This window comes from Vibrio sp. R11-SG3-ISO3-SZ, from assembly GCF_059834345.1.
This window is the reverse complement of sequence record NZ_JCBDGX010000063.1, coordinates 1-46,374: the sequence shown is the minus strand read 5'-3', so window position 1 is coordinate 46,374 and position 46,374 is coordinate 1. Positions and strand designations below refer to the sequence as shown.

At 50.2% G+C, this 46,374-nt stretch carries 37 protein-coding genes; 8 read left to right on the top strand and 29 right to left on the bottom strand.

The annotated features are described in order from the left end of the window. The 3 genes from AC6R1O_RS08480 to AC6R1O_RS08470 form a co-directional block, all read left to right on the top strand. Positions 1-1,481, top strand: a 1,481-nt coding sequence (locus AC6R1O_RS08480; protein ID WP_500656848.1) for a TRAP transporter permease, incomplete at its 5' end; no start/stop codon positions are given. 74 nt (positions 1,482-1,555) lie between these two features. Next, entirely contained in the window at positions 1,556-1,993 is a 438-nt protein-coding gene (locus tag AC6R1O_RS08475; RefSeq protein WP_334555054.1) for a universal stress protein, read from the top strand. A gap of 230 nt (positions 1,994-2,223) precedes the next feature. Then, the gene (locus AC6R1O_RS08470; RefSeq protein WP_334555053.1) at positions 2,224-2,616 is read left to right on the top strand and encodes a DUF2061 domain-containing protein; all 393 of its coding nucleotides are present in this window, start codon (positions 2,224-2,226) and stop codon (positions 2,614-2,616) included. 60 nt (positions 2,617-2,676) lie between these two features. Here the strand turns inward: AC6R1O_RS08470 and AC6R1O_RS08465 are convergent, their stop codons facing one another. Then, positions 2,677-3,483 (bottom strand): glycosyl hydrolase 2 galactose-binding domain-containing protein, encoded by an 807-nt coding sequence (locus AC6R1O_RS08465; protein ID WP_500631215.1) that lies wholly within the window; start codon positions 3,481-3,483, stop codon positions 2,677-2,679. A gap of 125 nt (positions 3,484-3,608) precedes the next feature. Beyond that, positions 3,609-4,025 (bottom strand): ribonuclease E inhibitor RraB, encoded by a 417-nt coding sequence (gene rraB, locus AC6R1O_RS08460; protein ID WP_334555051.1) that lies wholly within the window; start codon positions 4,023-4,025, stop codon positions 3,609-3,611. A gap of 553 nt (positions 4,026-4,578) precedes the next feature. On the opposite strand from rraB, the gene arcA reads away from it, so the two are divergent. Further along, positions 4,579-5,799, top strand: a complete 1,221-nt coding sequence (arcA, locus tag AC6R1O_RS08455) for an arginine deiminase (RefSeq protein WP_500656847.1) — start codon at positions 4,579-4,581, stop codon at positions 5,797-5,799. A 101-nt stretch (positions 5,800-5,900) separates the two neighbouring features. On the opposite strand, the gene tldD is transcribed toward arcA, so the two are convergent. From tldD to AC6R1O_RS08320, 27 genes are all read right to left on the bottom strand, one after another. Next, on the bottom strand, positions 5,901-7,346 hold the full coding sequence (gene tldD, locus AC6R1O_RS08450; protein WP_500656846.1) for a metalloprotease TldD: 1,446 nt from the start codon (positions 7,344-7,346) through the stop codon (positions 5,901-5,903). Positions 7,347-7,391: 45 nt separating this feature from the next. Further along, positions 7,392-8,216 carry a carbon-nitrogen hydrolase family protein gene (locus AC6R1O_RS08445; RefSeq protein ID WP_500656845.1) on the bottom strand — a complete coding sequence of 275 codons (825 nt, stop codon included), beginning with the start codon at positions 8,214-8,216 and terminating at the stop codon, positions 7,392-7,394. Between the two features lie 11 nt (positions 8,217-8,227). Next, positions 8,228-12,115 carry a YhdP family protein gene (locus tag AC6R1O_RS08440; protein WP_500656844.1) on the bottom strand — a complete coding sequence of 1,296 codons (3,888 nt, stop codon included), beginning with the start codon at positions 12,113-12,115 and terminating at the stop codon, positions 8,228-8,230. 9 nt (positions 12,116-12,124) lie between these two features. Beyond that, positions 12,125-13,594: a ribonuclease G gene (gene rng, locus AC6R1O_RS08435; RefSeq protein ID WP_334555046.1), complete on the bottom strand. Its 1,470-nt coding sequence runs from the start codon at positions 13,592-13,594 to the stop codon at positions 12,125-12,127. 19 nt (positions 13,595-13,613) lie between these two features. After that, positions 13,614-14,183 (bottom strand): Maf family protein, encoded by a 570-nt coding sequence (locus tag AC6R1O_RS08430; protein WP_500656843.1) that lies wholly within the window; start codon positions 14,181-14,183, stop codon positions 13,614-13,616. An 18-nt stretch (positions 14,184-14,201) separates the two neighbouring features. After that, positions 14,202-14,690, bottom strand: a complete 489-nt coding sequence (mreD, locus tag AC6R1O_RS08425) for a rod shape-determining protein MreD (RefSeq protein WP_334555044.1) — start codon at positions 14,688-14,690, stop codon at positions 14,202-14,204. Then, the gene (gene mreC / locus AC6R1O_RS08420) at positions 14,680-15,564 is read right to left on the bottom strand and encodes a rod shape-determining protein MreC (protein ID WP_500631209.1); all 885 of its coding nucleotides are present in this window, start codon (positions 15,562-15,564) and stop codon (positions 14,680-14,682) included. Before mreC ends, mreD begins: the two co-directional genes overlap by 11 nt. 38 nt (positions 15,565-15,602) lie before the next feature. Then, positions 15,603-16,646, bottom strand: a complete 1,044-nt coding sequence (locus tag AC6R1O_RS08415) for a rod shape-determining protein (RefSeq protein WP_500627092.1) — start codon at positions 16,644-16,646, stop codon at positions 15,603-15,605. Between the two features lie 151 nt (positions 16,647-16,797). Continuing rightward, positions 16,798-20,619, bottom strand: a complete 3,822-nt coding sequence (locus tag AC6R1O_RS08410; RefSeq protein ID WP_500656842.1) for a DUF6701 domain-containing protein — start codon at positions 20,617-20,619, stop codon at positions 16,798-16,800. A gap of 151 nt (positions 20,620-20,770) precedes the next feature. Further along, positions 20,771-24,691 (bottom strand): hypothetical protein, encoded by a 3,921-nt coding sequence (locus tag AC6R1O_RS08405; protein WP_500656841.1) that lies wholly within the window; start codon positions 24,689-24,691, stop codon positions 20,771-20,773. A 7-nt stretch (positions 24,692-24,698) separates the two neighbouring features. After that, entirely contained in the window at positions 24,699-25,136 is a 438-nt protein-coding gene (locus tag AC6R1O_RS08400) for an MSHA biogenesis protein MshP (protein ID WP_500656840.1), read from the bottom strand. Further along, positions 25,126-25,842 (bottom strand): PilW family protein, encoded by a 717-nt coding sequence (locus AC6R1O_RS08395; protein ID WP_500656839.1) that lies wholly within the window; start codon positions 25,840-25,842, stop codon positions 25,126-25,128. The genes AC6R1O_RS08400 and AC6R1O_RS08395 overlap by 11 nt, the downstream gene beginning before the upstream one ends. After that, positions 25,842-26,411: a type IV pilus modification PilV family protein gene (locus AC6R1O_RS08390; RefSeq protein ID WP_500631206.1), complete on the bottom strand. Its 570-nt coding sequence runs from the start codon at positions 26,409-26,411 to the stop codon at positions 25,842-25,844. Before AC6R1O_RS08390 ends, AC6R1O_RS08395 begins: the two co-directional genes overlap by 1 nt. Beyond that, entirely contained in the window at positions 26,408-26,863 is a 456-nt protein-coding gene (locus AC6R1O_RS08385) for a prepilin-type N-terminal cleavage/methylation domain-containing protein (protein WP_500656849.1), read from the bottom strand. Before AC6R1O_RS08385 ends, AC6R1O_RS08390 begins: the two co-directional genes overlap by 4 nt. A 144-nt stretch (positions 26,864-27,007) precedes the next feature. After that, complete coding sequence (locus AC6R1O_RS08380; protein WP_500656838.1) at positions 27,008-27,472, bottom strand: prepilin-type N-terminal cleavage/methylation domain-containing protein; 465 nt, start codon at positions 27,470-27,472, stop codon at positions 27,008-27,010. Between the two features lie 33 nt (positions 27,473-27,505). Continuing rightward, the gene (locus AC6R1O_RS08375) at positions 27,506-28,081 is read right to left on the bottom strand and encodes a prepilin-type N-terminal cleavage/methylation domain-containing protein (RefSeq protein ID WP_500656837.1); all 576 of its coding nucleotides are present in this window, start codon (positions 28,079-28,081) and stop codon (positions 27,506-27,508) included. 79 nt (positions 28,082-28,160) lie between these two features. Continuing rightward, a complete protein-coding gene (locus tag AC6R1O_RS08370) occupies positions 28,161-28,616 on the bottom strand; it encodes an MSHA biogenesis protein MshF (RefSeq protein WP_500656836.1) in 456 nt (151 codons plus the stop codon). Between the two features lie 5 nt (positions 28,617-28,621). Next, positions 28,622-29,842 (bottom strand): type II secretion system F family protein, encoded by a 1,221-nt coding sequence (locus tag AC6R1O_RS08365; protein WP_500656835.1) that lies wholly within the window; start codon positions 29,840-29,842, stop codon positions 28,622-28,624. Between the two features lie 8 nt (positions 29,843-29,850). Then, complete coding sequence (gene mshE, locus AC6R1O_RS08360) at positions 29,851-31,575, bottom strand: MSHA fimbrial ATPase MshE (RefSeq protein WP_500633852.1); 1,725 nt, start codon at positions 31,573-31,575, stop codon at positions 29,851-29,853. Continuing rightward, entirely contained in the window at positions 31,565-32,719 is a 1,155-nt protein-coding gene (locus AC6R1O_RS08355) for a tetratricopeptide repeat protein (protein WP_500656834.1), read from the bottom strand. The genes mshE and AC6R1O_RS08355 overlap by 11 nt, the downstream gene beginning before the upstream one ends. A 3-nt stretch (positions 32,720-32,722) precedes the next feature. Next, a complete protein-coding gene (locus AC6R1O_RS08350; RefSeq protein ID WP_500637883.1) occupies positions 32,723-33,562 on the bottom strand; it encodes an ExeA family protein in 840 nt (279 codons plus the stop codon). 3 nt (positions 33,563-33,565) lie between these two features. Then, positions 33,566-35,197 carry a pilus (MSHA type) biogenesis protein MshL gene (gene mshL, locus AC6R1O_RS08345; protein WP_487901787.1) on the bottom strand — a complete coding sequence of 544 codons (1,632 nt, stop codon included), beginning with the start codon at positions 35,195-35,197 and terminating at the stop codon, positions 33,566-33,568. A 15-nt stretch (positions 35,198-35,212) separates the two neighbouring features. Further along, positions 35,213-35,548, bottom strand: a complete 336-nt coding sequence (locus tag AC6R1O_RS08340; RefSeq protein WP_500656833.1) for an MSHA biogenesis protein MshK — start codon at positions 35,546-35,548, stop codon at positions 35,213-35,215. Continuing rightward, positions 35,541-36,188, bottom strand: a complete 648-nt coding sequence (locus AC6R1O_RS08335; protein ID WP_487901789.1) for an MSHA biogenesis protein MshJ — start codon at positions 36,186-36,188, stop codon at positions 35,541-35,543. The genes AC6R1O_RS08340 and AC6R1O_RS08335 overlap by 8 nt, the downstream gene beginning before the upstream one ends. Continuing rightward, positions 36,188-37,624, bottom strand: a complete 1,437-nt coding sequence (locus AC6R1O_RS08330; protein ID WP_500656832.1) for an MSHA biogenesis protein MshI — start codon at positions 37,622-37,624, stop codon at positions 36,188-36,190. The genes AC6R1O_RS08335 and AC6R1O_RS08330 overlap by 1 nt, the downstream gene beginning before the upstream one ends. Then, complete coding sequence (gene csrD, locus AC6R1O_RS08325) at positions 37,625-39,637, bottom strand: RNase E specificity factor CsrD (RefSeq protein WP_500656831.1); 2,013 nt, start codon at positions 39,635-39,637, stop codon at positions 37,625-37,627. Between the two features lie 144 nt (positions 39,638-39,781). Further along, positions 39,782-40,318, bottom strand: coding sequence for a single-stranded DNA-binding protein (locus AC6R1O_RS08320; RefSeq protein ID WP_334555025.1), 537 nt, complete (start codon positions 40,316-40,318; stop codon positions 39,782-39,784). 333 nt (positions 40,319-40,651) lie between these two features. Here AC6R1O_RS08320 and AC6R1O_RS08315 point away from each other — a divergent pair, with 333 nt between their 5' ends. From AC6R1O_RS08315 to AC6R1O_RS08300, 4 genes are all read left to right on the top strand, one after another. Continuing rightward, on the top strand, positions 40,652-41,293 hold the full coding sequence (locus AC6R1O_RS08315; RefSeq protein ID WP_487901796.1) for a LuxR C-terminal-related transcriptional regulator: 642 nt from the start codon (positions 40,652-40,654) through the stop codon (positions 41,291-41,293). A 196-nt stretch (positions 41,294-41,489) separates the two neighbouring features. Next, positions 41,490-42,362, top strand: a complete 873-nt coding sequence (gene galU, locus AC6R1O_RS08310) for a UTP--glucose-1-phosphate uridylyltransferase GalU (RefSeq protein WP_500625660.1) — start codon at positions 41,490-41,492, stop codon at positions 42,360-42,362. 227 nt (positions 42,363-42,589) lie between these two features. Then, positions 42,590-45,412, top strand: a complete 2,823-nt coding sequence (gene uvrA / locus AC6R1O_RS08305; protein ID WP_500628794.1) for an excinuclease ABC subunit UvrA — start codon at positions 42,590-42,592, stop codon at positions 45,410-45,412. A gap of 94 nt (positions 45,413-45,506) precedes the next feature. Then, positions 45,507-46,374 (top strand): pilin glycosylation ligase domain-containing protein (locus AC6R1O_RS08300; protein ID WP_500656830.1); only part of this gene is annotated, 868 nt, incomplete at its 3' end.

Sequence of the window (46,374 nt, the reverse complement as noted above, 5' to 3'; positions counted from 1 at the left end):
CCATTTTGGGTCTGTGTATCATCAGTGCCTTGGTTTACTACGGCGTGGGTTGGACCAAGGATGTCTTTGGTGCTGCGGCGACGCCAATTGTCACTGTCGCCCTACTGGTCGCCTACGTGGCTTTGGTTAAGATCTCCGCCAAGTATGCGCACGAAGGCGCCATCGAGATTGATGCTGAACTGACCGAAGTGCCCGATCCCGGCCCAACGGTGAAATCTGGCCTGCATTACCTGCTACCCATTGTGGTCCTAGTGTGGTGTTTGACGGTGGAGCGCTTCTCTCCGGGGCTGTCCGCGTTTTGGGCGACCGTGTTTATGATTTTTATTTTGATCACCCAACGTCCATTAATGGCGTTGATGGCGAAACAAAGCAATCTGCTTGAGCCAGCAAAAGAAGGCTTCGTCGATTTGGCTGAGAGTCTCGTCTCTGGTGCGCGCAACATGATTGGTATCGGCGTCGCCACGGCGGCAGCGGGTACGGTCGTCGGTGTGGTCACCTTAACCGGTATTGGCCTCGTCATGACAGACTTTGTCGAGTTCATCTCCGGCGGTAACATCATCTTGATGCTACTGTTTACTGCCTTGATCAGTTTGATCTTGGGCATGGGTCTTCCGACGACGGCAAACTACATTGTGGTCTCTACCCTGATGGCTCCCGTTATCGTTACCTTGGGCGCGCAGCACGGCTTGATCATCCCACTCATCGCAGTGCACTTGTTTGTGTTCTACTTCGGCATCTTAGCCGACGATACGCCACCGGTTGGTTTGGCGGCGTTCGCGGCGGCGGCCATTGCCAAATCGGATCCTATACGTACCGGTATCCAAGGCTTTACCTACGATATTCGAACCGCGATATTGCCGTTTATGTTCATCTTCAACACGCAACTGCTGTTGATGGGGATTGATACCTGGTGGCATCTCGCCTTAACCATCATCTCCTCCATTATTGCGATGTTGATATTCTCCGCCGCGACACAAGGTTGGTGGTTCACCAAGAACAAATGGTGGGAAACGGTACTGCTACTGGTGCTGACCTTCTCCTTCTTCCGCCCTGGTTTCTGGTGGGATATGTTGTACCCAGCGAAAGTTCTTTCACCGGGTGTTGAGGTGGCTCAAATTACTGAAACACTAAAAGTGGGAGAATCGCTCGAATTACGAGTCTCAGGGGAAACTCTGGAAGGGGATATCGTTGAGAAGACGGTGCGCTTGCCTTTCGAAGATAACGCGAAATCAGCGGACGATCGCCTTGCCTCTATGGGTCTGATGTTAACCGAAGACGCAGGCAAAATGATTGTTGATATGGTCGAGTTTGGCAGCCCAGCGGAATCGGCGGGCATTGACTTCGATTGGGAGATCCAATGGGTAGTCCAGGATGCCGATCGTCCAATGAAGGAGTGGGTATTTGTCCCTGCTCTGCTTATTTTGATCGCCATGGGTCTCAACCAGAAGAAACGAGCTCGTAAGGAACAGCTTGGCGCCTAATAACACTCATACCAAGCAAAGCCGCGCTCTCTAACGAGCGCGGACTTTAGCGGGTATCAATCAGAGAACTAAACATGTACAAACAAATTCTTGTTCCCGTTGACCTCAATGACAAAGGCTTCTGTGACCGAGCCGTCGAACTGGCCGTCTGGCATGCGAAACACTCGAACGCAGAAATTCACCTGCTGAACGTGCTTCCGGGCATTCACATGTCGATGGTCGCCACTTACTTCCCCAAAGATGCGGCGAAGAAAATGAAGCAAGACGTCGAAACGCAACTCAAGCAGTTCGCGGCGCAGCACATTGATGAAGATGTGGTGTACAAAGCCCATGTGGCAGAAGGTAAACCCTACAGCACCATTTTGGACTACGCCGAAAAACTGGGGGCGGATCTCATCATCATGCCAAGCCACAAGCGTTCAAAAATCGATAAAGTCGTTCTAGGCTCTGTGGCAAGTAAAGTCGTACAGAACTCTCCGATTAACGTTATGGTCGTTAAGCCAAACGCTTAACCGGCGCGCCGCGTTGCGAAACGTCTCCTTTTATCAATAGGGCCCTCAACAGAGCGCCCTTTTTCTTTCCTTTTATTCTTTCTTATTTCCCTGTTCAACTCCCAGCCCTGTATCACCAAGGCTTATTCAATAGTTTTTACCTATTGAATTTATCGAATCGTCCAATTTTCTTTAATGTAAATAGTTATCAATAATATCTCTATCGACACAACAGAGCATTGGACTTCACCATGAAAAAGACACTGACATTCGCAGCCTTGCACTTTACCATTGCGTTTAGCGTCGCCTACCTACTGACCGGTGATATTTTAATTGGCAGTCTAATCGCGATGATTGAACCTATGGTTAACACCGTCGCCTTCTACTTCCATGAAAAGGCTTGGCAGACACACCCAGCGCTTCGTAAATTAGCCAAATCGACTGGGATTAAAACCACTAGCTTCGCCAGCGTGCACTTTAGCGTCGCGTTTACGGTCGCGTATTTGATGACGGGTAGCTGGTTGATTGGCGGCATCATGGCGGCCATTGAGCCAAGTATCAACACGGTGGCCTACTACTTCCACGAAAAAGTGTGGCAGCGCCAAGACGCGAATTGGCAATGCCACCACGGTGCACACGCATAACGAACAAGGGCCGCTCAGCGGCCTTTATTGCTATCGAAACAAATTCGAGTTACGAAGCCCCTACGCCCCGCGCACTGGAAAATGCGTCACGCACAATGACTCACTTAGCCCCAATTCAAAGTGTTGCTTCTGGCCATCGAGCCCCACTTCCAATGCGTATAGGTGCGCTGGATTGGGATCGTTCACATCATAGTAAACAGGCGCTTCGACTTGAAACAGCGCACTGACCGACTGCGCGCGCACATCCAACGGCAAGTGATAGGTCATGCCATTAAATTTCACCGACGCTGAGACGAGCCCCGCGTTGTAGGTGTGATAATGCAGCGAGACCAGCAATTCGCAGCCGCCGCCATGATGCCATATCTGCTCGGTCGCCACGTGTTCTAAACGTACGTGACGAATAAACTGCAAATACGGCGCATGCCAAATGCCCATTCTCGGATCCGATAAACGTTGATTATCGCTCCCTAGCGGACAAACCTCGCCTTCGGCCTCTTCAATCAACGGCTCATCTTCTTCTAAAAACAGTATCTCAAATCGATTTCGTCCCGCTTGCAAATAGGGACGGATCTCTTTTCGAACCTCACTTTGGCTCCCATCGCAATCAAACAGCGCGACACCATTGAGTCTGACTTCAGCATGGTAATCGATGCCCGACATCACCAAATCCACCGCAGGGAAGGCTAGCATGGCCTCATCGACCTCAATATCGTGCATCAAATGCCACTCTTGCTCAGCAATCTGTTCTTCGCTCATGTCGTCTGGCAACACGGCGCTGAGTGGATTCGGGAACATAAGATCGTCTTGAGGAATAGAGAGATCCGTGAGAGGAGAAAGTTGCCATAAGCCGGCAAGAGATAACTGCATGGGTACGCCGCTGATTTATTGAGCCAGATCAATGTCAGTGATTATAAAGCGTAAAAACAACAATGCCAGTCTTGAGACTGGCATTGAAAACAGGCTGAGCGCTGTGAACGTGAGACGACTCTCAATTACTCGTCGTCATCCTCTTCATCATCTGGGTACAAGGCGTCTTCGCCTTCGTAGTAGGTGCCCCATCCATCGTAGATGATGTCGTATTTTTCAGCGAGGTGAACCAACTTCTCCACTTGCGCATCAATGGCTTCTGCGTTTAGTGCTGATTCCATGGTGGCATCGCAGCACAACAGTTTGTTGCCGTCTTCGTCTTCGGTCTCTTCCGCTTCTAATACTTCAAAGCCCATTTTGAATGCTTCCACTACCGCTTTCTCTAGGGTGTCGAAATCTTCAGCAAACAGGTGGTGTTCAATCTCATATAAAGAATCTGGATCACTGCCGTCTTCGAGTAACGCTTGAATGATGTCGCGAGTCTCTTCTTTTTGAATTTCAATTAACTCTTCAACTGATAGATATTCATCTTCATGAGACATAAAGTGTGCTCCAGATAGTAACAACATTGATCAAAAAATAACGCACCGGACTATGACACGGCTGTGCTAATAATACCACCTAGAATCGACTTTGATCCCGTACTTTCTCTGTTTGCTGCGCTTTCACGCCAGATTAACGCACTTATTAACACTTTTTTATCATTTTGCTGTTTTGGTGTTTTGTGTCGAGGGCGACGATCACGTCGGATCATTCAGAATGCGTGTTTATGAGGTGGATCTGAATAGCGCCAGACAAGTAAAACGAACCTAAACCTCATATTTAGTCACCAAAAATGACTAAATCATGCATATCCATTCAATATAATCTGACAAACTTCCCGCCGTACTCTAGCACCGAAAACGCATAGTCAGTCACAATCATGTGAATTTCTCCAAATTCAATCTCCAGACATAAAATCCACAAAATACGAAATTAAAAGGCATATATGCACAATAAAGTCACATACTTAGAATTAATGGTTACAAAGTGCGCTTGCATCTTGATAACATTCTTGCCATAAATACGCTCTGGAATTCTGTGTAAGGAAGCAAAATGAGTAAGTTGTACGTAGGCTCTGAAGTTGGCCAATTGAGACGAGTCCTGTTAAACCGACCAGAGCGAGCACTGACTCACCTCACGCCATCAAACTGCCATGATCTGCTGTTTGACGATGTCTTGGCGGTTGAAGCCGCAGGCGAGGAGCATGACAAATTCGCTCAGACACTTCGCGATCAAGGTGTGGAAGTTTTACTCCTGCACGACTTGCTGGTTGAAACGCTCGCCGTCCCACCAGCCAAAGAGTGGTTACTCAATACACAAATCTCCGACCTACGTTTTGGTCCTATCTTCGCCAGAGATTTGCGCCACTACTTGAACGACATGGACAACGAGCACCTCGCGACCGTATTGCTCGGTGGCTTGGCCTATTCTGAGCTGCCGATTCGTTCGTCTTCTATGATGCCTAGCATGCATCGACCTTTGGATTTCGTCATTGAGCCCCTGCCCAACCACCTCTTTACGCGTGATACCTCATGCTGGGTTTACGGCGGCGTCTCACTCAACCCTATGATGAAGCCAGCCCGTCAGCGTGAAACCAACCACCTGCGTGCCATTTACCGCTGGCATCCAGTGTTTGCGGGGCAGGAGTTCATTAAATACTTCGGTGATGAAGATCTTCATTACGACAACGCCAATATTGAGGGCGGCGATGTGTTGGTGATCGGCAAAGGCGCGGTGCTGATTGGCATGTCTGAGCGCACGACACCACAAGGGGTTGAGAACCTAGCGGCGACCTTGTTTAAACATGGCCAAGCCAAAGAAGTGATCGCCATTGATCTTCCCAAACATCGTTCGTGTATGCACCTCGACACCGTCATGACCCATATGGATGTCGATACCTTCTCTGTCTACCCAGAGATCATGCGCAAAGATCTGGATACGTGGCGTTTAAGTGCCAAAGACGATGGCGAGATGCAGGTCGAGAAAGTACCGAGTTTCGTTCACGCCATTGAACAAGCGTTAGGGCTCGATTATCTGAAAATCATCACCACAGGCGGCGATAGCTATGAAGCCGAACGTGAGCAGTGGAATGATGCCAACAACGTCTTGACGGTGAAACCAGGCGTGGTGATCGGTTACGAGCGCAACGTCTACACCAATGAGAAGTACGACAAGGCCGGCATTGAGGTGTTAACCATTCCCGGCAATGAACTCGGCCGTGGTCGCGGCGGAGCACGCTGCATGAGCTGCCCCATCGAGCGTGACGGCATTTAAATCCGACCCAAACAAAAGTGCCTAGTTTTAGAGGCTCTCTCTCAAAACTAGGCACCCAACCACTCTCTAGGAACTAGGTTCTAGAAACTAGGCACTCGCCCCTATTCCGTCCCACCAACCGTCAACGCATCCAGCTTCAACGTCGGCTGACCAACGCCAACCGGCACACTTTGCCCTGCTTTGCCACATACGCCAACGCCACGGTCGATACTGAGATCATTACCGACCATGGAGACTTGCTGCATCGCCTCAATGCCGGAGCCAATCAGCGTCGCCCCTTTGACTGGGCGCGTGATCTTGCCGTCTTCAATCAAGTACGCTTCCGATGCGGAGAACACAAATTTACCCGAGGTAATGTCCACCTGACCACCGCCGAAGTTTGGTGCGTAAAGGCCTTTTTTCACCGTTGAGATAATTTCTTCAGGCGTGTGTTGACCCGGTAGCATATAAGTATTAGTCATGCGCGGCATAGGTAGGTGAGCATAAGACTCACGGCGACCATTACCGGTCGGCGCTACCCCCATCAAACGCGCGTTGAGCTTATCTTGCATGTAACCTTTCAATACGCCGTTTTCGATTAAGGTGTTGTATTGACCATGCACACCTTCGTCATCCACGTTGAGTGAACCACGCAAATCTTTCAGCGTGCCATCGTCAACAATAGTACAAAGATCCGAGGTGACTTTGTCGCCCACTTTGCCACTAAAGACCGACGACTCTTTGCGGTTGAAATCGCCTTCCAAGCCATGACCGACCGCTTCATGAAGCAGCACTCCTGGCCAACCCGAGCCCAGCACCACCGGCATCATACCCGCAGGTGCGGCATCCGCCTCTAGGTTGACCAACGCCATGCGAATCGCTTCATCTGCGTATTGATACGCCACTTGCACGCCATCGCTGTCACTTAAGAAGAAATCGTAACCAAATCGGCCACCGCCGCCTGCACTGCCTCGTTCACGGCGCTCGCCGCGCTGGGCGAGTACACTGATTGACAGGCGCACCAAAGGACGAACATCACCAGCGTAAGTGCCGTCTGTTGCCGCGACAAGCATCTGCTCATGCACACCGCTCAGGCTCACCGACACTTCTTTGATGAGTGGTTCTTTGGTGCGAATGTAGGCATCGATCTGTTTGAGTAGCGTCGTCTTTTGCTCTTTCTCCCAACTGTCTAACGGATTGACCGCCGCATAGATGTGTTGGTTGTCACTGCGCTTGAAAGCTTGTACCTGAGCATTTTGCCCCTGCTTGGCGATACCGCGCGCTGCGACCGCGCTCTGTTTCAAGCTCTCAAGCTGAATTTGGTCGGAGTAAGCAAAACCGGTTTTCTCGCCCGAGACCGCTCGCACACCCACACCGCAATCGATGTTAAATGAGCCATCTTTGATGATGCTGTCTTCCAGAACCAATGACTCATGCCAACTGGATTGGAAGTAGATATCGGCGTAGTCAATTTGACGAGTCGCGATGCTCGCTAGCGTCTGTGCGACGTCACTTTCGCTCAGCCCAGCTGGTTTCAACAAGGCATCTTCTACAAGGTTAATGGTCATACTTCGCTCTTAACGTTAATGGTTTGACGAGTCGATAGGCATCGCTTATCGAGCCGGAATGAATTGATTGTCGAATCGTGAATGCTGCCCAACGGGCATTGCGCTTCGACAGCTTGCGACCTGTTTTATGTCAATCTCGACGACCAGGTTATCGACCTCACGCGCCAGCGTCGCCACCACTTCGCCCCAAGGGGAGATGACCATAGAATGGCCCCAGGTTTCTCGGCCGCCTTCATGTGTGCCCGTCTGATTGACCGCCAGTACCCAAGATTGGGTTTCAATCGCTCTGGCTCTCAATAGCGCTTCCCAGTGCGCTTGCCCTGTCACGGCAGTAAACGCCGCCGGGACTAAAATCAGCGTCGCGCCGCGTCTGACAAGCTCATTATACAACTGGGGAAAACGCACATCATAACAGATGGATAAGCCAAGGTGGCCAAAGGGCGCGTCGAGTGTGACGATCTCCTCGCCGGGCGTGAAGGTTTCGGATTCCCGGTAACGTCCGTGACCATCGGCAACATCGACATCGAACATATGCAGTTTATCGTAGTGGCCGACAAGGCGTCCGGTGCGGTCGAACACCACAGAGGTCGTGGTCACGCCATTGGCCGTGCGGATCGGCATACTGCCAATGACTAACCACACGCCCCACTGCTGCGCCATGGCGGCAAGGGCCGATTGTAGCGGGCCATCACCTAAAGGTTCAGCGTGGCGGTGATAATCCGCTCGCTGACCAAACACCAGTGCGTTTTCCGGGGTAACCACAAGCTGCGCGCCCGCTTTCGCTACCGCTTCAACCTGCTTGGCGATGTGGGCCAAGTTGTCTTGCGGATTCGGGCCTGAGGTCATCTGAATCAGTGCAACTCGTTCCATGTGTCTTCTCCTTATTTAACCGCGTCGCGTAAGCGCTCTGGCAATTTGAATTCCCCTTTACTGCGAGACAGCTCTTTGACGACCGGTGAATCCATCGGTCCTTTCACTTCATAATTGACCTGAGTGAACACTTCGACCACCGGTGAAATCACCGTGGTGATGGCGAGGACATACAGCGCCGTCTGCGGCGTCACCGCAAACGCAGTTAAGACGGGAATGCCTGACGTAATGTCTGGGGTGAAATTCACCTCGGCATCCACTGTGCGCGTATTGAGGTTAGCTAACCCTTTGATGGTCATTTCACCCGACACCGCATCCATCCGAATATCGTTGGTCAGGAAAACGCCATTTTTAATCTGACCAGAGCCAGTAATGGAGTTGAACGCCATCCCTTTGTCGAACACATCGGTAAAGTCGAGCTGCATTTTGCGGATGATCGAATCCAAACTAAAGAGGCCAAGCAGACGCGCCGCGCCACTGACATCGGAGATCATTCCTTTGCCTAGCTTCACATTGACCTCCCCCTCCATGGTGCTCACTTGTGTGGCCCACGGAGAACCATCCCACTCCACCTCAGAGCGAATATCAAACGGCGCTCGTTGGATGCCTGAGGAGATACCAAATCGCTCCATGACATCACTGTTGTTTTCCCCCGAGACCGCCAGCGTCATTTGAGTGTGGCTTTGATCGCCGTCCAACGCCCACCAGCCACTCACATCGACCTGATTGTCCCCGCTGTGGAACGACAGCTTCTTCCACTCTAACTTGTTGTCACGGCGCTGAAGATCCAAATGCGCACGACCCACTTTGTAGCCTTGCACCCAAAAGTCGTCAATCGCTAGAGTAATATTAGGCAATTGGCGATGCAACGCGCGCTCAAAATCGGTGATGAGCGGCGCCTTCTCTAGCGGTTGGGTGAGCGGCTCGAGCAGAGGTTCCGGCGTTTGACTCAAGGACTCCTCTAACCCCGGCACGTAGATGTGCAAGCGTTCAAAGGCGACAGAGAGATCGTAAGACTCGATATAGTTCGCCTCACCGAGTGCTTCTTGGCTGTCGATGGTCATGTGCCAACCGAGATTCTTGCGCTTGGCGGAGAAGTCGACGTCATTCCATTTGATCCCTGCCAGTTCGAGCTCTTTGACCTTGAGCTCTGCCCGTTGTAGCGCGGGGATCTGTGGCATGCTCATCTGACTGATGACGCCTTCAGAAGTAGACTCGCTTGGCTTAAACGCGACGTCTAACCATTGGTCTAGGCTAAATTTATCAATCCGAATTGACGCATCATGCCCAGTGAACGGCGTGAGCTTGTAGCTACCGCGCCCGACCACGAGATTGGTCGCTTGCAACTGCGGCACATCGTCCGTGATATCAATCTCAGCCTGATATTTGACTTGCGGCAATTGCAATCGGGCACTGATGCTCTGCTGATTGCCAGAGGCTTGCAGCAGGGCTTTGCCCCCCACTTTACTCGCTTTATTGAGTGGATAAGGGTAGTCACTGACAAGGTATTTGAGATCTGCTTCGGTTTCAACTTGATAAGTAAAGCCAACGTCATTAAGCTGAATATCAATGTCACTGCGCCACTGCGCATGGCCAGATAATGGGGTTAACCAACGTTCACCAAGGTACGGCACCAGAGGTTTGACATCCCAGTCGCCAACGATATCAATGCCAACCCCGTAGCCTTTGGCGACATTCTCGCCGTGAAAATCAATCCACACGGGCTGATCCAATAGCTCCGCAGAAAGCCCCGCAGCTTGCACCACGTCATTATCAAATTCTATTCGGCCACTGACCGCTTCGAGCGTCATTGGCGGCGTATTGATCGTAACGTGGCTCTGCTTGAGATCCGCATAACCCCAGGCACGCGCCTCTGCGCCGCCGTGAAATGGGATCATCAACTGGAATTGTGAGTCGACTTCACCATCCACTTGCACGGCGGTAAGCGCCGCGCCGACAGAATCAACCAATGGCGAAGCGGTCATGTAGTCACGAACCGCGTTGCCTTGGGCAACCGCGTGCGCTTCAATCTCAATATGGCCATTGGGTACCAAAGCAGGAATACGCCCTGTGATGCGTTTCGCCTCGACATCCATCAAGGTTGCACTTTCAGAATCGAGATACATCGCATCGTTTTGGAACAGCAAATCCAACTGCAAATCGGTGATGGGTGGCCAGGCGGTGTCGAAACTGAACTTGGCCTCTTTTAACCCCACCCACGCTTGAAACATGCCGTTATTCTGGTGGTAGGGGAAATTGCCCAACTCGCCATACCAAAGCAGCTTGGCCGTATTGACCCGGCCCGCTTGAATCGCGGTCGACAGGTAATCGGTCAGGTTGCGCCCAAGGGCTAACGTCGGTAAATAGCGCCAAGTCTCGCCAGCGTTGTATAGATCCGCTTCACTGTAAAACGAAAGAAAGGGACTTTTTCCGTTGGGAAAGTCGAGACGAAAAGCGCCTAAGACTTGCAAATCTGGCGTCGCCGCGGTGACCTTATCTGCCCACAATGACCAACCTTGCTCATCGCGCTGCCAGACGACATCCGCATGACCTTGTTTGATGTTCAGCGGCGCTTGAAACACCTCACCGTAAGGTAAGACATCGTCAAAAATACTCACTTGCGCGCGCGCTTGATGAAGATCGCCACTCACCGACGCCGTCAAGTAATGCAGCCCCGGCAAAAGTTCCCATTGCGCCATTTTGCCTTCGCTAAGATCGGCCGAGTAGGTCAGGCTCTGCCAATCGCCGTGCGCGGACACACGTAAGTCTTCCACTAAGCCGCCCACAGCCAGCGTCTCGATCATGTCGGTGGTGGCGGCGGAGTCTGGCGCCAACTTAATCAAAGGCGTCAGCGCTTGGATATCCAGCTGCGAGACATTGAGTTGCCAATGCTGCGGTTGCCAAGCAAAGGCGATATCGAGTTCTGGCCAAGGGGTATTGTCGGTTAAAAACTGAAGTGAGTGAGCATTCACTTGCCAGCCGTGCTCTTTGGGCTCAAGCTGCACGATACCAGATTCAAGCAACAACTCGTGCTGCTGCCCTTCTTGCCAGATAAGTTCTGACGACAGCAACTCAACAAAGGCATTCACTGGCTTGCTCTGTTCGAGCGTTAGCCAGCTGTTAAAGCTCACTTGTCCTTTTTCAATCCCGGTTTCGCTTTTTAGGTATTTGGTCAGCCAAGGGGTAATGCGCACATTATCGGCGGAAACATAAAACTCGCCGCTCACATCAACCAGTGAGCCATGATCGATAAAGTCCGCTTTGACCTGCGCAGAGTTGAGGTTGCCGTGAACAAAGCTCACCTCACCATCGGCCAAATGACGGCGACCTTGGTTACGCCACTGCAAATGGCTGATGTCGAGCACGCGCTCGTTACCATCAATCCCGAGAAAGAGAATTTTGGAGTCGGTCAGCGAAAAATTGTCTAGCTGCCTAAGCAGTAGCTGATCGAGCTGAGCGATGACACTGCGCTGCTCACGCCCCGGATTGAGTTCTGGTTTCGATTCTGTCTGCGTCCACTCAATCGAACGCATATCGAGCGCCAACTGATAGACATTAAGATCAGCCACCACAGGCTGCCATTGCAGCAGCGATTGAATCAGGTCGATTTCTATCTCTACCCGATCGGCAACCACGTCAATCCCGCTGTTTTCCGCCACTTTGGCTTTGACGCCTTGCAACGAGAGTGAGGGGTGCGTGTTTCGCCAAAAGCCATGAATGCCTTCAATTTCAAAGTCGAGCGCCGTGCCTTGGTTGACCCATTGCTGGATTTCGATTTGAAAGTGATCGAGCTGCGGCAAGGTGATGCGCAGCGCCGTGACAACAATGGCCAATAGGGCCAAGGTTGACACGACTAACCAAAGAAAGAATCTCGCAACGCGAGTTGCCGTTGTGCTCACAAATTGCCTTTACATCATCACGACATCGAACTGCTCTTGAATGTACAGCGGCTCGGCCTGAATTTTCACTTGCTTGCCAATAAACACTTCGAGCTCTGCCAGCGCATGCGACTCCTCGCCTTGCAGGGTCTCGGCCACCGCAGGTGAGGCATACACCACGAACTTGTCGGCGTCGTATGCACGATTTACTCGAGTGATCTCACGCAAGATCTCGTAGCACACCGTTTCCACGGTTTTGACGCTGCCACGGCCTTCACAGGTTGGGCACGTCGAGCACAGAATGTGTTCAATACTTTCACGCGTGCGTTTACGCGTCATCTCTACTAAGCCTAGCTGGGTAAAGCCATTGATGTTGGTTTTTACGCGATCTTTATTGAGCGCCGCTTCTAGGGAAGTGAGCACGCGTTTTCGGTGTTCATCTTGGCTCATGTCGATGAAGTCAATAATAATGATGCCACCAAGATTGCGCAGACGTAGCTGCCTTGCGATCGCCTGCGTCGCTTCAATATTGGTGTTAAAGATCGTCTCTTCGAGATTGCGACGCCCCACAAACGCGCCAGTGTTTATGTCGACCGTCGTCATCGCTTCGGTCTGATCAATAATCAGATAGCCACCGGATTTGAGTTCAACTTTTCGCTCTAACGATCGTTGGATCTCATTTTCCGTGTCGTACATATCAAAGATCGGCTTATCACCTTCATACAGCTCAAGCTTATCGGTTAGCTCAGGCACGTACTCAGAAGTGAACTCTTTGAGGTTCTCGTATTCAAGGCGCGAATCGACCATGATCTTAGTGATCTCTGTGCCGACAAAGTCACGCAAAATACGCTGCGAGAGACCAAGCTCTCCGTACAACGTAGAGCGCGTCTTATATTTGCTGCGACGCTCCATCACTTTGGACCACAAACGCTTGAGGAACGCGGCGTCTTGCGACAGCTCTTTTTCGTCCGCGCCTTCTGCGGCGGTGCGAATAATAAAGCCGCCGTTCTCATCACAGTAGTGAGCGACCACTTTCTTTAAGCGTTCACGCTCGGACTCCGTCTCAATGCGCTGAGAGACGCCCACATGGCTCGCCCCCGGCATAAAGACAAGGTAACGTGACGGTAAGGTAATATCGGTGGTGAGACGTGCCCCTTTGGTGCCTAGCGGGTCTTTGACCACTTGCACGACAATGTCTTGCCCTTGACGGACAAGCTCAGAGATATCGCGCACCTGAAACTGCTGTTTCTCATTTTCCGCCACACACTCAGTGTGAGGAACGATATCTGACGCGTGAAGAAACGCGGCTTTTTCCAAGCCGATATCGACAAAAGCCGCCTGCATGCCGGGTAGCACACGGCTCACTTTGCCTTTATAGATGTTTCCAACAATCCCTCGTTTTGATTCACGTTCTACGTGGATTTCTTGAAGACTGCCGCCTTCGATCATCGCGACACGAATCTCACTTGGGGTGACATTGATCAGCAACTCTGCACTCATGGGCGCACCTCAAATCTAGTTATAAGAATTCTTTTAAGAGCTGGTCAGTTTCGAATAATGGAAGTCCTACGACAGCGTGATAACTGCCTTCAATACGAGTGACAAAACGTCCGCCAATACCCTGAATACCATAACTGCCCGCTTTATCGCACGGTTCGCCAGTGTGCCAATATTGTTCTATTTCTTGCTCTGACAATGGCTTAAACCATACGTTTGTTGTCACGACAACACTTTCACTTCGCTCGCGGCTCACTAGCGTGACTGCGGTCATCACTTGATGGGCTCGCCCTGACAACATGGATAACATCTGCTTGCAATGGGCAAGGTTTTCTGGCTTTTCCAGCACTTGCCCATCACACACCACAATGGTGTCGCTGCCTAACACGATGGCGTCTTCGCGCAGCGCAAGCCCTGCCAACGCTTTATCTTTAGACAATCGAGTAACGTAGTCCTGCGCTTGTTCCTCTGCCCGTTGGGCTTCTTCTACATCGCTCACCAGTACCTCAAACTCGACCCCGAGCTGGGTCAGCAGCTCTTTTCTGCGTGGTGAGCCTGAGGCTAACACTAACTTGCCTTGAGTTACGTTCATTTAACCTTCCTGCCCTTGCTAACGGACATGCCAATGACGGCGAACTTTGCGCATCAATAGGAACATCCATGGCCATAAGATGCAGTTGATCGCACCGCTCCACAACGACATCGGATTAAACGTGACATCCTGCACTAAGTATTCACCACAGAAGATCAAGACATCCAGTCCCATCGACATCACGCCAACCAAAATCGCCTGCTGCCACAACGCCATATTACGAATGACTAGGAAGTTAAGCGCCACCACATAGATGATGATCGACATCATCATGCCGCGAATACCGAGCGTCGAACCAAGCAATAGATCCCACAATAAGCCCACCACCAACGCCGTACCGACGTTGACGCGATGTGGCAACGCCAACACCCAGTAGCAGGTGACAAGAAGCAACCAAGAAGGACGCAGCAGTTCTAGCACACCCGGCCAAGGAATGGTTTGCAGAGTCAGGGCGATCAAAAAGGAGACGCCAACCACCAACTTACCTTTAAGAAGACTATTGCTCATTGCTGGCCTCCTCACCGTCTGGTGGGGTCACCGCTTGTATTTTTTCCTGCCTTGAGTCGTTTGGCCAAATCAACAGTAGGTATCTGAGGCGTTCAAAATCAACCACAGGCTCTGCTTCAATTTGAGCAAATTCGCGCGACGTATCTCGATCGACACTCGCCACATGAGCAACGGGGTAACCTTCCGGATAAACACCGCCTAAACCGGACGTCACTAAGAGATCCCCTTCTCGAATATCCATACTGATCGGGATGTGATCGAGGTTAATGCCGTCAATCTGCCCATCGCCCGAGGCAATGACACGAATATCATTGCGGATCACTTGCACAGGAATCGCACTTTGGCTATCCACAAGCAGCAACACTCGGCTGTTGTGCGCAGAGACATAAGTCACCTGACCGACAATGCCTTTTTCGTTGGCGACCGGCTGCCCAACATACACCCCATCGATATGCCCTTTATCGATCACCACTTGATGACGATACGGTGAGGTATCCACGGCCATCACTTCCGCGACTGCCTTGCGTTCATCACGAATAAATGAAGAGCCGAGCAACTTACGTAATCTCTGGTTTTCTTCGCGATACTGATCCAAAAGCAGCAGATCATTTTTTAAATTGAGCACTTCACGTTTAAGCATTCGGTTGCTTTCCACGACGTCATGACGTGTGTTGAACCGCTCGTAAACGCCGTCAAACATCACACGAGGAATATCGGCTAAGTACTGAATCGGAGCGACCATACTATTGAGAAGGTAACGAAATTGTGTAAACGCACCTAAACGACTATCAGCCAGCATAAGGCTGGCTGATAAAATGACGGCAAAAAACAAGCGTAATTGAAGTGAAGGTCCTCGGCCAAATATCGGCTTCATTAACTCTGAGTTCCTAATTTAGGCATAACGCCTCGCCATTATTCTTCACTAAATAGATCGCCACCGTGCATGTCGATCATTTCCAACGCCTTACCACCACCGCGTGCAACACAAGTCAATGGATCTTCTGCGATCACCACTGGGATACCGGTTTCTTCGGTAAGCAGGCGATCGAGATCTTTCAGCAGTGCGCCACCGCCAGTCAATACCATGCCGTTTTCAGAGATGTCGGACGCAAGCTCTGGTGGACACTGCTCAAGGGCAACCATCACCGCCGATACGATGCCCGTCAGCGGCTCTTGCAGCGCTTCAAGAATTTCGTTGGAGTTTAGGGTAAAGCTGCGCGGCACACCTTCAGCAAGGTTACGACCACGGACTTCAATTTCAACCACTTCATCGCCCGGGTACGCCGAGCCGATCTCGTGTTTGATCTTTTCCGCCGTCGCTTCACCAATCAAGCTGCCGTAATTACGACGGACGTAGTTGATGATCGCTTCATCAAAACGGTCACCACCGATACGCACTGACGATGAATACACCACACCGTTCAGCGAGATCACCGCGACTTCTGTCGTACCGCCACCGATATCGACCACCATAGAGCCGGTCGGCTCAGAGACACGCAGGCCAGCACCGATTGCCGCTGCCATTGGCTCGTCAATCAAGTACACTTCACGCGCGCCCGCACCCAGTGCTGACTCACGAATCGCACGACGCTCAACTTGGGTTGAACCACAAGGTACACACACTAGTACACGTGGGCTTGGCCTAAGCACGCTGTTGTCGTGGACTTGTTTAATAAAGTGTTGCAGCATTTTTTCGGTCACGTAGAAATCGGCAATCACGCCATCTTTCATAGGACGAATCGCTGAGATGTTTCCCGGAGTACGACCTAACATTTGTTTTGCTGCATGGCCAACCGCAGCCACGCTTTTACCTGCACGGTTACGATCTTGGCGAATCGCCACAACGGAAGGCTCGTCAAGAACAATGCCCTGTCCTTTAACGTAAATAAGAGTGTTGGCAGTACCTAAATCGATAGATAGGTCATTTGAAAATATGCCACGAAGTTTTTTGAACATATTCTTCGCTCGTCCTGAAAGAATTATAAGATAGAAAATTGCACTAAATGTACCAATGCCTTGCCACTACAGCAAGGCATTGACGTCTAAACATGGGTAGAAACCCGCAATTTCTAACAGATTCCTAACCGAGTGCTAGAATTGAGCAAAATTATTGTCCGGTTAATCCTGGTTCCCCGCGGAAGATAACGCGGTCACTGCCTCGGAATATACCAAAGGTCACGACAGTAGAAGGATCTTCTTCGCCATTGGCTTCATCCGCTCTTCTATCATCCGCCCAGCGATAGGTCAGCCAAGGGAGATCATTGTTGCCTGAATCAAGATCCAACCATATCTGCGTCTGCTGACGCACATCGGATTGATTGTCTGCTTCGAGCTTCATTGTCCGACCAGATTGCAGCGTGCCATCCTCTTCTAGCACCACATCGCCAGGGGTCTCTCCATCTTCAACCCACAAGTGGTAGTTGGCACTCGGATCATTCACGCCATACACATGAGTAGAGCTATCTTCATCATTGGTCACAAACTGAGAGCCGTTCCAATACTCAACGCGTAGTGGCGTCACTAGATCATCCGTCATCGTCCCCCCCGTACCAGTGAGAACGGCACGACCGAAGCGAATATCCGGCTGTAGAGTCAGCAAAGTGGCATCGACACTGCCTGGTAGGAAGTCAATCGGGTCAGCATTGGTCACCCCAACCGTTGTAATCGATATCGCTGAGGATAACGCCGACCCGCCACTGTTAAACGGACCATCTTCATACCCCACTGTGGTCTCTGCTTTTTGCCAACACAGCTCTGTGCTACCACAAGCATCTGACGCAGACGAGCTCACCACAAATTCCCCCACACTTTGCCCGCCTACGCCCCAAGACTTGGTCGGTAAAGGCGAGATGAAACGAGTGGTATAGGCGGCATTGCTCTCATACAGAGCAAAGTTCGCTCTTAACGACGCAGCGTAACTGTTGGCAATGTAATTATTGACGAGCTCTTGATCGGCATTGAGCGCTTCAACATAAAATGTGACGCTATCCAGCGGCTGGTTCATGTAAACAAACGACTGCCCACTGGGGTAGCGCCAGTCGGTCAAAGGACTCTCTGCCACTTTGAAATATTTCGGATAGAAACGCCCTACATGGCGATATCCTGTATCAATGTTCATCGTTAAGTAAGGCTCTTGAGTGTTGGCTTTTATCGTCAAACTGCCCACATCATCCCAGTAGAGATCAGAAAAGCGAATCGGGTTTGCAGCATCATGATCGCTTTCCAAGCCACTATCTGAAGCGAGCAGTGCGGCCGAGGTGCCATCAGCGGGTGTATGCAGCGCACTAGAGAGCTGCACCACAGCGGTGGGGGCATCAGACGCATAGAAATTACTCGTCACTGCCGCATCGTTGCAATAGCTAGAGGTCTCAATCTCACCCGTCTCGTTAGTCCCTTGCCAGCGAATAGGACGCACGTCTAACTCAAAACGCTCGCCCGCTGCAACAAAACTGTCACCGCCCGACGCGGTCCCGGATTTCAATGACCCACAGATGGCGAACGTCCATGGCCTTACGTTGACCAAGAATGCCCCAGTTAACTCTCCACCACCATCAATCGGGCAACCGTCAAACCCTGTACACTCGTAATTGCTGTCCGTTAGCGTCACGTTTAATTGACCTGACTCGCTAAATAGCAGTGTGTCGTTAGACTGTCCGCCAGTAAATTGCGGCGTGTAGTTCAATGTTCCTGTGCCGCTACTTGGCTGAATAAGGTTGGAGGTAATTTGAGGCGTGCCACTGTATGCCGGATCGGCTACTACTGAACCGTCATTACAAGCCAATACCGTAGCGGAAACTTCGCTCGGCTTACTGGCAACCATAAACTGATCGTCCGCCTCAAATCGAAACGGTACGAAACGATATTCCCCTGAGGTTTCGCTTTGAACCGCACTGCCCCCTAAGGTGGCTTGTGCATAAAGGTTATCAAACACCTGAGATTGGGTCGCACTCAATAGGTAACTAGCAACACCATTCGCCGCGTTCGCACTACCGAGTAGCTCGTTGCCACGATAAAATGACACCACGCCTTTATAGGTCGTATCGGCATTATCACCGTTATAGACGGTTGCGGTTAAGGTAATATCTTCACAAATCAAACTGATGTCGGTCAGTGGGGTGAGCTCTATTGTGTAGTCATCGGCAGGCTGGAAACAGTGGTTATCGGTGGCGATGATTTGGGCCGTGCTATTCATAGAAATGGATCTCGCGGTCACAGCGCCTCGAACGATCGCCGCATTGCTTAAAACGACGCGCGCTTCACTGTATAACAAGCCCACAAATTCAGCATCGCTATTTAAATCAACCAAAGCACTTCCTAAATCATGCGCAAGCAAAACAAACTGCCCAGTCCCTTCTTCACCAAAAAAAGTGCCCTGGCTCATATTGATACTTTTAATGTGGATCGTCACTCTCTCGCCATCCGGGATCACAATTCTTCCGCTATTGTTGATATCGATAGACTCAACCCAATAGGTTCCTGAAGTAAACGTCGCGCTGCCATTACCGACAGAAAGGTGCCCTATCGCTTCATCATTTGAAAACGTTCGACTTTCCCCCGAAATACTCACTGTTTCCAAACCACTATTCGGTGATTGAAAGCTCTCTAATTCTTGCTTGTCCACTTGAAGACCAGTATCACCTAGGCATGCAATGCCATCACATGCTCGAGATTGGTTATCTCCTGTTATTGAGGCTTGAGGAAACCCAACATAACGATAGCCATTCGCTAGCTTCGCCCCTAGAATTTGCGCACTATTATCGATGTTTAACGTGCCAGTGGTATTTGTTTTCCATGTCTGTGCTGGTGAAGGAAATAGCGCACATTCCGCACTGAGTGGTGGCTTATCGAATAAGAAATAGGAGTAAGGCTCCACAACGTGAGCACGTTCGGAATCTCGTGCCATGTCTTCCTCATTAATTAATGCCACACCGGTTTTAGAGACAGAGCAGCGCCTTAGCCACCCACCGTTATTACCATTTCGAGTCCGCTTTGCTGCCAGCAACGTAGGAACATTGTTGAATCCTGACACTGTAAAGGCACTGACCTGTTGGCACCCTTCCGTAATGGGCTTAATCACCTGATCGTTAATATTGAGCGTGTTTCGTGTCGAACCCTGGCCTAACCAGAATTTACGCCCATTGACGAAGCCCTCACCTAGGCCTGCGACAAACGCCACTTGCTCGTCAATGGGCAGTACGGCGTTAGAGGTCACTTCAGAACGGTCCAAGATCAAACTAAAGTTGGAACGTGATGGATTAAGGGCAATGGGTGTTAGCCACACAGGCTCAAGAGTGTTCGGGTCGATATTATTGGTCGATTGAATCTGGACCAATACCCCAGGGTCAGAGTCGAAGTTACTCGTTAACCCATAACTGTTGTAATTCACCGTTAGACGACTGTTGCCACCGCCGCCCGCATTCGAATATGTCCGGTTGTATGACACCAAGCCTGCCACCAATTTCGCGCCACTACTGAACTCCAGCACGCCCGGTTCCATAACGAAATAATCGATGTTTTCCATCGGTGCATCGACATAAGTCACTGGGTCATCGCCGTTTCCACCACAGCGCCAACGGTTGCCTTGCCACCTAAGTGTCTCACAAGCAGCATCATGGTTGGGGATGAGCTGCGTTACCGTCGCTTGACTCTCGGAGACCGACATAACACGTAAATCGGAGGGGTATTCTGTTGTTTTTGTATCAAAGTTGGAACGACTGGCATCAATCGTCGACATCACAAAAACCAGAGGAGGAGAAGAATAGGTATTACTGAAATTGAACGTACATGAGACCGAAGGCCCTGTCACAGTACAGTCCTCAGCAGCAATGGTGCCAAACTCAAACTGAGGATTGGTATTGACAGAGAAAGCGTGAGCAGACCAAAGGACACTCAACAGCACGAATAGACGACACAACCTAGACACTAGCACGTTACACTCCAAAGCGGACAGCGGACACCACCTCGTCAATAGATGGTTAACGGAACACTCTAAAAATAGCCTGAACGTGCTAGTTTGTCAGTGACAAAATCACCCAAATCACTCATATCACAACAATAAATAAACCAAGTCCATGGCTTTTTTAGCGACCGGTGAGCCCTCTTTCCCCTCTAAAGATAACTTTATCGTTACCGCGGTAAATGCCAAAAGTAATCATTGCCGAAGGATCCTCATCACCTTTACTGCGCCAATTGTATTGCAACCAAGGTTGAGTAAAGTGACCGTTGCATTCAACATCATTGGGATTTGCGCCAACTTCATCACCTTGACGTAAAAACAATCGAACTTGCTCAATATCTGACACATCACGTGAAACAAACAACTGTTGACTAATGCCTTTCTCTACTTGATTGCCAGCACTGCTAAAAGCAGCTCTCGTATCGACACCGGATAAAATACACTGCAAACCGCTGTCAAACTCGGTAGCATTATCTTCTCCATTGGTCACAAAGCGACGACCATCAAAATATTCCACACGAAGCGGGACACGGATGTCGGCACTCGTTGCCCCACCGACATCTGATAATGTCATACGACCATAACGAGCGGGGGGCTGCTCTGCCAACTCTGCCTCAAGCACAACCTCATCGTTTGCAAACGACACTGGGTCAAGACCAGAAAGAGTTAACTTAAAGTCCGTTTCTGTCGACAACAGGTCATTGGTATTAAACGGACCATCTTCCTTAGTCGTAGTGATCCCATCCGCTTTACGAGAAAAGATGACATTATTGAGATCGGGCTTCCAAATGGCACTATTGATACCATCGTCTTGCCAAGCATCATCAGTATCAAAACCAAGGACCCTATCTTTATAGGCGCCTTCAAGTGCAAATTGCGCTTGATACATTAGAGAGAAAAGAGAGTAATTTCGGACTTTTTGTCCCTCAGCGCTATAGGGATAGACCTCTACCTCAACATCCTCGTAGGGTTGACCTAAATATGCCGCCTCCCCTTGATTGCTAGGCACATGCCACTTTGTTTTATCAATGCTGAAATAGGCTGGGTAAAAACGGCCAACATGACGATACCCGATGTTGATTTTCTGCCCTAAGTACTCCGTTGCACTGGTATACAGTTTTAGGCTGCCCACTTCACTCCAGCTTAAATCATCCAGTTGATATACACCGCCATCTATGTTGCTTGGGTAATGTGCAATGGAGGTGCCGGTAAAATGACCAGGCGCGCCTCCATTTGGGGAAGCAAGTTGCGCTGCAAGCGATATCGTCGCACTAGGCGCACTTTCCGCCGAGAAGTTTTGCGTGACGATGGCACTATCACATAGCGCTTGCGTCGTTTCGATTTGCTGGTCGGGGTCTTGCTGACCATCGCTTCCCTGCCAAACAATGGGTTTGATGAGCGTTGAGAATGATTCACCAGCGGCAACAAATCCGTTGCCCGATGTTGAACTCCCTGTCTCTAATCTTGGTGCATCGGGCGCATCACAAATCGCAAACGTCCAAGGACGAGCGAGGACGGTTTGGCTGCCACTGTAATCTTTGCATCTGAGATTACCCTCGGCATCTTCGATGCACTCTTGATCCATTAAGGCCAATGAAACCTCGCCAGCTTCTGCGTAGCGAAGCTGGGTTACCGCCACGATTTCGCCATCGACTTTGTTAAACTCAAGAACAAGGTCATCAGGTGCACTGACCCAATCCCCCTCTCTATCTCTTGCTCGTAACTCAATCGACGCAGAGTAAGCCGGATCAGTAGGTTGATCATAAACCGTCTTTGACAGCGTCAGTTCTCGTACTCCCTCAAAATCAACACTTGAGATAGGACGACCACTATCACTGCATTCCAACGGGCGCACTGTGATATCTTCGGCTTTGCCAGCAATCACGCTAAGTGGATTTGGAGAGAGCGCTAGCCGATAAGGCACGAATTTATACTGGGCCTCGACCTCGGTTTGCGTGCGGTTGTCGGTGATATAGGCCGTGACCTTTTTGGTCATGACTGTATCGGATGAGAGGACAATAGATTGATCCAGTACGCCAGACTCAGGTGTCAGTATCTGGGTGCTTCCATTGGTCTGTTCGACCGTCACGGTACCAGTAAAGTTTGTAGCTAGCGTACCATCTTTTTGGGTGACTTGAACTTGAACATCGATGGTTTCACACGTCAGGGCGATATCCGACAAGGGTGTTAACTCTACTCGATAATCACTCAATATTGGTGAATCACAATTTTCTGGAGCTATTGCATTGATTTTGTTTGTATCACCACCTCTAAAAAAAAGCCTCGGTGTAACGATCGCACCAGTATAAGAAAAACGATTGGCTGCATTAATATCAAAGCCTACCGCAGCTGCTAAGGGAGATACATACCAGTGTGCTTTTATCTCAACCCTTTCAAAAAAACCATTTAACCAAAAGTGAGAGCCTTTACCATGTCCAATCAGTACGAGATTGTCTTGATGAGTCCCAGAACCACTATTAATACTTACACGACTAGCAGCCACATTAAAACTGTTATAGTGAATGACAACAGGCCCCTCTGCGTCTATTGATGCATCATTGTTCGCAATTTTAAACTCGTTTATCCAATATTCTCCTTGCTCCAAAATGAGCTTACTGCCATTCATCCCAAAAGTAATCGTGTCATAACTTCCCGGAACTAATTTTCTCGAACTAGCATCTGGAACATGGATAGACTCACCTTCTACCACAAAACTATCAGGTACGAGTGGTGAACCATTGAAAAGAACTTTGTTCGCATCAATCTTACAGTTTGAAGAGGTCACTCCATCATAAACACAACCGCCAACCCCAGATACCGATGTTGTGTTAAATGACACAGGCTCAGTTGTCGGCATAAAGATCTGATTTCCCGGGTTCCCCGTACCATTACTGATCGTTAAATTATTATGAACAGGTTTCCCATTTGAATAGTTATTCCCAGCTAAATGATCTGGAAAATATGGGCAAATATCAGGGAGCCCAGGCTCAACCACCGGAGGGTCAACATCCTCTTCAAAACAATCAAGGTTTTCAAGCCCAACCCCTGTCCCCTTGATTGTTCCATTTTTCAAATCAGCATCTTTACTTTCTTGCAGCTCTTTAATGCCATTAACAACCCAATAATAGTGCGCGCGACTGGTACTATTGCCCTGACCTCTCTCGACTTCAATTCTAAGTTTATACTCTTGGCCTACGAACAACCTTTGCTCATTAAACACATAACCGCTACCAGATTGGACTTGCTGGGTATACCACAAGGTATCGCTTTCATTTCCACCTGAGAAGACTATCTCTTGGTAATCATTTGACCCAATAACGTCAAACTCGACAACAAAGTCTTCATTGTTGCCATTGACACGGCAAGTTAGTACATCAGGCAACGAAGGCAAGGCTCCACCGAGCAAACCGCCCTCATCTATTTTGAGCTCATTGGTGATTAAAGTCCCCGTCACCGTGGTTCCCTTAAGCATCAGATATTCTTCAGAGAGGATATGCGCATCAACTGTACTGCCATTAGTTAGTTCAGAATCCCCAGTAGTGACGATAATCAGATCATCAGGATTACCAGACTTCACATCAATGCGCCCACCATCAAGCTTGAATTTATTCGCATATAACGTCGACGGGGCTGTCACAGTCAATGTGTTTCCTGACTTTAACAATACCTCTCCGCTAGCTTGGTAAATACCACCGGACAAACTCCCACTTCGATCTTTTAAATTGATGCTGGTCGCCCCATTCGGAGTAGAAAAATCAGGTTTCTGACTCAAACGCAGGCTGGTATCAACTTGACATTGACCATCGTCACAAGCACTGGTGTGGTTACCGTTTAACTTATTATTGTTGCCATAGCCGATGTAAATCCCATTGGTAGCACCACGAATTTGCCCCTTACCACTAAAATCCACCTTAGGGTCGTTATTGAACCACGTTTGCGCTACAGTTTGAGGACGCACGTTGTCAGGTAGGGGCCACTTCGCGTTACCAAAGGCGACAGTGGTCGTCAACATCGCTAGCACTAGCACAATCCATTGTCTCATCATGGCAGCATTACTCCTTCACCCAAATCTGCTGACTGCGTCTTACCTCAGATACGCCTGAACCACAGGTCACGGCCGATTCCAAAATATAGAATTGCGCCCCGTCTAGACTGCCTCGGTTCTCACACGAGACCTCTGCCAAGCGGCAGGAAGGGACAGTATTCAGTAACAACTCGGCTTGATCTTGTATCAGGGTGTCGGTATCAGCGCATCGCTGGGCAATAGCGGAGTCTTGGCTATCTAGGGGATAAAACAGCGTCATCGCCACTTCATTGATGGAGTGGCTCAAAAGCCACGCTTGTGTGCCGAGGACGTCGCGTGTGTGGGCATCACGGTTAGACCATTCAATGCGACCAAGAGAAGCGGCTAAGAACCCCATCACAACCAGGACAAAAATCACCACAATATACAAATTGCCGCGTTGAGAACGCTGAGAATTACGGAACATTGATCACCTGTATATCTTGCTCAAATCGGGTGCTTTCGCCATTTTGGGCAAACTCAACGTTGATATGGACCAAGCCATTACTTTGTACCGTGGCTGGAACATACTCGAGCGAGCCGGATTGGATGACAGAATCAGACAATAGCAATGTATCGCGTAACACCACACCGCCACTGATGCAGTATTCACGTGCCGTACTCTTATCAAATATAAAGTGGCGATTGGCAATCGAGTGAGTCACAAGCGATGATGCGGCATTGGAAATGGCGAAAGCGCCACCAGAGAGCACGCTGACATTACTATCCAAAGCTATCGTGTTGTCGATAACCTCTAAGCTCGTTGTGGGGTTGATGACCATAGAGAGACCGTTAAAGCTACTCGCATCAAGAGTACCTCCATCTGGTGCATCTTGCCCGACCACAAAATGAATGTCTGCGCCTGAAATTGCGTAAAAGCCCGAATATTCAATCGGGTAAAAGGAAAGGCAATCACCGTCGGAGGTAAACAGATTAGGTACGGCGTGGCGCACCTCACGAGACATTTTCTCAATGATGAATTTGGCTTGCGTCTGTAAGCGCTGACGCTCGACTGTATTGGAATACCCTTTCGCACCCAACTCAACAAAGCCTGCAATACCAAGCACCAAAATCCCACCCACGATAATGGTGAGGATCATTTCAATCAGCGTGAAACCACGAGTGCTTCTCATCAGTAGTTCCCCCGAAAACCAATCAAAGTGATGGATTGGTGATTACTCGCAGATATCGTCAGTTCAAGTTTCTTTAGTGACGCATCGTTTGGCTGCACGTAGTCAACCGCCACATCCAAACGGAAGTTTTTGTAACTGCCGTAGTCGTCGTTGATTAAATCATTGAGGTTACGACATTGGTTCTCACCACCAGGGCCATTAGGTACCCAGCAGCCGATAAAATCATCGACATCATCGTATAACTCCGGAGCATCATCGGATTCGCCGATATCAAGCCCCAAATTAGGCGTCTCACTACCGGCCAAACCCGAACAGATCTTAGAGCCGACATCCACAGAAGACGAACAGCGCACCAACCCTCCTTGATTATCGCTATGATGATCAAAACCGCGGGCAAGGATTTGCGTCATCACGCTTTGCCCGAGCGCTGCAGCTCGCGTGTCATAGTGTGGATCACTGGAGCGCGCAATTTGCGGCGACAAAAAACTGACTATCGTTACCATTGCCAGCCCCATCACCACAATGACAATCACGCTCTCGATCAGAGTAAAGCCGTTGTGAGATTTCATAAGCAGCTCCCTTTCGAGACATAGCCATTCGCCGCAATGTTGACATTGCATTCGCTTCCACTAGCGATGATTCGAACCGTGATGACTTGATCGGGCTCACCAAGCAGGTTGAACTCCAGCCGTGATGTTAAAGGGAGAAAGGTCACGCCAGATTCCGCCACCCAGTCACTGCGATCATCCGCTGTACTGCTGCACCCTGCCACTGAACCCACGCAGTTTGGCTGCACAGTTAAAGTATAGGCGTCTGAACTGCTGCCATCAGCGAGGTTGGATTGCATTCGGCTGACTTGAATTTGGCGAATCACCGAAATTACCTGTTCTTGCGCCACAAAAGCAGCGAAGCTGTCTTTGCCGATATAGCGACTCGCCGCATACAGAGAGACAATCGCCACCAGAATAATCACGACGATCAATTCAACTAAAGTAAATCCATTAAGCGCTTGGCGTTTCATCACGTTATGCATCCCCGAACTGAACTCTGAGTATAACGTAGATTGGCAGGGTAATGATTGATAAATAAGGAAAGATTGGGATGAAAAGCATGTAAGAAAAAGGCCAGCGATGCTGGCCAAATTGTTTAAAATACGAGCACTTGGTTAATTACATGTGGTGACTTCAATCTCAGGCTCTGTATTTGGAGCAGTTGGCTGAGTGTAAGAAACATAACATGATGTTGCGTCTGCATCTGTATTTGAGAAACCATACCGAATTGCAGAAGACCCTGATAGACCATTGAGCTGTTGCCAGTCACTAGAATTAAGGCCCGCCACCGCGTTACCAATACCAGCCGAAGTTGCTTGTGGGTAACCATATGCTGTAGCAACAGTTACACCACCAGCTGTAACACTGCTTGCACCTGACGCTTCTTTCCCTTCAATGGCAGCTTTGCCGTAAACAATACCAGCCGCGCCAGCCATCGCACCTTTCAAACCTTCAAGTGATGAGTTACGCGCATCATCTTGTAAATTCAAAAATCTTGGTGCTGCGGTAACCGCAAGAATACCTAGAATAACAATTACCACCACTAGTTCGATTAGGGTGAAACCGCCTTGTCTTTTCATAGTTAGATCTCTCTATAGTGAATATCCGCAGGATTACTGCAAAGTTACGGTCACACGACCAGTTTCAATCTCATACACAAACTCGTGCTCGCTACTGCCTTCTTGCTGAACATAGGTGCAAGTGGAGGCCGAGCTATCGGCTTGTGCAGAATACTTTATATTCGAGTCACTGCTTGCATCCGCTACAGTGCCAACTCGAGGAGGGTTTTGCAACAGATTGTCCATCAAATCAACGCAGGCTTGATCGGTCAAACTGGTTGGGTAGTCTACGTTGTTGCTATTTAATGCTTGCGGGTAACCATCACGAAAACCGGTATCGGCACCGTTGCTGTTTTTTGATCGCGTTAGCCAGAAGTCTACGCCATCGTAATTGACCGTATTGTAGGTTTCCGCGTTGATGGTAACCGATGGCCTTGCCTCAGCTTCCCACTGCGCGCGAGCAGACAATACGCCCGTCGCAAATCCACCAGCGACACCTTGTATACTGGCTTTTTTCGCTTCATCCGTCACGTCGAGAAAACGTGGTAGCGCGGCGACAGCCAGCAAGCCGACCACAACGATCACCACAACGAGCTCCACCAAAGAAAAACCAAACTGTTTGTTAGACATAGTTGCAACCCAGTAATTAGTACGCCGTATTATACGGATAAAACATAGATACGCTACGAAAGATGGCGATTATACCGACCTATCGCGCCAGAAAAACGACCTTAGTCAAAAACTTACCGTTTTTTAAACTCATCACGATCGATTGATCGGACGAGTAATCATAATGGCAAATATAACCGCGCAAATCAGATTCATCTGAAATATGCTGCGGAGTTTGCCGTAATACTCTCTCTTCAGGGTAGAGTGCGCGATACCAGTACGCGCAATCCACATCCCCTTGCTCGTTAAGGGGCAGTACCCACCCCTTAGCGGAAAAATGCACTTTACGCTGCTCAATCGTGAGCGACGTTGGCTGCTTGGCGAGCAACCATTGCTGTCTATAGTAACTGGCTCGCTCCACAATCCGCTTGGACGCCACGGCAAAAGCAGCGTCATCCGCTTGATGCTCAACATCTTGCCACACCATACTGTACGTCATGATCAAGATGATCACCAACAGTAGCCATATCACCAACCGTGCTCGCTCGATTACCATGACGCTTATCCTTTGATTGCGTCCAACATGCCCCACATCGGCAAAAAGATCCCGAGTGCCAATATCAAGACCATGCCCGCCACAACCACCAACAAGAACGGCTCAATTCGAGCGGTTAAGGTTTTTAAATCGTAGTCCACTTCTCGGTCATAAAAATCAGAGACTTCCATTAACAAAGCATCAATGCGCCCCGTCTCTTCACCCACCGACAGCATCTGAATCACCAATGGGGTAAAAATGCCACTATTGACGGCAGTGGACGAAACGGTACTGCCCGCTTCAATCGCCGCTTTCATCTCCATCAAACGATTTTCTAAATAGCGGTTATCCAGCGCCTCAGCGGATAACGCCAATGACTGGTTAAGCGGCACACCCGCCTTGAGCATCAGCGCAAAAGTTCGTGAAAAACGCGACAGCAGCGCGCGGTTGATAAGCTCTCCAACCACCGGCATTCTCAGGCGAAATCTATCCCATTTCTCACGTCCATTGTCCGTCCCTACCCAAGAGCGAAAGGCAAACAGCGCCGCGACAATCGCAGCGACCATCCAAGTCCAGTAGTTGACAAAAAAACTGGAGGTGGAGATCAAGATTTTGGTTGGCAGCGGCAAGTCGACGCCAAAACGGGCAAACATACTGGAGAACTGTGGGATCACTTTGACGTTGAGAACAAACATCGCCACGGTGATAAACACAATCACAAAGGTCGGATAACGCATCGCGGTTTTGATGCGTTTGCGGGTTTCCACTTCTTGCTCGTAGTAGTTCGCCAGTTGCAGCAGCGCTTGGTCGAGGCGACCTGTGTTCTCACCGACCCCAATCATGGAGACAAACAGCGGGCTAAACACCTTAGGGTGCATTTTCATCGACGCAGACAAACTGCGACCGTTGGTCAACTCCTGAGTCACCTCTTCTAGCGCTTCGGTAAGCTGCTTGTGAGCACTGTTTTGCGTCAAGCCTTTCATTGAGCGCAGTAACGGCACCCCTGCTTTGGTCAGGCTGTACAACTGACGACAAAAAATCACCAACACTTCCAGCGGTACACTGGGAGTGAACAGCGCTTTCAAATCGATGTTAAAGCCACTACTGCCGCCCCCTAACGATAGCTCGGTGGGGATGATGCCTTTGTTCATCAACTGCTCTGCGGCGGCGTCTTGTGTCGGCGCCTCTAGCACACCCGACACCGATGCTCCTTCTAGATTACGCCCTTGGTAACGATAACTCGGCATAGCTCACCTTAGAGATAAATCGCTTGGTTAAAGCCAGATGAGTCGCCTTCGCCAAGCCCCATCACTTCATCCAAACTCACCACACCTTGCAGCGCCAGTTCCATCGCGGAGGCAAGCAGCGGCTTGTAGGTTTTTGACTGCCTTGCTACTTGAGCAAAGCCAACCGCGTCATTGGCGCGCAGTTTGTCCATCATATCTAGCTCAAGTTCGAGCATTTCAAACACACCGATACGACCACGATAACCAGTCAGGTTGCAGTTTTGACAACCACGACCACGCACAAACGTCGCCTCTGCTTGATTCGGAAAACGCTGAGCCAGCCATAACTTGCGGCTCTCATCGGGCGTCTCTTCTGTTTTGCAGTCTGGGCACACCTTACGCACTAGACGCTGCGCGACCACGGCTCGCACTGAGCTGGCAACCAAGTAGCCCGGCGCGCCCATATCCATCATGCGCAGCGCACTATCAATGGCATCATTGGTGTGCAACGTGCTGAGTACCAAGTGACCCGTCAATGCAGCGCGCAGGCCTATTTCCACCGTCTCTTGGTCACGCATCTCACCAATCAAAATGATGTCTGGGTCTTGACGAAGGAAGGTACGCAACACCGTTGAGAAGTCTAAATCTATCTTCGGGTTAACTTGAACTTGGTTAACCCGTGGCAAGCGGTATTCCACCGGGTCTTCGGCGGTGATGATCTTTTTCGCGGGGCTATTGAGTTCGCTAAGCGCGCCGTACAAGGTAGTGGTTTTACCGGAACCGGTTGGACCGGTCACCAAAATCATGCCATGTGGGCGTTTAAGCTGGCGGCGCAAGCGAACCAAGAGATCGTCTGGCATGCCTGACGCTTCAAGCTTTTGAATACCGGAGGATTGGTTAAGCAAACGCATCACCACCGATTCACCATGCTGAACCGGCATGGTCGACATACGAATATCGACCGATTGCCCCTTGGCGCGAATATTAAAACGGCCATCTTGCGGCAAGCGCTTCTCTGAAATATCAAGGTTGGCCATCAGCTTTAAGCGCAGTACCAGAGCGGAAGCGATATTGACTTCATTAAGTAGCGTTTCATGCAGCACACCATCAATACGCTGACGTAAGCGCAGTACATTCGCATCGGGCTCAATGTGAATATCGGAAGCGCCGATTTGGATCGCATCTTCAAACAGCGAGTTGATCAGTTTAACGACTGTCACCTCTTCGCTGTCATCATCTTCAATGGTGTAATCGAACGCGTCTGTGACTTGGTGTTCAGCTTGAAGCTGCTCCGCAAAGGAGGCGATCTCTTTGGTGCGGCGATAGTAACGGTCAAAGCCATCCACCAACTGCTTCTCGGGGGCAATGACAAATTCGATGTTGTATTGCGACAGCTGCCCAAGCAGCGCTTCTTGGGCAAACAAGTCTGCCGGGTCGCTCATGGCAACGCGCAGGGTGTCGCCCTCTTGACCAATCACTAAGGCGCGCAGACGCCTTGCGTGCACCTCAGGCAACACTTGCACCGCATCGATATCAACGTTCGCGCGCGCCAAATCAATCAGCGGCACATTAAGCTGCTGCGATAAGAACGAGAGCATCTGCTGCTCAGTCAAAAAGCCCAGTTCAATCAGCGCAGCACCGAGCTTTCTGCCGGTCGATTTTTGCGCCGCCAGCGCTTGCTCAACTTGCTGCTCGGTAATGATCCCCTCTTCAACCAACAAGTCACCGAGACGTTTTCTGAGTTTAATTTTCACGGGTGGGCTCCTGTAGTTGAGCAATAATCGCGAGGCGATCGCGGGCAAACTGTTGAGATTGACTGGATAAGCCGAGATTCGATAGGGCTTGCTGATACGCTTGTTGCGCGCCGTCTAATTCAAACGCGCGCTCTTTGGCAATCGCCAAACCGAGCCACCAGCGCCCGCTGTCAGGTTCACGCTCGGTGAGCGCTTGATAGCTCTCTTTGGCGAGGGCGTTTTGCTGCTGCTTTTGTGCCAGCGCCGCGCGCAAAGAGAGATACTCCACCGAGGCTTGACGTGGCAGATACGTCACTGCGGTCAACGCCGCCGTGTTTTGCTGCTCTTTAATGAGCAATGTCGCCAGAGCGATGCGCAGCTCATTGCTCTCTTTGTCTAGGCTGATGCCCTTTTGCAGAATATCGACCGATTTACGCACTTCCCCCTTGCCATAGTAGAGCGCCGCAAGACGTTTTCGGATCTCAAACTCTTCCGGGGTGTAGTTCAGTGCTTGATGATAATGCTCAAGGGCCTCTTTTAAATTGTTACTCTCAAGCGCTTTTTGCCCACGCGCCTGCGCTTTCTCAGCCAATTGTGCAGGCGTCAGTTCAACGTGCTCCACCACCATGCTGCCGCTCGATTCATTTCCCTTCGAGACCGTGCTATTCGAAACAATGCTATTCGAAACAGTGCCACCAACAGAAGCTGTATGCGACGTATTGGAAACACTCTCTTCTTGCACCTCGGTGGCGCTTATCGGCGTTGCTACTTTGGCGACCAGCACAGGTTTCTCCACCGCGGGCTTATCGACCACTATGGGGGAAGACGCTCTAGATGGCGAAGAGACATGCTGAGTCGATGGTGCCGATTTTTTCTCAGGCGCAACGTAGACGGCTTGAGCACTTGAGGTGAGTTTCGCTGTTGGTGAAGGTACTAGAGTCGCGTCAGACAGGGGGGCGTTCTGCTTTTGTGTCATTTGGTTGATTGCTGTCTCTTGCTGAGAGAGCGCAAAACCACCGACTGCCAGACTTAAGAAAAAGCTCCCCACCACCCAAGGTAGGACACGCACTTGTTTAACGGGCGCAACGACGGCACGTTGCATCGTCTCGTTGGCGCCGGATTTTTTATCCGTCAATTGGGTGAGAGCATTATTGATAGCACTCATGGTTTAACTCCACCCCCACAACAGTGGGTGTTTAAATTTGGGTTTAACGGTATCGAACGTATCATGAATAGCGTCAAACAAGTCTTGATTCGTTAACTGATGCGCCCCTTTGCTAAAGGCCGACACCAACGCTTTGTGGCACACTTGGTTGATCAATCTCGGATAACCTTGGCTCGCGCGCCATACGGCCTTTTTATGCGCCAGAGACATCAGACTCGCCGGTGCTGACGCGCGCGTTAAGCGGTTATCGATGTACGCGACCGTTTCGTCTAAATTGAGCGCTCTCAACTTAGCATTAAAGGTGATGCGCTGACGAAACTGACGCAAATGATGCTGCGAGAGGCGCTCATCCAACTCTGGCTGACCCACCAACACGATTTGCAGAAGTTTGCTTTGCTCGGTTTCCAAATTACCAAACAGTCGCAACACTTCCAGTGCATCATCGCTGAGCGCTTGCGCTTCATCGACCAACACCACCACTTTTTTCTCTTGCTGGGCCAGCTCAATCAGCTTGTTGTGGATATCATCGACCACACTCAGCTCATTTTGCGATGACACGCCCAGCTCTTTGGCTATCGCAAAGCGCAGCTTATCGCCGCTCAATGCGGGGTTGGGCAAAAATACCAATTGCACTTGATCGAGAAAGTGACGCGTCATCATCCGACACACCATGGTTTTCCCTGTGCCTACTTCTCCGGTCACTTTGATCACGCCCTCACCCATGCTGAGCGCGGCATTCACGGTTTGAATCGCTTCATAGTGCGGTGCCAAGCCCAAAAACATCTCAGTATTAGGCGTGAGATGAAACGGCTGCTGAGAAAAACCAAAGTGCTCTAAATACATGACCTAGTTATCGTCAGGGAACCACTCAAGCAAGAGATCACGCGAGCGCTCAAGCTCTTTCTGCCAAGTATTGACCCCGACCACCGTCGGTTTAAGCAAAATCACTAGCTCGGTTTTCTGGGTAATTTGGCTGGTGTTTCTAAATAGGTGCCCGAGCGCTGGAATATCACCTAAAAATGGGACTTTCGAGGTTTGATCTAGGGTATTGGATTTCATCAATCCGCCAATAACCACTACGTCACCATCTTGGGCGCGAATCACCGAATCTGACTCTCGAATGGAACTAGTGGCAAGAGGTAATGTGAGGCTATTGCTGCCGTAGGTTATCTCTTTAGTCTCCTCACTGACATCAATCACAGCAGGGTGGACATGGAGTAATACATTGCCTTGATCGTCAATTTGTGGCGTAACATCCAATGAAATACCTGAGAAGAAAGGCGTTAACTCAACATCCGTTGAAGTAGTTGTTGTAGAGCTACTCGAATCGGTATCTGTCGAAAAATCGGTGACGAAGTAACTATCAGTACCTACTTTAATGACCGCTTTCTGGTTATTTGATGCCGTTACTCGTGGGCTAGATAAGACATTCAAATCTCCCTGTGTAGCCATAAAGCTGATCACAGCATCAAAACTCCCGCTAGAAATCACCAAATTAGTCTGTCCCCCCAACAAGGTTCCAATGGCATCAAGTCCAGGTAAAGTTGAGACACTTCCATCCCCACTAATACTCCCTTGACCTAAACTAAAATCGGTGCCGTTGGATGAAAACGCCTTCGACCAATTGATCCCTTGTTGGTAGCCATCACTTAAGGTGACTTCCAAAATTTTGGCTTCCAAGATCACTTGGCGGTGCATGCGCTGCTGTGAGACGCCGATGAAATTACGCACTTCTCGAATTTCGTCAGGATACGCGCGCACGGTAATCACACTGGCTTGCGGCGTGACAACCACACTTTGGCCGCGATCATTACCGATCAGCTGTGAGACGGCGGTTTGCAGCTGTGGCCAGAAATCGCTTTCACTGGTGGTTTCAATTTCCGTTCCACCTTTAGTTGAACTTGCCGAACGAGTCGACGAGGAGCTCGAACTGGAGGAGCTGCTCGATGAGTTGGTGTCTGTATTGGTAATGGTTCCCGTCGTGATCGAGGTCAACGAGCGCCCTGAACGCGTAAACTGCAAGTAATCGACAGGAATGGTCACGGTTCGAAGCCCCGCAGGGTAAACCTGAATCACATTGCCCGATTTGCTGATCTCATAGCCGTAGAGATCGCGCACCACCGCCAGCACTTCATCCATAGTAACATCGGTCAAATTCAGGGTGATATTACCTGCAACACTTGGATGGATGGCGGCACTAAATTCTGTCCCTACCACCAAACTGGTGAAAAACGCTTTCGCATCAACACCGTCCGCTTTAACGCGAAAACGCTTTAAGGTTTTGGCGCGATTGGCTCCGCTGTCACTCAGTTCAGGCATCAAGTCTGCACTCACTTCCGGAGGCAAATCGGTCAAAGCGCGACTGTTTGATTCATTGATGGATTCATTCAAGGCCGCTTTGACTTCAACCGGATCGCGATGGCCCATCGAGCAGCCCACCAGAGATGTTATTGTTATTGCTATGGCAAGTTTACGCATATCCTTCCACTGACCTTATTGCTTAATATCTAGTGTGAACATCGACAGTGTCCACTGCTGATTCCCGCGAGCAAGCACCACTTGTTCTGGCTCGATACGGCTGACTCGATACCCGTTCACGGTATCTCCACGCTGCGCCACTTTCCCGCTTAATACCGCCTGACATGGGCTCATTTCATGGCAGACAATACTTTGCACTTTGGGCAACGGTGGGCGTTTCGGTTTGGTGGCCACCGCCACCTCTGCCGGTTTCACCCAGCCAAGGGGCGCGGTAGGATCATCGGATGCCTGTGAGGGCAACGCGATGCCAACAAATGCCGCGATGGCGGCCAAAACAAGCTGCTTAACCACCAATAAACTCCTGCCTTGTCCCTAGGGTGTAAACTTCCATTACCAAACGCGCGGTTGGGTAACTTTCGACCGAATAGTGAAAGCGTCGCCAATAGTACTTGCTTGGCATGGACTCCAATGTCTCGAGATAGGTGACGATAGAGAAAAAGTCGCCAGTGAGCTCAATTTGCACAGGGTGAAGATAGTAGCCTGATTCACCTTGATTGCCCTTACGCATAATCGGCTCCGCTTTGAGCGACTGCAAAGAGACCAATCGCAGACCTTTGCTGCTGGCTAACACGCTTTCAAGCATTTGCGCCATTTGGTTTGGGGTTAGCAATCCCTCAATGGTTTTCGCCAACTCCTCTGACAGCGCCTGACTTTCGATAGACAAACGCTCAAACTCTTGATCGATCGCTTGGTTAGGATCCTGTTTGAGCTTCGCCGTCATGAGCAGCACTTCCCCTTCGAGGCGCTGCGCGTTGGCTTTACTGGTCATCACTTGACGATTCAGTTGCTCGTTGGCCTTGATCGTGGGTTCTATCAACAAGACAAACATCACCATGACGATCAACACCACGCCACACAAAGTGATCAGCCACTTTTCTCTTGCGCTGAGCTTGGCAAACTTATCGTTCCATTGAATCCATACCTTAGCCACTATTTGGATTCTCCTTTTGTTTTCAGCTCAAACGTAATGATGTCTTGCTCATTACGGCCGATACTCAACTGCTCAAACGAACGCCCGACCAAATTGAGTTCGGATTTAAATTCGCTCACCCAGCTTGGAATCGCTGCAGCTTCTCTTGCCAAGCCCTTAAGATCGAGTGATGAGGATGAGATAGCGATCGAGTCGAGTGAGATATCGTCTCTGGCTAATTCGGATAGCGAACGCATCACCCCGGAGTAACCCACTTGGGCAGACTGATCAAATTGACGGACCGCATGGAGTGAGTCTCGCGTCGCGGCAATTTCTTGCTTCAGCCGCTCCACCGCCGCCACTTTGGCAGCATCAGGTTTGTGCTTGGCGAGCTTTTCTGTCAGCGCTTTTGCTTCGGCGTCCAAACTGCTCTCTTGTTGTTTCCACTGCGCCAGTTCTTTACCGAGTTGGCCTTGCTGCATGGCCTCATAACCGTAGAGCAACACACAAACCACCAGTAACGCCGCCCACACGATAGCGACATTGGTTAAGGTAAAGCGCTGTTGTTTCGGTTTGAGGCTGTCAGGGAAGAGGTTAACCGTAGTGACCGTTTGCTGCGCAGCACGCAGCAGCACATGGGCCGACTCCACCGACTCATCATTGAGTGGCGCGACTTTAACGCTCAGGCGCTCAGAGAGTGCATCGGCGATCTCTTGCTGATCCTCTTCATCACAACACACTTTCATCTGATGCAAAGAGAGCGAGCGCATCTGTGAAGAGAGGTAATCGACCGAACGTTGTAATTCCAGAGCGATGCTATCTAGCTGCAATAAACTGCTGGCCACCCCAGTCAAAGGCGGTGTGATACCGCGAATGGTGCGCTGAAACACGCTGTGCCCATCAACGAATGCACTGATCTTAAATTGTCCTTGCTTGGCACGTTGCAGTAAGAGAAATTGCGTTAGTTCACCTGCGCTGTGCGCCCACAACTCATCTTCCACGGCCACAGCATTGAGCGTTAACCCTAGCGATTTGAGTGATTGATAGAGTCCGAGCACCATTTTCTTCTGCGTGACATACACTTGCAGCTTGCTGCTGGTTGGCATCGGTGTGGAGTCCACCAACACATCGGTCACTTTTTCAGAAATCAGATCTTTAATCAAAAACGGTAGGGCGGCGCTGAGCTCCTCTTCAGGCACTTTCGGTTTTTCTATCTGGTAGGTTTGGTACAAGCCAGAGTGAAGCACGATATTGACCGCCCCTTGAGACACCTTATGTTGTTTAAGTGCATTAAGGAGTATCTCTTGCCAATTTTGGCTATCACAAGCGAGCTCAACGACTTGCTCCGCATGCTCGGGCAGCGACAAATGCAGCGCACTAGGCTGCACCACCACCGACAAACTGGGCGCGCTTTTTGATTTTGGTTTGAAGTGACCAATCAGTGATTTAATGTCCATTTAGCTGCTTGTTTTCCGCCAACGATTTCTACGACCTACTTGCACTTTGGGTGGAGCTGAGATGGACTGAGTCGCCGATCTTTCCGGAATAAGCTGACGCTCTTCCTCAAAATACCGCCCCTGTACACCCTCGACGCCAAGAGAAAGTAAGGTTCTAAATTCTAATTTGTTATCTACCCCAACGGCGATGACTTGCGTTTCCTTATCCGCACACGCACCAAGCATACTACGGATATAAAGCTGATTTTCATGCCGTTGCTCGATCTGTTTAACCAAACCGCGATGCAGTTTTAAATAGGTGATAGAGAGATCTTTTAAGTAGTGTGTACTCACAATGGAGCGCCCAGCCTGACCGACCGTCACCCGACACCCTAAGCCAGACATCACTTTGATCACTGGGCGCATATAATCTAAATGCTTAACCAGACGAGCTTCAGAGAACTCAAACATCAACTGGCCGCGCTGAGCTATGGTCAATTGTAACAGCTCATCTCGAAACCACTTGTAGTACTCTCGCTCCGCGAACGGCGTTACATCAAGGTTAAGCGAATAACATACTGAAGAATGCTGAGATTTTATTCTCTTTATCACCAACGTCAACATGGATTTGTCTAAAGTGGCGCCATAACCCACTGACTCTACGGCAGAAATAAAACGCGACGCTTTAAGTACCCCTTTTTCGGGATCATTAATGCGCGCGAACAGTTCAAAATGATCGAGCTGGGTCTCTTGCTTCTCCGTCAGCAAATAACAAGGCTGTGCAAACACCAGCAGCTTATCGGGTGCCAATGCCATATCGAGTAAGGTTCGCCAACGAACGCTACCTCGGTCTTCTTCAGGAGAGGTATGTTTGTTGAATCGACTCCAAGTATTATTGCCTTGCAGCTGAGCACTTTTCAGCGCGGTTTCCGCCTCGTCGATGATTCTGCCCTGACTTTCTCCCTCGTGATACATACTCACGCCAATATGAACCCAGTTGTCTTTATCAAGCGGGTTGGGCGGGGTTAATTTCGCCAATTGTTTGAGCGCGGCACTCGCCAAATTCGCCACTTCTTTATTCGACAAATGCGGGGCAAAAATCGCGAAGTCTGACTGGTAGTAGCGCGACAAAATCAGATCAGGATAGCGTTGAATCACATTGTTCAGCCCCTCACCGACCTCGATAAGAAAGTCATTCGCGAGCTTCTCACCGTACTCTTCTCGAATCAGCGCCCAATCATCCACTCTGAGCAGAAAAATGCCACCTCTTGAGCCACTTTCAGATAATGCTGACTCCAATTTGCTATCAAAGAGGACACGATTTGCCGTTCCGGTTAGCTGATCAAGAAACGTCTGGGTGCGAATAAAGGCATCAAATCGACTGCGTTCTTGACGCGCATCTTGCAGCTCTTCAATCAAGGTATCGAGCGCCTGACTGGCGGTGTAAGGCCACTCTGTTGGGTCACCTTTCGCGTACTCTTCCACTCGCCCCGCCAAAATCATCCGCCCGCGCTCCTCAAGCCGCTCGCTGCCCGAAAGTTGCTCTTTCAGCCATTTCACCCCTTGCATCAAACAGAAAATAACCAAACCAATCGCCATGGTGATTGACCACATGGCTTGCAGCGAGTAGCCATAGCCAATATAAGGAGGCACCGCTTTAAAATCGATCTGATACCCGACATTGCGCTCGAGCGGATACGATTGCTGATATAAAAGTGCGGGTTCGACTTTGGACGACGTGTCTTTGAAACGGTAAATCACTCCGTACGAGGAGGAGAGTTCCATTTCGACGACATTCGACGCTTGGAGCATTTTAGGCATCCAGCGTTGGAGAGAGTAGGCAGCGTCAGGGTCTTCCATCTCCTTGTCCACGACCTCAACGATTCCCTGCAAGGATTGATCGAGATACTGCTGACCTAGACTGCGAAACGAGAGCGTACCACCGAGAAATAGAATGAACATCGCAATGATCACTATCATGGTGACAAAAGCGACTAAGCGAGTGCTCAATTTTAAGGTAGGGGTGTACCTCATGCGTTCGGAGTTCCTTTCCTAACAGTGAGCATCGATCCCGACCGACAAGGCTCGATGACCATCAATTACAGCAAGTAATAGCTTGATTTTAGTCACTATACAAAAAAGCCGCGACATTCGCGGCTTTTTTCTAAAACTAATGACTTAGAACGGGATGTCGTCATCAAAATCCATCGGTGGCTCATTGTACTGAGGTTTTGGCTGTTGGGCTTGTTGCGGCTGAGCGTATTGCTGAGAAGGCTGGCTCGCTTGCTGTGCCGGTTGTTGCGGCTGACCCCAACCTTGCTGCTGTGGCTGGCCCATACCTTGACCTGGCGCACCGCCTTGAGCACGGCCACCTAGCATCTGCATCACGCCATTGTAGCCTTGTACAACCACTTCCGTCGTGTAACGGTCTTGACCACTTTGATCTTGCCATTTACGTGTTTGCAGTTGACCTTCAATATAGACTTGAGAGCCTTTACGCAGGTACTCACCTGCGACTTCTGCCAACTTACCAAACAGTGCCACGCGGTGCCATTCCGTTTTTTCGCGCTGCTCACCGGTTGCCTTATCACGCCAGCTTTCAGACGTTGCAATTGTGATGTTTGCCACTGCGCCACCGCTAGGCATGTAACGTACTTCCGGGTCACCGCCCAGGTTACCGACTAAAATTACTTTGTTTACTCCGCGGGTCGCCATGATTCGCTCCGTCCAAATTTGAGTGTTGATACCTAAATAGCGCATTAGAATAACACGCTTTGACGCGCTGATAAATTTCTATCCCAAGATTCTCTTCTCAGCTTCTCTTCACAAGAATCCTTCATCAAGAATTCCTTATCAAGATGGACACACTGCGAGCCCGAGCCAATCCCACGCCGATATTCTTTCGAGCAAACTCACGTCAGATTGCTGCTGAGCTATCCATCGATTACTTTTGCGCTTGAAGCGAGACGCAAAGCGACGGTCTTAAATCGCACTTGATGCGGTTTTGTACCACGCTAACGACTCGATTCACCGACTCATAGGTCTGCCATGCCCAAATCGTCTTACGCTCGTACTCTGCATTTTATCTGTAATAACAAAAACGACTCGCACCCGCACGTCGATGATATCCAGCGGGCGCTGCGAATCACCATCCATCGTATGGAGCCATCAGAGCTGATGCTGGCGCTGCAACAAGAACGCCATCGGATTCTGATATTTGACTACCAATTTGTGCATCAACAACAAGCGCAAATCGAAGCACTACCGCTTTTGAACAAACACTTTGAAGTGATTTTGATTAACTTGTATCAGCGCCTTTCCACCGATGAATTATTAACCTTTGGACATCTCAAGGGTCTGTTTTACTGCGACGACTCCCCAGAGGTGATCGCCAAAGGCTGCGCGGCAATCATTAATGGTGAAAATTGGTTACCTCGCAAAGTCACTGCACAATTGCTCTATCACTATCGCACGGTGATGAGCAGCCAAACGGCGACAGTGGTGCTCGACATCACCATGCGCGAGCTAGAAATTCTGCGCTGCCTTAAGAGTGGTGCGTCCAATGCACAGATCGCCGAGGACCTGTTCATCAGCGAATTCACGGTAAAATCGCACCTCTATCAAGCCTACAAAAAACTCAAGGTGCGAAATCGAGTCCAAGCGATGGAGTGGGCCAAAGCCAATCTCTGATAACGCTCTCGTTTATACAAACACAAATGAGCTCACACCCGCACATTTTAAGGCCGACAAGGAACGCTTTCATTCGCCATTTCCCACAGTCATGGTAAGGTATCGGCCATCAATCACATCGCAAAGTGTGATTACGTCGTTCACGTCAGTTTTTACGGCGCTCACTGGGTTAAAAAATTAAAAAAGGGTATTACTCATGATTAAAAAGTGCCTCTTCCCCGCGGCGGGCTATGGGACGCGTTTTCTTCCTGCCACCAAATCCATGCCAAAAGAGATGATGCCAGTGGTGAACAAGCCACTGATCGAATACGGTGTGGAAGAAGCGATTCAGGCCGGCATGAATGGCATGTGCATCGTGACAGGCCGTGGCAAGCATTCCATCATGGATCACTTTGATAAGAACTATGAGCTTGAGCACCAAATCAGCGGCACCAACAAAGAAGAGTTGCTGGTCGATATTCGTGACATCATCGACAGTGCTAACTTCACCTACATTCGCCAGCGTGAAATGAAAGGCCTTGGCCACGCGATCCTCACCGGGCGTGAACTGGTTGGCGATGAGCCGTTCGCTGTTGTCCTCGCGGATGACTTGTGTGTCAATGAGCAAGAAGGCGTACTGGCACAAATGGTCGCGCTATTTAAGCAGTTCCGCTGCTCAATTGTTGCTGTACAGGAAGTGCCAGAAGATGAAACCCACAAATACGGCGTTATCTCTGGTGAAATGATCAAAGACGACATTTTCCGCGTTGACGACATGGTAGAGAAGCCAGAGAAAGGTACAGCGCCAAGCAACCTTGCCATCATCGGCCGCTATATTCTCACTCCAGACATCTTTGAGTTGATCGAAAATACGGAGCCAGGTAAAGGTGGCGAAATCCAAATCACCGACGCGCTGCTCAAACAAGCCAAAGCAGGCTGCGTACTGGCTTACAAATTCAAAGGCAAACGCTTTGACTGCGGCAGCGTCGAAGGTTACATCGAGGCCACCAACTACTGCTTCGAAAACCTCTACCTCAAAGACACCAAAACCTCTGAGCTAGGTAAACAAGCCACAACCAAAGAGAGCTAATCTCTCTAGATTCAGTGCGAGTAGGCCTCCCCTACTCGCCCTTTTTTTCCCTCCCTACCATAAACTCAAAACTAGGCACTAGAAACTAGGAACTAGGAACTAGGAACTAGGAACTAGGAACTAGGAACTAGCACCTCCAAACACTGTTCTTCCATCCAGTATTTTATTTGCACATTGCTCACACTGTGTAATACTTGTGCCACTATTTTTTGCCCTGAGTGATAACAATGGATCAGATAGAAGTCCGCGGTGCGCGCACCCATAACTTAAAAAATATCAACCTCACCATCCCACGCGATAAGCTGATTGTCATCACTGGCCTATCCGGTTCAGGTAAATCCTCTCTGGCGTTCGATACGCTCTATGCCGAAGGGCAACGACGCTACGTGGAATCACTCTCGGCGTACGCACGTCAATTTTTGTCCTTGATGGAAAAGCCCGACGTCGACCACATTGAAGGTCTCTCTCCTGCCATTTCCATTGAGCAGAAGTCCACCTCACACAACCCTCGTTCAACCGTCGGCACCATCACTGAGGTCTACGATTACTTGCGTCTGCTCTACGCACGTGTAGGTGAGCCGCGCTGTCCTGATCATCATGTTCCACTCGCCGCGCAAACCATCTCACAGATGGTCGATAAAGTGTTGGCGATGCCAGAAGGGACAAAACTGATGCTGCTGGCGCCGATTGTCAAAGAGCGTAAGGGCGAGCACGTCAAAACGCTGGAAACCTTGGCAGCGCAAGGCTTTATCCGCGCCCGTATTGATGGGGAAACCTGCGATTTATCCGATCCACCAACGCTAGAACTGCACAAGAAACACACCATCGAGGTTGTGGTCGATCGCTTTAAAGTGAGAGCCGACTTGCAGCAGCGCTTAGCCGAATCGTTTGAAACCACCCTAGAGCTGTCGGGCGGGATTGCAGTGGTCGCGCCGATGGAGGGCAACGACGAGGAGATCGTGTTCTCTGCTAACTTTGCTTGTCCCCATTGTGGCTACAGCATGCAAGAGCTTGAACCGCGCTTGTTCTCGTTCAACAACCCAGCCGGCGCCTGTCATACCTGTGATGGCCTTGGCGTTCAGCAATACTTTGACCCTGCACGCGTGATTTTGGATGAGTCACTCAGTTTAGCAGAGGGTGCTATCCGCGGTTGGGATCAGAAAAACTACTACTATTTCCAAATGCTGACGTCGCTCGCCAACCATTATCAGTTTGACCTGAACGCACCCTTTAAGTCTCTGCCAAAGAAAATTCGCGATGTGATTCTCACCGGCTCTGGCAGAACGGAAGTGGAGTTTAACTACATCAATGATCGCGGGGATATTCGCGTTAAACGTCATCCGTTTGAAGGCATTCTCAATACCTTGGAGCGCCGCTATCGCGATACTGAATCTAACTCGGTACGCGAAGATTTGGCCAAGTACATTTCAACCAAAACCTGTAGCAGCTGTGACGGTAGCCGACTGCGCCTTGAAGCGCGCAATGTGTTCATTGGCGATACGACGCTGCCGGAAATTGTCGAACTCAGTATTGCCGATGCACTGACCTTCTTCCATGAATTGACTCTGGAAGGTCAGCGCGCACAAATTGCCGAGAAAGTGATGAAAGAGATCAACGACCGCTTGCAGTTTTTGGTCAATGTCGGTCTCAACTACCTCAACCTATCCCGCAGCGCCGAGACACTCTCCGGTGGTGAAGCGCAACGGATCCGCCTTGCCAGTCAAATTGGTGCCGGTTTAGTTGGCGTGATGTATGTACTGGATGAGCCTTCGATTGGTCTTCATCAGCGTGATAACGAGCGCCTGCTCAAGACGTTGACTCACCTGCGCGATCTTGGCAACACCGTGCTCGTCGTGGAGCACGATGAAGACGCCATCCGTATGGCGGATCACGTGATTGATATCGGTCCGGGCGCGGGCGTTCATGGCGGCAATGTAGTGGCAGAAGGCACCATGGAAGAGATCATTGCCAATCCGAACTCTCTCACGGGCCAATACCTCAGCGGTCAAAAGCAGATCCGAGTTCCAACGGAGCGCACGCCTAAGGATCCGAAAAAAGTCGTGCAGCTCATTGGCGCGACGGGCAACAACCTCAAAGATGTCACGCTGGAGATCCCTGTTGGGCTGTTTAGTTGCATCACCGGGGTGTCTGGCTCAGGCAAATCGACCTTAATCAACGATACGTTCTTTAAAATTGCCCACACCGAGCTCAATGGTGCGACGACCGCCACACCCGCGCCGTATAAAACCATCAAAGGGCTACAACATTTTGACAAGGTGATCGACATCGATCAAAGCCCGATTGGTCGCACTCCGCGCTCAAATCCAGCGACCTACACCGGTATTTTTACACCCATTCGTGAGCTGTTTGCTGGCACACAGGAGTCACGCTCTCGTGGTTACAAACCGGGCCGGTTCAGTTTCAACGTGCGCGGCGGGCGTTGTGAAGCTTGCCAAGGTGATGGTGTGATCAAGGTGGAAATGCACTTCTTGCCAGATGTGTATGTCCCTTGTGACGTCTGTAAAGGCAAACGCTACAACCGCGAAACCTTAGAAGTGCGCTACAAAGGCAAAACCATTGACGAAGTGTTAGAGATGACGGTCGAAGACGCACGAACCTTCTTCGATCCAGTTCCTGTGATTGCTCGCAAGTTGCAAACCTTGATGGATGTGGGCTTGTCTTACATTCGCCTAGGTCAAGCGGCCACGACCCTCTCCGGGGGGGAAGCGCAGCGCGTTAAATTGGCGCGTGAGCTCTCTAAGCGCGATACCGGCAAAACACTTTACATTCTCGATGAGCCGACCACAGGTTTGCACTTCCACGATATCGAGCAGCTGTTGGCCGTGTTGCACCGCCTGCGTGATCACGGCAATACCGTTGTGGTGATTGAGCACAACCTCGATGTGATTAAAACTGCAGACTGGATCGTCGATTTGGGGCCAGAAGGGGGGCAAGGCGGCGGTGAAATTATTGCAAGCGGAACACCGGAAGATGTGGCCTTAGTCGAAGGCTCACACACAGCGCGCTTCCTTAAGCCTATGTTAAAGTAAGCAATAGTAGTAAAAGTGAATAAAAAAATAGTAAAGTAAACGGGCTGGCGTGCTTCTTAGTGCCAGCCCGTTTTATTTGCTGGAAAGGAACACTATGGCAACCACCCACGTGGCAGGCACGCAGCTTCAAGCACGCACACAAGCTCGCCCTCTAACGAAACCTTTCTTGGCTATGATTGGCCTAGTCTACCTTGTCGCGATGCATTTCTTCATGCCGAACCCAGGCGGTTCAGGCTTGGCCCTTGCCTTTAACCCACCCACTTGGCTGCTGAGCTCAGTCGCCATCGCTCTTGGGCTTTATCAAGTTGGGACACGTGGCCAAATTCGTTACAACAAATTGACCATAGGTCTGTTTCTTTGTTGTGTGATCATGACCGTGCCCGTGCTCTATCCGCACTCTGAGCTGTCGTTGTCGGTCGCGCGATTAAGCGGATTGTGGGCCGGTTTTTTGCTGTTTGCCGTGCTGCAACAATTTCGTTTTAGTAACCCTCAGCGTCAAAGGCTGTTGTGGTTTGTGGTTATCGCCGTGTTCATTGAGGCCTTGTTTGGCTGGGTACAGTACCTAGTACTCGAACCCGGCAATCCCTTTGGCTATAACACCGACGCCAATCGTCCTTACGGCATTTTTCAGCAACCAAACGTCATGGCGAGCTTCTTAGCCACAGGGCTTGCGCTGTCTGGCTATTTTCTGACCCGTCAACCCATTAAATATCAAAGAAAAGTCAGCCATGTGGCGCTACTCTATCTGGTACCGGCCATCGTGCTGCCCCTACTGGTAGTGCTCGCCTCTCGGACGGGTTGGCTCAGTGCGCTACTGGTCGTCGTGCTGCTGATCCCTTATTTGATGCGCTTTGCCACCAAAAAACGCACCGTCGGTTGGCTCGTCTCTGTGCTTATTGGCGTCACCATTGGCTTAGGGACCACGTTAATCGGTGAGAACAACACCCTAGCAGAGCGAAAGG

Bases quoted from the DNA above. Each gene is read 5' to 3' on its own strand.
- mreD (WP_334555044.1), bottom strand. From the start codon at position 14,690: ATGAGCAATAGTCTTCTTAAAGGTAAGTTGGTGGTTGGCGTCTCCTTT.
- AC6R1O_RS08465 (WP_500631215.1), bottom strand. From the start codon at position 3,483: ATGCAGTTATCTCTTGCCGGCTTATGGCAACTTTCTCCTCTCACGGAT.
- AC6R1O_RS08380 (WP_500656838.1), bottom strand. From the start codon at position 27,472: ATGAAAAGACAAGGCGGTTTCACCCTAATCGAACTAGTGGTGGTAATT.
- AC6R1O_RS08390 (WP_500631206.1), bottom strand. From the start codon at position 26,411: ATGAAATCTCACAACGGCTTTACTCTGATCGAGAGCGTGATTGTCATT.
- rraB (WP_334555051.1), bottom strand. From the start codon at position 4,025: ATGTCTCATGAAGATGAATATCTATCAGTTGAAGAGTTAATTGAAATT.
- galU (WP_500625660.1), top strand. From the start codon at position 41,490: ATGATTAAAAAGTGCCTCTTCCCCGCGGCGGGCTATGGGACGCGTTTT.
- AC6R1O_RS08415 (WP_500627092.1), bottom strand. From the start codon at position 16,646: ATGTTCAAAAAACTTCGTGGCATATTTTCAAATGACCTATCTATCGAT.
- tldD (WP_500656846.1), bottom strand. From the start codon at position 7,346: ATGACCATTAACCTTGTAGAAGATGCCTTGTTGAAACCAGCTGGGCTG.
- AC6R1O_RS08330 (WP_500656832.1), bottom strand. From the start codon at position 37,624: ATGGACATTAAATCACTGATTGGTCACTTCAAACCAAAATCAAAAAGC.
- AC6R1O_RS08370 (WP_500656836.1), bottom strand. From the start codon at position 28,616: ATGGTAATCGAGCGAGCACGGTTGGTGATATGGCTACTGTTGGTGATC.
- AC6R1O_RS08475 (WP_334555054.1), top strand. From the start codon at position 1,556: ATGTACAAACAAATTCTTGTTCCCGTTGACCTCAATGACAAAGGCTTC.
- AC6R1O_RS08365 (WP_500656835.1), bottom strand. From the start codon at position 29,842: ATGCCGAGTTATCGTTACCAAGGGCGTAATCTAGAAGGAGCATCGGTG.
- AC6R1O_RS08355 (WP_500656834.1), bottom strand. From the start codon at position 32,719: ATGAGTGCTATCAATAATGCTCTCACCCAATTGACGGATAAAAAATCC.
- csrD (WP_500656831.1), bottom strand. From the start codon at position 39,637: ATGAGGTACACCCCTACCTTAAAATTGAGCACTCGCTTAGTCGCTTTT.
- AC6R1O_RS08315 (WP_487901796.1), top strand. From the start codon at position 40,652: ATGCCCAAATCGTCTTACGCTCGTACTCTGCATTTTATCTGTAATAAC.
- AC6R1O_RS08445 (WP_500656845.1), bottom strand. From the start codon at position 8,216: ATGGAACGAGTTGCACTGATTCAGATGACCTCAGGCCCGAATCCGCAA.
- rng (WP_334555046.1), bottom strand. From the start codon at position 13,594: ATGAGTGCAGAGTTGCTGATCAATGTCACCCCAAGTGAGATTCGTGTC.
- AC6R1O_RS08395 (WP_500656839.1), bottom strand. From the start codon at position 25,842: ATGAGAAGCACTCGTGGTTTCACGCTGATTGAAATGATCCTCACCATT.
- uvrA (WP_500628794.1), top strand. From the start codon at position 42,590: ATGGATCAGATAGAAGTCCGCGGTGCGCGCACCCATAACTTAAAAAAT.
- mreC (WP_500631209.1), bottom strand. From the start codon at position 15,564: ATGAAGCCGATATTTGGCCGAGGACCTTCACTTCAATTACGCTTGTTT.
- AC6R1O_RS08430 (WP_500656843.1), bottom strand. From the start codon at position 14,183: ATGAACGTAACTCAAGGCAAGTTAGTGTTAGCCTCAGGCTCACCACGC.
- AC6R1O_RS08385 (WP_500656849.1), bottom strand. From the start codon at position 26,863: ATGAAACGCCAAGCGCTTAATGGATTTACTTTAGTTGAATTGATCGTC.
- AC6R1O_RS08375 (WP_500656837.1), bottom strand. From the start codon at position 28,081: ATGTCTAACAAACAGTTTGGTTTTTCTTTGGTGGAGCTCGTTGTGGTG.
- arcA (WP_500656847.1), top strand. From the start codon at position 4,579: ATGAGTAAGTTGTACGTAGGCTCTGAAGTTGGCCAATTGAGACGAGTC.
- AC6R1O_RS08400 (WP_500656840.1), bottom strand. From the start codon at position 25,136: ATGTTCCGTAATTCTCAGCGTTCTCAACGCGGCAATTTGTATATTGTG.
- AC6R1O_RS08470 (WP_334555053.1), top strand. From the start codon at position 2,224: ATGAAAAAGACACTGACATTCGCAGCCTTGCACTTTACCATTGCGTTT.
- AC6R1O_RS08405 (WP_500656841.1), bottom strand. From the start codon at position 24,691: ATGATGAGACAATGGATTGTGCTAGTGCTAGCGATGTTGACGACCACT.
- AC6R1O_RS08350 (WP_500637883.1), bottom strand. From the start codon at position 33,562: ATGTATTTAGAGCACTTTGGTTTTTCTCAGCAGCCGTTTCATCTCACG.
- AC6R1O_RS08320 (WP_334555025.1), bottom strand. From the start codon at position 40,318: ATGGCGACCCGCGGAGTAAACAAAGTAATTTTAGTCGGTAACCTGGGC.
- mshL (WP_487901787.1), bottom strand. From the start codon at position 35,197: ATGCGTAAACTTGCCATAGCAATAACAATAACATCTCTGGTGGGCTGC.